The sequence below is a fragment of the Paludibaculum fermentans genome (assembly GCF_051172195.1).
Classification (GTDB): domain Bacteria; phylum Acidobacteriota; class Terriglobia; order Bryobacterales; family Bryobacteraceae; genus Paludibaculum; species Paludibaculum fermentans_A.
On the sequence record NZ_JBPJAQ010000001.1, the window covers coordinates 1272629 to 1330299 of the forward strand.

Below are 57671 nucleotides of genomic sequence, written 5' to 3' on the forward strand. Positions count from 1 at the left end.
CGTGGCCCTGCCGGACGATGTCCACTTTGATGCAGTCATGACCGCCCTGCGGCACGATCAACACGTCCTCTGCGTCAAGCCGCTGGTGCTCACCGTCGCCCAGTCCATCGAGATTGAGAACGAAGCCAGGACCCGCGGCCTCCTTGTGGGCATCGAATACCACAAGCGCTTCGACGACCGCTCGCTGCTCGCCCGCCGCCGCTACCAGAGCGGCCTCTTCGGCGAATTCAAGCTCGGGACAGCCTGCCTGCTCGAGAAGTGGTACTACCGCCACTCCAACTTCCAGAACTGGTTCACCGTCGACGCGTCCGATGCCTTCACTTACATCGGCTGCCACTACGTCGACCTCGTCGCCTTCGTCACGGGCCTCAGGCCCACCGCTGTCAGCGTCTACGGCATCAGGGACAAGTTCCCCAATGGCAACGAAGGCTGGTTGTGGACCGATGCCCGCGTGCTCTGGGACAACGGAGCCTGTCTCAACGTCCAGAACGCCCTCGGCTTCCCTGACGCCGCTCCGGGCACCAATATGCAAAGCCTGACGATGTACTGCTCCAATGGCCAGGTGGGCGGTTGGCTGCATCACTCTGATCAGTTCCGCGGCATGCAGTACTGCTACACCGCCAACCCCGGCGGCGATGGCATGAACACCTATGCCGAGCCGTCACCGGACTATTTTCAGTATGTGGATGTGGGAGGCCCCGGACTGACGCCCGTCGGCTATGGCTACCGTTCCACCGCTTACATCGTGGAGCGGGCCCTGGAGATGCAAGGCAGGGACCTGGCGGCCCGCCAGCAGCTACTCACTCAGTGGGATGAGGCCGGCGTAATGGCGACGCCGGCCAATTCACGCTACAACGAGGCGGTCGTCGAAGCGGCCCGTCAATCGATCCGGGACAACGGCCGGATGGTTCCTGTCGCATCCCAGGCCGCTGCCCAAATCCCTTAGTTGCCCTTGTAAGCGGAGTACTTGTTCAACAGGTCGACCAGACCCTTCGCCGCCGGCGGCACTGGCTTCTTGCCCTGCAGCACGGACTTGCGATCGACACCGGAGCCGTACAGCGCCGTGTCGACATCTTCATCAGCGCGCAGCGTCGCACCCTGCAGCGCGATACCGCCAAACACACCGCGCGACCGCGACCAGGACAGAATCTCCGCCCGCATCGACGCATCCGTCTGCGCCGTCGTGTCCCGGCCCACCGGACCCGCCGCCACAGTCGCTTCACCACCCAGTGTGAACTTGCTCGCCAGCAGGCGCTCCATGCCCTTCTGGCTCATCACCAGCATGATCACGTCACTTTCCGCGCCGCCGATCTGGAAACCTACGCTGCCGCCTTCCACCCGCACACCCACCGGAGCCGTCCAGCCCTTCCCGTCCGCCTCCCGGCATGCTGCAAAACCGCGCCCATACTTCGCGCCGAGAATGAATCCGCCCTTCTTCATGGCCGGAACAATCACCGCGCACTGTGCCTTCGAAAACAGGTCCTGAGGAATCGCCTTGTCGCCGGTCGACATGATTTCGCCGAGGACCGTCGAGGCTTCCTGCAACCGCTTATCCTCCGCTTCACCGGCCCAGACCGTGGAAGCGGCGAGAACAGCAAGTAAAAACTTCTTCATATATGTTGATGGTAGCAACGCGCAAGGCCGGTCGCGAGGCCTGGCGGACGTATCTTAGGCGCAAACTTCAGGCGGTGCGAACAAGGGCCTGCGCCGCCGCACGGCCGGTCCGTACACAATCCGGGATGCCAATCCCTTCATACGCATTGCCCGCCAGGTGCAGCCCATCCAGGCCGCGCAGCAAGCCGCGCATCTCCTGCACGCGCGCCGCATGGCCCACCGTGTATTGCGCCATCGACTTGCGCCACCGCCGGATCCGCACAAACGCCGGCTCCGTATCCCAGCCCAGCAATTGCCGCAGCTCCGCGCGCACCGTGGCCACAATCTCGTCGTCGCCGCGATCCAGAATCGCTTCGTGACCAGCCCCGCCCAGGAAGCACCGCAGCACTACATGCGAGTCCGGCACCCGGAATGGAAACTTCGCCCCCACAAACGTGCAGGCCACCAGCGTCTTGCGCTCTTTCGAAGGAATCAGGAATCCGAACCCCGGAGGGATGCGGCCGCAATCGGCCCGGCGGTAGCCCAAGGCCAGGGTCACCGACGAACTGTACTCGATGCCTTCCAGCAGTTCGGACAACCGCGGCTGCACACCGCGCAGCAGTACGCCCGCCTGCCAGGCGGGACAAGCCATGATCAGCCCTTCCGCCTCGACCGCCGTACCGTTCACGCGAACGCGGTAACCCGTCTCCGCCTTCTCGACACCCTCGGCCCGTCCGGTGATGACCTCGCACTGTCCGTCGATCCGCCGCTGCAGTTCATCGGTCAACTGCGCCAGCCCGCCTTTGAGAGTCTGGAACAGCGGCGCCGGTGTGGCCGTCTTCGGAGCCTTCTTGCGCGACTCCAGCACCCCGCGCGTCAAACTGCCATAGCGGTTCTCCAGCTCGACAAAGCGCGCCAGCACGCTGCCTACGCTCAGCCGCGACACAGATCCGCCGTAAACACCCGACAGCAGCGGCTCCGCCAGATAGTCCACCGTCTCCTGCCCGTAGTGATCGCGGATGAAATCTTCCACCGTGCGGTCCGGCAGCGGTTGCGCGGGCGGCTTGCGGAAGTACTCCAGCCCCATGCGGATCTTCGTGCCCCACGACAGCAGCGGGCTCACCGCCACCGGCAGGATCTTCGTCGGCACCATCATCATCAGCCCGTCCGGCATCGCCACCAGTCGGCCGTTCTTCACGAGATAGGTGATGCGCGAGGCGTCGTTCGAACTGATCAGCTGGTCGCCCAGTCCGATCTCTTTGATCAGTTCGTTGGCCGCCGGTTTGGCCGAGAGGAAACTGTCCGGTCCGCCCTCGAGCACACAGCCTTCCACCGTATCCGTCTGGATGACGCCGCCCAACTGCGGCTGCTGCTCGACAATCGTGGGCCGGCGGCCGGCTTTCACCAGTTCATAGGCTGCCGAGAGCCCGGTGATGCCGCCGCCGATGATGACCGTGCGCACGTTAGGGCTTGAACTCGCGGACCATCTGCACCACTGCCTTCACGTTTTCCACCGGGGTTTCCGGCAGGATGCCGTGGCCCAGGTTGAAGATGTGGCCCGGCCGCGTGCCGGTCCGCTTCAACAGTTCATGCACCTTCGTCTTCAACTCAGGCAGGGGAGCCAGCAGAGCCGCCGGATCCAGGTTGCCCTGAATCGCCGACCGGTAGCTGATGTCCATCCAGGCCTGGTCAATGTTCAGGCGCCAGTCGACGCCCATCACATCGCCGCCCGCCGCGTGCAGTTCGCGGAAATAGCCCGCAGCGCCCGTGCCGAAGTGGATCACCGGCACACCCGTCGACCGGATGCGTTCAATCAATGCCCGCGAATAAGGAGCCACGTACCGCACATAGTCGTCCGCGCCCAAGGCGCCCACCCAGGAGTCGAACACCTGGATCGCACGCGCGCCGGCCGCCACCTGCAGCATCGCGAACGGGCCCAGCACGTCCACCAGCTTGCCCATCAGGCGCCGCCACAGCGTCTCGTCGCGGTACATCAGCGTCTTCGTGTTGATGAAGTTGCGCGAAGCGCCGCCCTCGATCATGTAGCTCGCCATCGTGAACGGCGCGCCTACAAAACCAATGACCGGAACCTTGCCCGCCAAGGCCTTCGACACAATCTGGATCGACTCGCCGACATACCCGAGTTCATCCGTATTGGCCGTCGACAGCGTATCCACATCGTGCGAAGTGCGGATCGGATTGTCGATCTGCGGACCTTCACCCGCCACGAACTTCAGCCGCAAACCCATCGGTTCGATGGGCAGCAACAGATCCGCAAAGATGATGGCCGCATCCACGTCCAGCACTTCCACCGGTTGCAGCGTCACCTGCGCCGCCAGGTCGGGCCGCTTACAGATCTCCAGGATGCTGTTCTTGGCACGGATCTCCCGGTACTGTTTCATATACCGGCCAGCTTGCCGCATAAACCAAACCGGCCTCACGTCCGTGGGACGGCGGCGGCAGGCATCCAGAAAACGGCTGCTCATGGGAGGGACACGCATGCGATCTCCGATCTGTCTTCACACAGGAAGACCCGAAACTGCTTGGGCTTGTGCTGGGCGGCCCACTGCCGGCCCAGGATGAAATAAGGTTTCGTCCACGCTTCGGTGTCGATGGTCCGTGGAGCAATCACCGATACAGACAACATCCCCTGCGCCGGATAGCCCGTGCGCGGATCCATGATGTGGCTGTATGTCGTGCCCCCGGCAATGAAGAACTTCTCCGATGTGCCCGACGTGGACATCGATTCGTCCTTCAGAAAATATTCGGCCGCATTGACCTTTGGATTGCGCGGATTGGGAATCGTCACGCGCCACCCCCGCGGTTCATTCGGAGGTGCGCCTATGGCGTAGATACTCGACCGGCCAGCCGTGATAATCCCGCTGGCTACGCCATCTTTCTTCAGGATCGCCGCCATGCGGTCCACCGCATAGCCTTTGCCGATCCCGCCCGGATCAATCTCCACCGGTTCGTCAAACCGTACCGTCCCCGCCTTCGGATCCAGGTGGATATGACGCCAGCCCACACGCTGCATAGCCGTGCGGATTTCCGCCTTGTGCGGCGTGCGTCCCGTACCCTTATAAAAACCCCAGATCTTCATCAGCGGACCGACGGTTATGTCGAACGCTCCTTCACTCTGCCGGCTGTATTCCACACAGGAGTTCAGCAATTGGTACAGCTCGGTGGATACTTTCACCGCCTGCTGGGGAGCCTCCTGGTTCACCCGGCTCCACTCGCTCTCCGGCCGGTAGTTGGACAACAGGTTGTCCAGCCGGCGGGCCTCTTCAAAGGCGTCGTCCAAAGCTGAATCCAAGGCGTACCTGTCGCTTCCGTAAACGGCGATCGTATAGGTCGTCCCCATCGAATCCAGGGAACGTTCCAACCGCAGCAGGGATCCTGGCCCCGGTCCGGCCACTGCCGGCCATGCGGCCATTAACATTAGAAGTAGCACAGAAGCCGCAAAAATACCCCACTTTGTGATATTTACGGACCAGATTTTGAGGCTGCGGCCAGGGGGCGTGGGTTGCACGGGTTCGTTTTGGGCGCCTCGCGCGGCGCGCCCTGATTTTAGCCTACAACTGAGACCCTTGCTGGAGCAAGAAAAGCTCTTATTTTCTTGCAGATGAGTCGAAGCTTATTCCGGCTGCGGTCCCGCGTCCGCCTTCGGACGGCCCCGCCGCACCCGCCGCAGAAGTCTTTCGATTGGAGCGCTTTGCGCCGATCCCACGTTCGATTTGAAGCGCAGCTCCGGCATCCGGAACAGCTCCAGCCTCTGCATCAGCTGATGCCGCAGATACCCCTTGGCCGATTCCAACCCGGCCAGCGCCGACACCCGCTCTTCCGCCTTTTGCGGCAGCACCACCAGCACATCCGCCTGGCGCATATCCGGCGACACCACCACCTCGCTCACTTCCACCTGGTGAATACGCGGGTCGTCGGATTCATACCGGATGAGCTCCGACAACTCCTCTCTCATCTTTTCAGCGACGCGGCGGGTACGAAGTGGATCCACTCTATAAGCCTAGCAGTCTGCTGGCCCTTTGCGAGGATTCTCAGCGGCTCCAGTCGCGGCTCCGATATGATAAGAGATTCTGTCAGATAGGCGCGCGTCTCGGAGGAGTTCGCGTTTCAATCGGGGATGCACGTCAAGAAAGCCATCATCATCGGCGCCGGTCCCGCCGGGCTCACAGCTGCCTACGAACTGCTGACGCGCACAGGCATCCAGCCCATCGTGCTCGAAAAAAGCGAGCACTTCGGCGGCATCTCCCGCACCGCCAACTACAAAGGCAACCGCATCGATCTCGGCGGCCACCGCTTCTTCTCGAAATCAGACCGTGTCATGGATTGGTGGCGCCGCATGCTGCCCCTGCAGGCCCTGCCGCCCGGCACCCCCGAAATCACCTACCACCGCATGCGCCGCTCGCTCGAGTCCGGCGGCTCCGGACCCGACCCGGAACGCGAAGACAACGTCATGCTCCTGCGGCCCCGCAAGTCCCGCATCTATTTCCGCCGCCGCCTCTTTCAGTACCCCATCACCCTCAGTGTCGATACCCTCCGCAAGCTCGGCCTCTGGTCTTCCTTCCGCATCGGCCTCAGCTACCTGCGCACCGCCCTGCTGCCGCTGCCCGAAGAGAAAACCCTCGAAGATTTCTTCATCAACCGTTTCGGCCGAGAACTCTATCGCACGTTCTTTCAGTCGTATACAGAGAAAGTCTGGGGCGTCCCCTGCTCCGCCATCAGCGCCGCCTGGGGCCGCCAGCGCGTCAAAGGCCTCTCCGTCCGCAAGGTGCTTGGCCACGCCGTCGGCAAACTGTTCGGCCGCAATGCCGCCGGCGCCAAAACCGAGACCTCCCTCATCGAACAGTTCCTCTATCCCAAGTACGGCCCCGGCCAGATGTGGGAGGAGACCGCCCGCAAAGTTCGTGAACTGGGCGGCGTCATTCACACCGGCCAACAGGTCGACGGCCTCACCCTCGACCACGGCAAGGTCATTGCCGTTACTGCCACCAACCTGGCCACCGGGCAATCCGAAACTTATCCGGCCGACTACTTCTTCTCCACTGCGCCCCTGTCGGAACTGATCCGCTCCATGACTCCGCCGCCGCCGGAGCCGGTCCGGGCCGTCAGCGAGGGCCTCGTCTACCGTGACTTCGTCACCGTCGGCCTGCTCGTCCGGTCCTTGAAGATCCACGACGAATCCGAGCAGGGCCGCAAGCTGATCCGTGACAACTGGATCTATATCCAGGAATCGGATGTGCAGGTCGGCCGCCTCCAGATCTACAACAACTGGAGCCCTTACCTGGTCTCCGACCCCAACACGGTTTGGCTGGGGCTCGAGTACTTCTGCAACCAGTCCGACGCGCTCTGGTCCAGCCCGGACGAGGACCTGACCGAACTGGCCCGCACGGAATTGGCCCGCATCGGCATCATTGAAGCGTCCGATGTGCTCGACGCCACGGTGCTGCGGGTGGAGAAGGCTTACCCTGCCTATTTCGGCACCTACGACCGCTTCGAGGAGCTCCGCGCCTACCTGGATTCCCTCGAAAACCTCTTCCCCATCGGCCGCAACGGCATGCACCGTTACAACAACCAGGACCACTCCATGCTGACGGCCATGGTAGCCGTGGACAACATCCTCGCCGGCCGCACCGACAAATCCAACCTCTGGGAAGTGAACACCGAAACCGACTATCAGGAAGAAGAGTAGGGGCGCTTCTCCCCGCATCTCCCCAATAAAAAGGGGAGACCGGCCTTCCAGCCTGCCTCCCCGGTTTCACGCAAACCCGTCAACCCTTAAGGCCGGGCCATGTATTTCTTGTACAGCTTCGTGTGCTTCGACTCCAGATCCACCGCGGCGCCTTTGATGAACATCATCTTGACGTTCGTCTTCACTTCCAGCAGGTCTCCATCCGTCACCACAAGGTCCGCCCACTTGCCAGGTTCGATCGACCCGTACTGGTCGGCGACGCCCCAGATCTCGGCCGCATTCAAAGTCACCGATTTCAGCGCTTCGTCATACGGCAGCCCGAACGCCACCGACTGGCCGGCCTCGTAAGGCAGGTTGCGCGCAAACTGCGTCCCAAAGCTGGCGAATGCAATCTTCACGCCGGCCTTGTGCAGAATCGCCGCCAGCGTGAAGGGCTCATCGTAAGCAGCATCGTCATCGACCGGCGTCGTAAACGGAGAGCCCAGAATCACCGGGATCTTCTTCTTGGCCAGCTCCTCGATCATCTTGCCCGGCTCGCGCAAATTGGCCAGCACGATCTTCAACCGCTCGCGCTCAGCCCATTCCACCGCCTCGCGGATCTCACGCTCCCGCGAAGCCAGCACCATGATCGGCCGCTTGCCTTCCAGCACCGGCAGCATCGCCTCGAACTTCAGGTCCGGCTTCAACCCCGGCTCTTTGCCTGACTTGGCTTTCTGATATCGCCGCGCCGCTTCCACGAACTCCTTCAGCTTGCGGACTTCCTCTTCCTGGTTCCGCTTGGCCTGGGCAAACGTCACACGCCGCGCCGCCAGGGCCGGCGGCAGATCGTCATCCGTTGCTCCGCGGCCCCGCGAAGCGATCGCCGGCCACACCAACTGCAGCGCCGCATCCCTCTTGATCTCCATCTCCTCCCAGGTCCAGCCGTCGAGATGCATCATCGACACCTGGCCACTGATGATGCTGCCGCCACCGGCGCCGCGGCCGCCCATCGAGCCCGGCAGCACCATCACCGACGTGATGCCGTTGGCCCGCACCACGGGAATATGTTCGCTCTCCGGGTTCACCGCGATCAGCGCGCGCAGTTGCGGATTGAAGTCACCCAACTCACCGGTATCCGTCGTCTCCCGCACCGAGCTGATCTCCGACATGCCCACCGGCGAACCCGAATCAATCATGCCCGGGTATACATGCAGGCCCTTGCCTTCCACAATCTTGATCTTGCCCTTGGCCGCGATCTTCGCGCCCACTTCTGCGATCTTGCCGTCCACCACCAGCACGGAGACATTCTCCTGCTTCGGGCCGGAGACCGGATGCACGGTCGTGTTCCGGATCAGCAGCGTATCGTTCGCGCCCGCATAAACACTGGCGGCCAGTATGATTCCCAACAGTCCGCGGCTTCTCACGAAGGCCTCCTCGTCTGCGGCGCGTTGCGCCGGTCGGTCTCTTTTTCCTTCTCCAGCAGGCCCTTCTTTTCGGCCTCCTTGCGCGGACGCGCGCTCATGTCGCCGTCGCGGTCGAAATACTGCTGCCCGTCGATGAACACCTTCTCCACCTTCGAGAAGATCGACAGCGGGTCTTTGTCGTAGATCACGATATCAGCCTGCTTGCCGGCTTCAATCGACCCCACATACTGGTCAATCCCCAACTGCTTCGCCGGGTTGATCGTGATCATCGCCAGCGCCTCGTCTTCCGTCATGCCGCCGTACTTCATCACCTTACCGGCCTCGGTGTTCAGCCGCCGCATCAGTTCCGCGCCGCCGGCGTCGTCCGAGTTCAGGCTCACCAGCACACCCTTCTTCTGCAGCACCGCCGCGTTATACGGGATCGCATCATAGGCTTCCACCTTGTACGACCACCAGTCGGAGAACGTCGACGCACCCACGCCCGCTGCCGCAATTTCCTTTGCCACCTTGTAGCCTTCCAACACGTGCTGCAGCGTCGCGATCTTGAAGCCGAACTCCTGCGAAACCCGCAGCAGCATCAGGATCTCATCGGCCCGGTAGCAGTGCGCGTGCACCAGCCGTTTGCCTTCCAATACCTCCACCAGAGTCTCGAGTTGCAGGTCGCGCCGCGGTGGCAGGGCCATCTCGCCCTTGGCCTTCTTCGCTTCGTAATCCTTCCACTCTTTCTGGTACTCCTTGGCATTAGTGAAGGCCTCGCGAATCACGTCCTCCACGCCCATGCGCGTCCCGGGGTAACGCAGGTTCTGCTGCCCCGGCTGCGCGCCAAAGCCTGTCGTCTGCATGCCCTGCCGCTTGGGATTCTCACCCAGCGCCATCTTCAACCCGGGCTTCGCTTCCTTGAACACCAGGTCATCTGCGTCCTTGCCCCAACGCATCTTCAGCACGACGTTGCGGCCGCCGATCGCGTTCGCGCTGCCATGCAGGACATTCGCGGTAGTCACTCCGCCGGCCAGCGCCCGGTAGATGTCCATGCGCTCGTTGTTGACGACATCATCGACGCCCACCATCGAACTCACAGAGACGCTGCCTTCGTTAATGGCATCGACCGCAATGTGCGTGTGGCAATCGATGATGCCCGGGATGACGTGCTTCCCGCTGGCGTCCACAATCTTCGCTCCGGCCGGGGTCATCACCTTCTCCCCGACTTCGGTGATCTTCCCGTTCACGATCACGACAGAACCGGTGATGGTTCCCTTGGTAACCGTATGGATAATTCCGTTTTGAATGACGACCGTGTTCTGGGCCGAGAGGGCCGCCAGGGTCAGGAGGCCAAGTAGGATCGTTCGCATGGTCTAGTTCTCCTCCTGCTCTGTGGTGGACGGACGGTTACCCGGACCGTTTCCGCCCGGTGTTTGCGGTGGATCTGGCGGTGGTAGATACTTGACTCCGTCAACAAAAATCATTGCTACCGTCAACCTTTCGTCGAACAGGTCGCCTTTGACCACGACTAGGTTGGCCATCTTCCCTTTGTCGATTGACCCCATCCGCTGATCGACGCCGTAGATTTCGGCGGCGCTCAGTGTCAAAGCGCGAATCGCGGCTTCCTTGGGCAGGCCCAGGTCGATCGACTTTTTGAGAGCCTTCAGGATGTCCTTGGGCGAATCCATGCCATCGGAGGAAATGGCGAACTTCACACCGGCCTTCGCCAGCACAACCGGGGCCGTGGGCGCCTTGTCCCTGTGCTCCAGAACCTTCATGGTGTCAATGAGATCCGGGTCGCGGTCGCGCTCGCGGGTGGGCCACTTCACGTTCAGCACCACGGCTGTACCTGTCTTTTTGAGTTCGTCGGCCATGCGGTAGCCCTCGGTCACGCCCCACAGCACCACCGGAGTCTGTAACTCCTTGCCCAGCTTGACCATACGCTCCATCTGGACCGGCCCGGCGGCGGGCACCAGCAGGCGTCGCGAGCTCAGTACGCCTTCCAAAGCGCGGTCGTAAGCAGGGCGAGGGATGGTCTGCGGCGACTTGGCGTACATCTCTTTGGCCATCTTGTAGTAGTTGGCATCGATCCAAAGTTGGCGGAAGTAGGCCAGCACCCCCATCAGGGAATTGGGATAACCCAAGTACCCTGAAGGAGTTGTGGACATGTAGAGGCCGGCGTCCGGCTCCACGACCATGGCTCCGGATGTCTCACCGCCCAGGTTCACAATTGCGCCGTGTCCGCCCACCAGACCCTGGCGCGGGAAGGTGACAGCAGTGGTAAACCCTGCGCTGTGAGCAAGATCCACACGGCGTTCGTTATTCTTGACGAGATCGGCGGCCATCACCCAGCTATTGGTGCCGGGCCGGTCTTCCGGACCCCGCGACCTGGGCGGAGCAGCCTGTCCGGGGGTCGCGGCAGCGGCCTGGGCGCCGCGTCCGCCGGCTGCCGGAGCGGCTGCTGGGGCTTCCGGAATGCCCCACGTACTGAAGGCGTCGATCAACCCTGGATAAACAGTAAGTCCTTTCCCATCAACAACCCAGGCCCCAGCCGGAACGGCTGCGTTGGGCCCGACATCAGCGATAATGCCGTCTTTTAAGACGACGGTCCCCTTCTCGATCACGGCTCCACTGACGGTGACGATGCGGGCGTCCTGGATCGCCACGAGAGAGGGAACCTCGGCCTGCAGCGGTATGAACGCGCAGGCCAGGAGAGTGAGGACAAATATTCTTTGGCGCATGGAGAATCCCTGTATTTTAGACTGGTACTTCAGCGATGCCTACTAAGAAAACCATCCGCTACCAAGACGCCGGCGTCAACATTGACGAGGCGGACCGTGCCGTCGGCTACATCAAGGTAGCTGCAAAGAAGACATTTACGAGAGGCGTGCTGACGGATATCGGTAGTTTTGGCGCGATGTACCGGCTGGCAGGTTACAAGCGGCCTGTATTGATCTCCTCCGCCGACGGAGTTGGCACCAAGATCAAGGTCGCCTTCATGACCGGGCGGCACGACACAGTGGGCCAGGATCTGGTCAATCACTGCGTCAACGACATCGCCGTGCAGGGCGCTATGCCATTGTTTTTCCTGGACTATTTCGCCGTCGGCAAGCTGGAAGCCGAGGTGGCGGGACAGATCGGGACCGGTTTGGGCAAGGCCTGCCAGGAGAATGGCTGCGCGCTGATCGGCGGCGAAACGGCCGAGATGCCGGGGCTCTACCAGCCGGGCGAATACGACCTGGCGGGCTTCATCGTCGGGGCGGCCGAGCAGTCCAAATTGTTGACAGGCAAGACCGTAATGCCCGGTGACCTGCTGCTTGGGCTGCCTTCCACCGGGCTGCATACAAACGGTTATTCGCTGGCCCGCAAGCTCCTGTTCGAGGTTGGCAAATACACCCCCAAGACATTTCTACCGGAGCTCGATTGCACCCTGGCCGATGAGCTCTTGAAAGTGCATCGCAGCTACCTCAAGCCCATCCAGAAACTGTTGAAAGCAAATCTGCTTGCGGCTGCGGCGCACATTACCGGAGGCGGCATCACGGACAACACGCCGCGCGTGCTGCCCAAGGGCATGGCGGCCGAAGTGAAACTCGGCTCCTGGCCGGTGCTGCCGGTATTCGAACTGCTGCGCCGGTTGGGCAACGTGCCGGACGACGACTACCGACGGACCTTCAACCTGGGCATCGGCATGATCCTGGTGATTCCACAGAAGAAAGCGGTCAAGGCGACGCGTCTGTTGAAGCACATGAAAGAGCCGTACTACGAGATCGGCAAGATCATTGCCCAACCGCGCGGCAAGGGTCGAGTGATCTACAAGTGAAGAAGTTGGCGATTCTGGTATCGGGCCGCGGATCGAACTTCGAGGCCATTGCGCGGCATATCCGCGAACGGAAACTGAAGGCGGAGATCGCCGCCGTCGTCGCCAACGTGCCTACGGCCAAGGCGCTGGAAACGGCGGAAACACTGGGCTTACCGGCCATTTCTCTGCCGTCGAAGGGCATCGATACCGACACCTATGCGGCGCTGGTGGTGGAGCGCCTGGCTCCGCTGGGCATCGACCTGATCATCCTGGCCGGCTTCATGCGGCGTGTGGGGACTCCGCTGCTGGAGGCTTACCGCGACCGGATTCTCAACATCCATCCCTCGCTGCTGCCGTCGTTTCCGGGACTGCATGTGCAGCAGCAGGCTCTGGACTACGGGGTCAAGCATTCCGGCTGCACGGTACATTTCGTGGATGCCGGGCTGGATACCGGCCCCATCGTGGCACAGGCGGTAGTTCCTGTTTTAGATGGAGATACGGCCGATACCCTGGCCGCCCGAATCCTGGTGGAAGAGCACAGGGTTTTCAGCGAGGCCATCGCCCTGATCCTCAGCGGAGCTTACTGCGTCGAGGGCAGGCGTGTGATTCGAAAGGACTAAGCAGTGTTCAGCAAGTGTGTCCGCGCGGCGGCTGCCGCCCTGTTGATCGGAGCCGCGGCGGACTGCCGTGCTCAGGTGACGCCCGCCGATGAGGTGAACCCGCTCATCGACACGCACAAGTCCCGCTGGTTCTTCTTTTCCTCCGCCAGCCGCCCGTTCGGGATGGTGAACCTGAGCCCGGACACCGGGGTCGACGGCGACTGGAATGCCGGTTACCTCTACGGGGAGAAGTACATACGGTGCTTCAGCCACGTGCATGACTGGCAGTTGGCGGCTGTCCCGGTGATGCCCGCGACAGGCGAGATGAAAGGGCCGGCCGGGTACGAGGCCTACAAATCGGCTTTCAGCCACGACCAGGAAGTCGCCAAGGTGGGCTACCACAAGGTCTATCTCGAGGACTACAAGATCACGGCGGAGCTGACGTCGACGAAGCGCGTGGGCCTGCATCGCTACAGCTTCCCGGCCGCGCAAGACGCTTATATCTATATAGATACGGCGGCCAAGCTGGCGATGATGGACGCTCCGCCGGACGCGAAAATCCGTCGTGTGGGGGACAAGGAACTGGCCGGGTACACGGTGCTGGCGCCGACGATCCGGCGCAAGAAGCCCGTCACTGTGTACTTTGTCGTCCAGTTGGACAAGGCGTTTGACGGCTATGGCGACTGGAGCAAGGGCGGAAGCGCCTTTGTTCACTATAAGTTCGCGCAGTCAGGCCGGGTCCAGATGAAGGTGGCGATCTCGTATGTGAGCGAGGAGCAAGCCCGGCTGAACCTGGCGGCGGAGCTGCCGCATTGGGACTTCGAACGGGTGGTGCGGGAGTCAAAACAGGAATGGAATGAGTGGCTTGGCAAGGTTTCGATCGCCGGCGGCACGCCCGCGCAACGCACCAAGTTCTACACGGATCTGTGGCATTCTCTGCTGGGGCGCCGGACGTTCAGCGATGTGAACGGCAAGTACATCGACAACACGGGGGAGAAGCCCGTGGTGCGCCAGGTGGAGTTGGATGCCAAGGGCCAACCGGTGCGCAGTACCTATAATTCCGACGCCTTCTGGGGTTCGCAGTGGACGCTAAATGTCTTGTGGTCTATTGCTTACCCGAAGTTGATGGGCGACATGACGCAGTCGCTGGTTGATTACTATACGAACGGCGGCATGATAGCGAGGGGCCCGAGCGGCGGCAATTACACGTTTGTGATGGTAGGCGACCAGGCGGTGCCGCTGATTGCGGCGGCGTACCAGAAGGGCATCCGTAATTTCGATGTGAAGGCCGCCTACGAGGGGTCGCGCAAGAACGCGTTTCCCGGCGGGATCCGCGATCATGCGGGCTATGAAGCGGGCCCGAAGGCCGAGGGCGGCGGCATGAAGTATTACGTCGAAAGGGGTTACGTGCCCCTGGGCAACTTCGGAACAGGCGGGCACCGCGAGGGTGCGGCGCAGACGTTGGAGTATGCCTATCAGGATTGGACGCTGGCGCGGTTTGCCGAGGCACTGGGCAAGAAGGACGATGCGGCGCTGTTCCAGAAGCGGTCTGGGAACTGGCGAAATCTGTTCGACAAATCGACGGGGTGGATCCGGCCCAAGAATATGGACGGGTCATGGCTGGAGCCGTTTGCGCCGACGTGCCTGGGGTCGAATTGCCGCGGGTTTGTGGAGAGCAACGCGGCGATTTATACCTACTATGTGATGCAGGATATTCCGGGCCTGATCGAGGTGTTGGGCGGGCGGGCAAAGTTCATTGAAAAGCTGCAGGGGCAATTTGAAAAAGCGGCTCCGGCACGGTTTATTACACCGCATGGAAAGCATGGCGAGAACTGGGTGGATTATGAGAATCAGCCGGCCTGCCACATGGCGCACTTGTTCAGTTATGCGGGGGCTCCGTGGCTGACGCAATATTGGGTGCGGCGCGTGAAAGAGGAAGTCTTTGGGAATGCCTCACCAAGCGGCGGATACAACGGGGACGAGGACCAGGGGCAGATGGGGGCACTGGGCGTATTGATGGCGGCGGGCCTGTTCGACGTGCAGGGCGGAGCCGAGGCAGAGCCGCGGTATGAGATCACAAGTCCTTTGTTTGAGCGGGTTACGTTCCAGTTGGACCCTAAGTTCTACGCGGGCAAAACGTTCACGGTGGCGGCGCGGAATGCCAAGCCGGGCAATGTCTATATCCAGTCGACGAAGCTGAATGGCAAGCCGTTGACGGGCCGGTTCTGGGTGACGCACAAGGAAGTCGTGGCGGGGGGTGTGCTGGAAGTGCAGCTAGGTCCAGAGCCGAATAAGAGCTGGGGGATTGTTAGCCGTTGATTTAGCACTGTGGACGTCTGGTAGAATTGACCGTCCTTTTGTTGGAATAATCTCACCTGCCTCGGTGAATTAGGAAGGTCAACATGTCGATGGATTGGGCGGCCGTTCGAATTGCCGTGGGCCTGATTAGTCTCACGGCTCCGGTGTGGAGTGTTGAGCGGGTTTATCTCCTGGAACAGCAGGCGCAGGGTTCCGCGCCGTATTCGTTCCAATCCCTTGGTGAGATTGAAGGGGCGCGGCGTGTGGCTGTCCCGGAATCAGGCGGGCATGTTCTTGTTCTGACTTCGCTGGGCCGGGTTTGGGGCTGGGGTCAGAACCTGCACGGGCAACTGGGGACGGGCGACACCGCTGCTAGGGCCGGATTTGTTGAGGTTCCGCAGCTTTCCGAGATTACTGCGATTGCCGCGGGGGCGCAGCATTCCGTTGCTTTGCAGAGTGACGGCACGGTCTGGGCCTGGGGTGCGAATACGGAAGGGCAGTTGGGCGACGGGTCGCTAGTGAACCGGTTGAGGCCGGGTGTGGTACCGGGGCTGCGGGATGTTTCGATGATCGCGGCGGGCACCTTGTTCACAGTTGCGCTGAAGCGCGATGGATCCGTTTGGGCTTTCGGCTCGAACTGGAATGGGATCGCCGGGACGGATGTCCGGAAGTTGGTGACGGAACCGGTGCGCGTGGAGCGGTTGACCGAAATTCGCGCAGTGGCGGTGCGGCACGGAGTTGGATATGCGTTGGATGGGCAGGGGCGGATTTGGGTGTGGGGGCGTGGGGTGGAGAATGCGGTGGGTGCTCCACGGATGTTGAATGAAACGGAGCGCGGGCGGGTGTCTGGACTGGTGTCAGCAGGGCCACGGTTGTCGGCGGAGTGGTTGGGGATCACCGTGGATGCAGCGAGTGGTGTGCTGCGGATGAGGGAAAGCAGAGCCGCGCGGACATTTGCGATGGAGAGTTCAGCGCTGGATGTGGCGGCGGGTTGGGCGGTGGCTGTGATCAGCGGCCTGGAGGGAGCCTCCAGCGGAGACGCCCTGGAGATGGGTCCCGCGCGGCAAGGCGGCGGACTGGAAGCGGGCCTGATGAGCCTGGCCGCGACGGGAGCGGGGCGAACGGCAACCCCGGTATTCATGCAGGTGACGGCCGGAAGGGACACGTCCGCGGCGATCAGGGCCGATGGCCAGGTTCGAGCGTGGGGCAGCAACGCAAACGGCACGATCGGAGACGGCAGCGGGGTGCGGCGGATGCGGCCAAGTTGTACGGTGCTGAGCGGAGTGTCGGGTCTCTTCCTGAGCAGTTCCCACGCAATCGCGGTCCTGCAGGATTCGACGGTGTGGACTTGGGGGAACGGGGAGTATGGCGTGCTCGGCAATGGCATGGTGCAACATCACTACCGAGCGACGCCGGATATGGTCCTGGGCTTGAGTGGGGTGGTGGCGGTGACCTCCGGCGAGAGGCACGATCTGGCCCTGAAGAGCGACGGAACGGTCTGGGCATGGGGCGCGAACGACTCGGGCCAACTAGGCGATGGCACGACCAACACGAGCGGCCGGCCGGTGCAGGTGAGCGGGTTGAGTGGCATTGTGGCGGTAGCGGCAGGCGTCCGGCACAGCCTTGCGTTGAAGGGAGACGGAACAGTATACGCGTGGGGGGCCAACGACCACGGGCAACTGGGAACGGGCGGCTATGTGGAAGCGCATGCGCCTGTACAGGTGGCGGGGCTGATGGCGACTTCGCTGGCGGCAGGCGATTTCCATAGCCTGGCAGTGAAGGCGGACGGTACGGTGTGGGGCTGGGGGGAGAACGGGATGGGGCAGTTGGGGCCCGGGGCGGCACAGCCGCAGTTGAGTCCGCTGCAGATGGTGAACTTCACGAATGTGCGCCAGGTGGCCGGAGGAGAGACCCTGACGGCGGTGGTGAGGGCAGACGGCTCCCTGTGGGCGTGGGGGTCGAATTGGGACTACGACACGAACACGGGGGTTTACTCGAGTACTCCGGTGAGCCTGCCAGTTCCAGAGCTGGTGGAGAGCGTCGCATTGGGGCGGAAGCATATTGTTGTTCTGCTGAAGAGCGGGCTGGTCAGCGGCTGGGGCTCGAATGCGAAGGGCCAGTTGGGGCGGAGCGACCTGGCCACTACCGATCAATTCGTTGCGCCGGATGCAGAAGCGCAGTGCAGCGCCACGGCTCCAAATCCTTTGAATCTGGGGCAGCGGCTGAGCGCCGGGCTGGAACAGACGATAATGGTGCGGGACGACGGAACAGTCTGGACCGTGGGTGATACATTCGGGTCGATTGCGACCAAGAACGTGACGCCGATCCAGGTACCCGGGGTGCCGGAGACGGTAGGGGTCTCGGCCCGGCGATTTCTGAATGCGGCGGTGGGGCGGGATGGACTGGTGCGGACGTGGCTGTTGTGGGGCGGCTTGAACCTTCCGGCCGGCGTGACGATGCAAACCTACAATCCGATGATTGCGCCCGGCCTGAGCAACGCAACGAAGATCGCCACGGGGAATACCCATACGCTGGCGATCCGGGCGGACGGCACGGTGTGGGCCTGGGGCTCCAACCCATCTGGCGAGCTGGGCAACGGTGCGCTGAATATCGACGCTCCACCGGCGCAGGTGGCAGGCCTAGATCATGTCATCGATGTAGCGGCAGGGGGTTGGTTCAGCCTGGCATTGAAGAGCGACGGCACAGTGTGGGCCTGGGGCGAGAACGGGACCGGCCAACTGGGGGACGGCACTTACACGAGCAGGTGGACTCCGGCGCAAGTCAGGGGATTGAGTAATGTACTGGCGATCAGCGCGGGGGACGACTTCGGAGCGGCCCTGAAGCGGGATGGGACCGTTTGGACGTGGGGCAACAACCGGTTCCAGCAGTTGGGACAGGGTGTCGAGAACTATGTGGGAGCTGCTTTGGGGATGGAGTCCTACCCCATTCTGGGCATCGTCAGGGTGGCGGATCTGACGGACGTTGTGGCGATTTCGGGTGGGGGCGGCCACCTACTGACACTCCGCTCGGACGGTACGGTGTGGGGTTGGGGCCGCAACGAGAGTGGTCAAGTGGGCGATGGGACTCTGGTGAATGCGGCCAGGCCTATGCAGGTGCCGGGTCTGTACGGTGTGGCGGCGATTGCCGCGGGCTTCTCGCACAGCATGGCCTGGAAGCGCGACGGAAGGCTCATCGGATGGGGCTGGAATGGATACGGGCAACTGGCGTATCCGGTTGTCGCGAGCACTCAAACCCCTGTGCAGAGCGGGTTTGCCCCACAGCCGCCGGTAGTATCGTCACCGACAGACGTCACCCCGGCCAGCGGCAGCGGCGCAGGTGGGATATTTCAACTGAGTTTCCGGGCGGCGGCGGGGTACACAAGCCTGCAATGGGTGCAGATGCTGTTCGGGGCGGCTCCGGATGGGGGCGGTTTGCCTTACTGTTTCCTGCATTACGATGTGCAGGGCAAAGGGCTATGGCTGTATGGCGATGGCGGGTTCTTCGAGGGGCCGGTGGCCGCTGGGACCGCTTCGAACCGGATGCAGAATTCGTTCTGTGCGCTGGACACGCAGGCTACTAGCGTCGCCGGGAGCGGAGTGAACCTGACGGTGCATGCACGGGTGTTGTTCAAGCAGGCGGCTACGCGGAAGATGTACCTGCGAAGCCAGGATGTGAATGGCCTGGATTCAGGGTGGATTGCGGAGGGGTCGTGGGATTCGACGGCGGTGCTGCTGCCGGCTGCCAGCGTGAGTCCAAACCTCGGGAGTGGCGGGACGCAGGCATTTGCCGCGAGTTATTCCGAGGCGTCGGGACTGCCGGCCGGTGCCGGCGGGTGGGTGCAGTTGCTGGTGGCGGCGGCGACCGATGGGGGAGGGCAGCCGTTCTGCTATCTGCACTATGACCGGGCGGGGGATGGGCTTTGGATGTACTCGGGGGATGTGGGGTTCTTCCTGGGTCCGGTGAAGCCTGGCGTGAGTTCGACGGTGCTGGATAGCTCAGCTTGCTCGATCAATACGGCTGGCACTACCGTGCAGAACAATGCGGGGCAGTTGGTGATTTCGGCACCATTTACTTTGAAAGCTCCGATGGCGGGGAGCAAGAAGATCTTCCAACGGTCGATGGATGCGCTGCGGCGGGATACGGGCTGGGTGCAGACGGGGACGTGGACGATTCCTTAGAGGAAGCAGCTAGCACTGGTGGTGGAAATGGGGGCGGCCTGACGGGGCCGCCTTCTGGTTTTTACGGGGGTGCGGCGCAACGGCGGCGGGCGATTGGTTTTCAGGTGATAGGATTGGTTTGTCTTTATTTGGATTTTTTAAACGGTGCGAATTGTGAAGATCTTTCTACCTGTATTTCGTGGGATGGCCGGGCGGCTGATGTTGAGCGCCCTGACGGGCTGGCTGAGCCTGGCGGCTCCGATTTGGGGCGCCGAGCGGGTTTATCTTCTGGAGAGGCAGGCGCAGGGTTCCGCGCTGTATTCGTTCCGATCCATTGGCGAAATTGAAGGCGCGCGGCGGGCGGCTGTGCCGGAAACAGGCGGGCATGTTCTTGTTCTGACTTCGCTGGGCCGGGTTTGGGGCTGGGGTCAGAACCTGCATGGGCAACTGGGGACTGGTGATCGCGCTGCGAAGGCCGGATTTATTGAGGTTTCTGGGCTTTCCGGGATCACTGCGATCGATGCCGGAGCGCAGCATTCCGTGGCCTTGCAGGGTGACGGGACCGTTTGGACGTGGGGCGCGAATACGGAAGGGCAGTTGGGCGACGGGTCGCTGGTGAACCGGGCGCGTCCGGGTGTGGTGCCGGGGCTGCGGGATGTTTCGATGATCGCGGCGGGTGCCCTGTTTACGGTTGCGCTGAAGAGCGACGGGTCGGTCTGGGCCTTCGGCTCGAACTGGAATGGGATCGCTCCGGGCGATGCCAGAAAGATGGTGACGGAGCCGGTGGTCGTTGAAGGATTGAACGGTGTTCGCGCCGTGGCGGTGCGTCGCGGCATCGGGTATGCCTTCGATGGGCAGGGTCGGATTTGGGTTTGGGGGCGTGGAGTGGAGAATGCGGCGGGTGCTCCACGGATGTTGAGTGAGACGGAGCGTGGGCTGGCCTTAGGGCTCATGTCGACTGGGCCGCGGATGTCGGCGGAGTGGTTGGGGACGGGTATTGATGCAGCGGAGGGTGTTCTGCGGATGAGAGAAAGCAGAGCCTCGCGGACGTTCGCGATGGAGGGTACGGCGCTGGATGTGGCGGCGGGTTGGGCGGTAGCGTTGATCACCGGGTCACCGGAAACGGCGCGGGCGAGGGAGTCTGGAGTTGCGGCGGCTGCGGCGATACGGCCGGCGATGGCGGTGGCTGGCGTTGCTTTGGCGGTCGAGGGGCAGAGGAAGGGAGTGAATGCGGCGGCGGCGGTCCAGGTATCGGCGGCCGGACACAGCACGATGGTGTTGCGGCCGGACGGCACGGTGTTGGGTTGGGGCGACAACGATTCGGGGCAGTTGGGCAGCGGCACTCTGATCGGGCGCTTTACGTCGCAGTGCACGGAATTCCGCGGGATGCGCAGCATTGCGGCCGGACGAACGCATTCGCTGGCGATCGCGCAGGACGGCACGGTCTGGAGTTCCGGCCAGGGCTCGAATGGCGCGCTGGGTGACGGGGATGTGTCGACGCGTTACCAACTGGTGCCGAAGCAGGTGCCCGGGCTGAGCGGGGTGACCGCGGCGGCCGCCGGAGCGCACTTCAGCCTGGCGCTGAAGAGCGACGGGACGGTGTGGGCGTGGGGGGCGAACAATCTCGGCCAGTTGGGGGATGGGACGAACACCGACCGGGGTGTCCCGCAGCAGGTGCCGGGCCTGGCGGGGATCACCTCGATCGCGGCCGGGAATGGTCATGCCCTGGCCCGCAGGAGTGATGGCGCCGTGTTCGCGTGGGGCTTGAATGGCCAGGGTCAGCTTGGCGATGGTGGGACTACGAATCGGAATACGCCGGGGCAGATGGCGTCGTTTACGTCGGAGTCAGTGGCCGCCGGCGAGTATCACAGCCTGGCGATCCGCAGCGACCGGACGCTGTGGGGGTGGGGCTACAACGCCACCAGTGCGATCAAAGAAGGCGCGGGGACGACGATCCTGAGCCCGGTGCAGGCGCCTGGGATCTCCGATGTGGTGTTTGCGGCGGGCAGCTATGAAATGACCGGCGTCCAGAAGGCCGATGGGTCGGTCTGGTTCTGGGGTGGGAGCTTTACCTTGCCGTATGGCGGCGGACAGAAACTGGGACCCACGCCGACGACCCTGAATGCTCCGGCGGGCGTGAGCGGTTTCGCGTTGGGTTGGGGCCATATCGTCCTGCTGCTGCAGGACGGAACGGTGATGGCCTGGGGATCGAATGAGGGTGGGCAGTTGGGTCCGCAGTCGATTGGGAGTTCGGCCCAGTTTGTGGAGTCGAAGCTGGAGTCGCCTTGCGCGTACGAAGCGCCGAAGCCGCTCGACACGGATGGGCGGCTGGCGGCGGGATCGGGGTTCAGTGTCGTGCGGCAGGAGGACGGCACGGTGTCGACCTCGGGCAAGAACGACTATGGCCAACTCGGCGACGGGACCACGAACGCGACCGGAATGCGCGGCCCCGTGCAAGTGCCGGGCCTGACGGGGATCACCAAGGTTTCGGCAGGATTTGGGCATACCCTCGCTTTGGCCAGCGACGGGCGCGTGTTCGGATGGGGGCTGAATTCGCAGAGCCAGTTGGCCTCGGATCTCAACCATCTGGTGGAGCCGAGTCCCATCGTGATCCGGGGGCTCTCTGACGTCGTCGATGTCGCGGCGGGCAACGCGCACAGTCTCGCGGTCCGGCGGGATGGGACAGTCTGGGCTTGGGGCAGCAATGGTCAGGGGGAGTCCGGCTCATGGTCGCCAGGGCGCATCTTCTCGCCGCTGCAGGTGGAGGGATTGCAGGATGTTGTCGCGGTGTCGGCGGGCGTCCAGTTCAGTGTGGCGCTGAAGCGCGACGGGACGGTCTGGGCCTGGGGCTCGGATAGTACCGGACAAGTGGGTCAGAACCCAGGGGGTTCCAGCTACACCCCGAAGCCGGTGGCGGGTTTGTCGGACGTGATCGCCATCTCCTCAGGCGCCACCTTCTCGAGTGCGTTGAAGCGCGACGGGACGGTGTGGTCGTGGGGCGACGGGCAGGATGGACAACTGGGCATCGGCGTCAGGACCCAGGCGGTGCGCGGGATTGCGCGTGTGGCGGGGCTGACCAATGTCGTGGCGGTGAAGGCCGGCGCGATTTATGGCCTGGCGATGAAGGCGGATGGGACGGTGTGGTCGTGGGGCTGGAATTCGCGCGGGGAGTTGGGGAACGGCACCGGCATTGAGTCGCTGCGTCCGGCGCAGGTGCCTGGTTTCCAGGGGGCGGCCTCGATTGGGGCCGGAGGGCAGAGCCTGGCCTGGAAGCGGGATGGCCGTATCTGGGCTTGGGGGGCCAATGACTATGGGCAGCTCGGGGTGACGAATGTGGCCGGGAGCGTCTCTCCGATCCTGACGGGTTTTCAGCAGGGATATTTGCTGCCGGTGACTCCGGTGAGCGCGACGGCGGTGCCGCCCAATGTGTCCGCCCGGGACTTCGAGTTTCAGTTCCACTCGGCGGCGGGCCTGCCGGCCTTGCAATGGGCGCAGATGCTGTTCGCGGCGGCTCCGGATGGGGGTGGGCAGCCCTTCTGCTACCTGCACTATGACGTGCCCGGGCAGGGGTTGTGGCTATATGGAGATGAAGGCTTCTTCCTGGGACCGGTCGCGCCCGGTTCGGCGGCAGAGCTGTTGCAGAACTCGTTCTGTGCGTTGAATCCGCAGGCGACGAGCGTCACCGCGAGCGGTTCGAACGTGACGATTCAGGCGCAATTGCTGTTCAAGGCCGTCGGATCCCAGAAGATCCTGCTGCGTAGCCATGGGGCAAACGATGAGGATTCAGGGTGGATCGAGTCCGGGACATGGAACTCGACGGCCGCGGCGGCGACCACGATGAGCGTGAATCCATCCTCCGGCAGCGGAGCCGGTGGGACGTTCCAGGCTGGTTTCTTCAATGCGGTCCTGCCGCCGGTGCTGACTGGCACCTGGGTTCAGTTGCTGGTGGCGGCGGCTCCGGATGGGGGCGGGCATCCGTTCTGTTATCTACATTACGACCGGGCGGGGGATGGGCTTTGGATGTACTCGGGGGATGTGGGGTTTTTCCTGGGTCCGGTGAAGCCTGGCGTGAGTTCGACGGTGCTGGATAGCTCAGCTTGCTCGATCAATACGGCTGGCACTACCGTGCAGAACAATGCAGGACAGTTGGTGATTTCGGCTCCTTTCACTTTGAAGAGTCCGATGGCGGGCAGCAAGAAGATTTTCCAACGGTCGATGGATGCTCTGCGGCGGGATACGGGCTGGGTGCAGACGGGGACCTGGACGATTCCTTAGAGGAAGCAGCTAGCACTGGTGGTGGAAATGAGGGCGGCCTGACCGGGCCGCCTTTTGGTTTTATCGGGGTGCGGCTCAACGGCGGCGGGCGATTGGTTTTCAGGTGATAGGATTGGTTTGTCTTTATTTGGATTTTTTATATGGTTCGAATTGTGAAGATCTTTCTATCTGTATTTCGTGCGATGGCCGGGCGGCTGATGTTGAGCGCCCTGACGGGCTGGTTGAGTCTGATGGCTCCCATTTGGGGCGCCGAGCGGGTTTATCTTCTGGAGCGGCAGGCGCAGGGTTCCGCTCCGTATGCGTTCCGATCCCTTGGTGAGATTGAAGGGGCGCGGCGGGCAGCTGTGCCGGAAACAGGCGGGCATGTTCTTGTTCTGACTTCGCTGGGCCGGGTTTGGGGCTGGGGGCAGAACCTGCATGGGCAACTGGGGACGGGCGACACCGCTGCTAGGGCCGGATTTGTTGAGGTTCCGCGGCTTTCCGAGGTCACCGCCATCGCTGCCGGAGCGCAGCATTCCGTGGCGTTGAAGAGCGACGGGACGGTCTGGGCGTGGGGTGCAAATACGGAAGGACAGTTGGGCGACGGGTCGCTGGTGAACCGGACGCGGCCGGGTATGGTGCCGGGGCTGCGGGATGTTTCGATGATCGCGGCGGGCACGTTGTTTACGGTTGCTCTGAAGGGCGATGGGTCGGTTTGGGCTTTCGGATCGAACTGGAATGGGATTGCTGGGACGGATGCGCGGAAGCTGGTGACGGAACCGGTGCGGATAGAGGGATTGCGCGGGATCCGGGCGGTGGGTGTGCGGCTGGGTTTTGGGTATGCGCTGGATGAGGCAGGGCGGATCTGGATTTGGGGTCGCGGAGTGGAGAATGCGGGGGGCGCGCCGCGAATCCTGAGGGACGAGGAGCGGGCGTCGAAGGCGGTGGTACTCAGCGGATTGTTGGCCGGGGCGCAAGGCGGCGGACGGCTGGCTGCTGAATGGAATACGGCTGCCGGATCGGGCAAAGTCGAGGCGGCGGGCGGTGCGCTGCGGGTTTCGAGTGGGGGTGGAGAGAGGGCTTTCGCGATGGAGGCGGTGGCGCTGGACGTTACGGCCGGTTGGGCGGTGGCGGTGATTGCGGGCGAGGGCCCTGGCGGGACGGTGGCGGTTTCAGGAGGCGAAGCCGGGGGCGGCGCGGAGGTATTGACGCGCGAGGGTGAAAGGTCTGGGAATGGACGGAGGGCGGCGGGACCGGCGATCGTCCAGGTAATTATTGGCGAGAAAAACACGTTTGCGTTGCGGCAGGATGGAACGGTTCGCGCGTGGGGCGACAACCGGCGCGGGTATTTGGGCGACGGCACGGGGCTTGATCGGCACAACCCGGTGTGCACGGTGCTGAGCGGCGTTCAGGCGGTGTCGAGTGCGTGGGGCCACAGCCTGGCGCTGAGGCAGGATGGCACTGTCTGGAGCTGGGGCGAATCGATTTACGGTGAGTTGGGCGATGGGATCACGACCAGGCATGTCACGGCGGTGCCGCGGCTGGTGAAGGTACTGAGCGGGGTGACGGCGATCAGCGCGGTGGGCAACCACAGCCTGGCGCTGCGCAGCGATGGAACGGTGTGGGCCTGGGGCCTGAACGCGGCCGGACAATTGGGCGACGGGACGACCAACGACCGGAGCATTCCGGTGCAGGTGCCGGGATTGGCCGGCATCACGTCGATCGCCGCGGGCTATGCGCACAGCATGGCGCGCCGCAGCGATGGGGTGGTGTTCACATGGGGCAGCAACGCATCCGGGGTGCTGGGGGACGGGACCCGGGTGAGCCGCCTGACGCCTGGCGCCGTCGCCGGCTTCCGCGCAGCCACGGTGGCGGCCGCGCTTTACCAGAGCTTCGCGATTCGAAGCGACGGGACCCTGTGGGGCTGGGGCAGTGCGGGCGGATTTGTGCCGGTGATTGTGGGGCAGGGCGAGGCGATCACCATTCCGACGCAGCTGACGAACTTCACGGATGTGGCGGCCATTTCCAGTTATGGGTGGATGAACCTGATCCTGAGAGCAAACGGGTCAGTGTGGTATTTCGGCAACAGCCTGAGCGAGCGGTATGCCGGGGGGCTGGGCAACGGCACGTTGAGCCAGTTGCCGCTGCCCATGGGGGCCGTGGGGGTGGCGGCGGGCCAGGAGCATCTGGCCGTATTGCTGAGCGACGGGACGGTGAGGCTGCTGGGGGTGAACGATTCCGGCCAGTTGGGACGGCCGGAGCTGACGAGCAGCGCCACGCTGATTGCGCCGGCTCAGGAGATTGGGTGCACGTATGCGGCGCCGAGACGGCCGCTGGTGCAGCGGCGGGTTTCGACCGGAACCAGCCACATTGCCGTGGCGGAGGAGGACGGGACGGTGTGGGCCGCCGGGCGGAATGACAATTTCCAAGTGGGCAACGGGAGCTGGGGCGTGGGCCAGGCGAACATTACGCAAGTGACGGGACTGACGGGCATCGCGGCGACGGCGGCCTGCGGGTCGCACACGCTGGCATTAGGCCGTGACGGACGGGTGTGGAGCTGGGGGGCGAACTCCAGCGGCGAATTGGGGGATGGCACGAGATTGGGGCGTTCGAGTCCGGTGCTGGTGAGCGGATTGAGTTCGGTGACGCAGATCGCATGCGGTGGTTTTCACAGCCTGGCGTTGAAGAGCGACGGCACTGTGTGGGGCTGGGGTGGAAACGGCTCAGGCGCGGTGGGGGATGGAAGCCGCGTGGCGCGCCTCGTGCCGACGCAAGCGGCTGGGCTGCAGAACGTGATCGAAATAGCGGGCGGCGGGACAGGCAGCCTGGCGTTGAAGGCCGATGGAACCGTGTGGGCGTGGGGTATGACCTTGTGGGAGATCGTTCCGATAGACCATCCGACGCCAGTGCGGGTGGAGGAGTTGAGCGAGGTGGTGTCGATCGCCATGGGAGTCACCTTTGGAATGGCGTTGAAACACGACGGCACGGTGTGGACTTGGGGCGACAACAGCGCGAACACGCTGGGCAACGGGTTGGAATCGGCCATGGTGGCGGGCCTGGCGCGGGTCTCGGACCTGACCAATGTGGTGGCCATCTCCGGGGGCAGCAACCATGCCATGGCGCTGGAGGCGGATGGGACGGTGTGGACCTGGGGGGCCAACGACATTGGGCAGTTGGGCGTCGAGGTGCCGCAAGGACAGGCGCAGCCGGTGCTGCCGGTGAAGGTGCCCCAATTGTACGGAGTGGCCTCGGTGCACGCGGGCGAACGCTACAGTGCGGCCTGGAAGCGCGATGGCAGCCTGTGGGTGTGGGGCTCAAACGAATACGGGCAGTTTGGGCTGACGACTTATGGAAGCAGCCCGACGCCGATTGCGAGCGGGTTTCAGCCGGGGTATCCGCTGGCGGTTGCTCCGCTGGGCGCGGCGGCGATTGCCGGGGATAGCGCGGTGCAGAGTTTTGATTTCCGGTTCCGGGCGGCGGCGGTCTTTTCCAGCCTGCAGTGGGTGCAGATGCTGTTTGCGGCGGCGGCGGACGGGGGCGGGTTGCCCTACTGTTTCCTGCATTACGACGCGCAGGGCAAGGGGTTGTGGCTGTATGGCGATGGCGGGTTCTTCGTGGGGCCGGTGGCGGCGGGTACGCCCTCCAACGTGCTGCAGAACACCTACTGCGCCGTGAACACGCAAGCCACCAGCATCACCGGGAGCGGGGCGAACCTGACCGCGCATGCGCAGGTGCTGTTCAAGCAGGCGGCGGCCCGGAAGATCTACCTGCGGAGCCAGGATATCTATGGCGTGGATTCGGGGTGGATCGAGCAGGGGCGCTGGGATTCGACGGCAGTTTCGATGGCCGTACCCAGTGTCAGCCCGAAGGCGGGGAGCGGGGCAACGCAAACGTTCACAGCGTCCTACCAGGAGGCGTCGGGATTGCCGGCGAGTACGGGGGGATGGGTGCAATTCCTGATTGGGGCGGCGTCCGATGGCGGCGGACAGCCGTTCTGCTACCTGCACTACGACCGGGCCGGAAATGGACTGTGGATGTACTCGGGGGACGTGGGGTTCTTCCTGGGTCCGGTGAAGCCGGGGGTGAGCTCGACGGCGCTGGACAGTTCGGCGTGCTCGATCAACACGAGTGGGACCACGGTGCAGAACAGCGCGGGGCTATTAGTGATTGCGGCTCCGGTGGCGCTGAAGGCTCCGATGGCGGGGAGCAAGAAGATCTTCCAACGGTCGATGGATGCATTGCAGCGCGATACGGGCTGGGTGCAGACGGGCGGATGGACAGTGCCGTAGCCGCAGGGCAGGCGGCCCGGTGGTTTGGCGGCGGGTTGGATTGAGATTTGGTGAAAGAGATTGAGTCAGGAAGCATACATGTCGTCAATTCGAAGGACAGTTGGCCGCGCGGCCCTGCGGATGGGCTTGGCCGCGTTCTGGGTGGCAGCCGCGGCGCAGGGTACGGAACGGGTGTATCTCGTGGAGCAACCGGCGCCAGCGGGAGCGCCGTATTCCTTCCGGTCCCTGGGCGAGGTGGCTGGGGCGCGGCGGGCCGCTGTGCCGGAGACGGGCGGGCATGTGCTGGTGCTGACGGCGGAGGGCCGGGTTTGGGGGTGGGGCCAGAATCTGTATGGGCAACTGGGGCCGGGCGACAGCGCTGTATGGGCGCGCTTTGCCGAGGTTGCCGGGGTTACGGAAGTCACGGCGCTGGCCGCGGGCGCACAGCACTCGGTGGCGTTGAGGAGCGATGGGACGGTGTGGGCGTGGGGCGCGAATACGGAAGGCCAGTTAGGAGATGGGTCGCTGGTGAACCGGGCTCGGCCGGGGGTGGTGCCGGGCTTGCGCGAGGTCTCGATGGTCGCGGCTGGTGCTTTGTTTACCGTGGCGTTGAAGGCCGATGGGACGGTGTGGGCTTTTGGTTCGAATTGGAGTGGAATTGCCGGGACGGAGGGGCGGAAGCTGGTGACGGAGCCGGTGCGCGTGGAGGGGTTGAGCGATGTGCGAGGTGTGGCGGTGCGGGTGGGGCTGGGGTACGCGTTGGATGGGGCGGGCCGGATTTGGGTTTGGGGGCGAGACGGGGCAAGCGGCGCAGGTTCACCGCGATTGCTGAGTGAGGCCGAGCGGACGGCGGAACTGGCGGAGATGCTGAATCCGGCGAGGGGTGGGCCGCGCCTGGATGCGGAGTGGACGGGAACGGCGGGCCGTGGCCGCCGGGCCGAGGCGGCGGGACCTGTGCTGCGGATCGCCGATGGCCGGGGACTGCAAGAGTTCCCAATGGAAGGGACGGGTATCGATGTAGCGACGGGCTGGGCGGTTGTGGTGATCAGTGGGAAAGAGGCGGCCTCCGGTGGAGATGGCTTGCCGACTGGTTCCGCGCGGCATGGCAGCGGTCTGGAGCCAGGGCTGACCAACCCGGCAGCGGCGAGCATGGGTGTGGGCCGGGCGGCTTCGACGGTGTTCACGCAGGTCTCGGCAAGCGGGTATACGACGCTGGCGGTGCGGGGAGACGGGGCGGTGCGGGCGTGGGGCAGCAATACGCAAGGGCAAATCGGCGATGGCAGCGGGGTGCGGCGGATGCGGCCGAGTTGCACGCTGCTGAGTGGAGTGGTGGGGCTCTCGACAAGCTATTACCACAGCATTGCGGTGCTGCAGGACTCGACGGTTTGGACGTGGGGTAGCGGGGAGCTCGGCGTGCTGGGCAACGACCTGTTGAAACAGCACTATCGAGCGACACCAGACGTGGTGCCAGGGTTGAGCGGGGTGGTGGCGGTGGCGGCAGGGGAGAGACACAACCTGGCGCTGAAGAGCGATGGATCGGTCTGGGCGTGGGGCGCGAACGATTCCGGGCAGTTAGGCGACGGCACAACCAACACGACGGGAAGGCCGGTGCAGGTGAGCGGGCTGACCGGCATTGTGGCGATCGCGGCGGGTGTCCGGCATAGCCTGGCGCTGAAGGGCGATGGCTCAGTGTATGCCTGGGGGGCCAACGACTACGGACAACTGGGCACGGGCGGCTATGTGGAACAGCATGCGGCGGTGCTGGTGCCCGGGCTGAAGGCCGCTTCGCTGGCGGCCGGCAGCTTCCATAGCCTGGCAGTGAAGGCAGACGGTACGGTGTGGGGTTGGGGGTATAACAGCGTGGGGCAGTTGGGACCCGGGGCGGCGGAGACGCAGTTGAGTCCGGTGCGGATGACGGGTTATACGGATGTGCGCCAAGTGGCCGGCGGACCGACGCTGACGGCGGTGGTGAGGACGGACGGGTCGTTGTGGGCCTGGGGCTCGAATTGGGACTACGACACGAGTAAGGGGATCTACTCGATTACGCCGGTGGGCTTGCCGGTTCCGGAACCGGTAGAGAGCGTAGCGCTGGGTCAGAAGCACATTGTGATTCTGCTGAAGAGCGGGTCCGTGCGCGGTTGGGGTTCGAACGCGAATGGCCAGTTGGGGCGCAGCGATCTGGCCACCACGGCGCAATTCGTGGCCCCGGACGCGGAGGCGCCGTGCAGCACCACCGCGCCGGAGCCCTGGAGTATGGGACAGCGGTTGACCGCGGGGCAAGGGATGACCGTGATGCTGCGGGAAGACGGGACGGTGTGGACCGTGGGCGATGTCTTCGGATCGATTGCGACGAAGAATGTGACGCCGATCCAGGTGCCGGGTCTGCCGGATACGGTTGGGATTTCGTCCCGGCTGTGGATGAATGCGGCACTGGGACGGGATGGGCTGGTGCGTACTTGGCAGATGTGGGGCGCCAGATCCATTCCGGTCGGCGTGACTTCACAAACCTACAACCCGGCAACGGTCCCCGGGGTGATGGATGCAACGAAGATTGCGACAGGGAACAGCCACACGCTGGCGGTCAAGACGGACGGAACGGTTTGGGCGTGGGGCTACAACCAGTCCGGCGAGGTGGGCAGCGGAGTCTTGTCAACCGATATTCCGCCGGGGCAGGTGGCGGGCATCGATCATGTGCTGGATATCGCGGCCGGAGGAAGGTTCAGCCTGGCGTTGAAGAGCGACGGCACGGTGTGGGCATGGGGCGCGAACGAGGAAGGCCAACTGGGGGACGGCACCTATACGGACAGGTGGACGCCGGTGCAAGTGCGGGGCCTGAGCAACATCCTGGCGATCAGCGCCGGAGATAATTTTGGTGTGGCGCTGAAGCGGGACGGGACGGTTTGGACCTGGGGCGGCAACAGGGTTCAGCAGTTGGGACAGGGCGTGGAGAACTACCTGGGGGCGGGGTTCGCGATGGAATCGTTCCCGATTCTGGGGATCGTGCGGGTGGTGGACCTGACGGATGTCGTGGCCATTTCGGGCGGCGGCGGGCATGTGCTGGCGATCCGCGCGGACGGCACTGTCTGGAGTTGGGGCCAGAACAATTTCGGGCAGGTGGGCAATGGGGGCCTGACGACGGTGGCCAGGCCGGTGCAGGTGCCAGGGTTGTATGGAGTGGTTGCGGTGGCGGCGGGGTTCGCGCACAGCATGGCGTGGAAACGGGACGGGCGGCTGATTGGGTGGGGTTGGAACGGATTCGGGCAGCTGGCGTATCCGGCTGTCAGCAGCACGCAAACGCTGGTGCAGAGTGGATTTGCTCCGCAGGCGCCGGTGGCTTCGTCGCCGACGGACGTCACACCGGCCAGCGGCAGCGGAGCCAGCGGGGCCTTCCAGTTGAGTTTCCGGGCCTCGGGCGGGTATGCGAGCTTGCAGTGGGTGCAATTGCTGTTCGGGACGGCGGCGGACGGCGGCGGACAGCCCTATTGTTTCCTGCATTATGATGTGCGGGGCAAAGGACTCTGGCTGTACGGCGACGGTGGGTTCTTCGAGGGACCGGTCGCCCCGGGGACGGCTACGAATGCACTGCAGAATGTCTATTGCGGGGTGAACCCGAAGGTTACGACGATCACCGGGAGCGGAGCGATCCTGACGATCCAGACGCAGGTGATTTTCAAGCAGGCGGGCAGCCGGAAGATCTACCTAAGGAGCCGGGATCTCTACGAGGTGGATTCGGGGTGGATTCAACAAGGGACCTGGGATTCGGCGGCAGCTCCGCTGGCCACGGCGAGTGTCAACCCGAGCACAGGGAGCGGTGCCGCACCCACCTTCGCCGCCAGCTTTGTCGAGCAGTCGGCACTGCCGGCGAACTCAGGCGGGTGGGTCCAATTGCTGGTGGGGGCCGCGGCGGATGGGGGCGGGCAGCCGTTCTGCTATTTGCACTATGACCGGGCGGGGGATGGGCTTTGGATGTACTCGAGCGATGCCGGGTTCTTTGCGGGACCGGTGAAGCCGGGGGTGAGTTCGACGGTGTTGGATAGTTCGGCCTGCACGATCAATACGGGGGGAACGACGGTACAGAGCAGCACGAACCAGTTGGTGCTGACGGCTCCGTTGACGTTGAAGGGCCCGATGGCTGGGAGTAAGAAGATTTTCCAGCGGTCGATGGATGCGCTGCGGCGGGATACGGGTTGGGTCCAGACGGGCACCTGGATCGTTCCGTAGGTGTGGCTGGCGCGCAGGCAGTCATTTGAGCGGATGGTAAGATCGGTTGTGCTCAGCACACTTACGGCCCTGCCGTCCTGAGAATCGGAGACTGCTATCTTGTTTAGACCCAATCAGAGCGGCCGAGCCGCCGCATGCGTGCGTCATTTTCCCTGGCTTGCCGCCGCGGTGTTGACGTGTGTCGCGGCGCCGGCCGGGGGCACGACTCGCGTATATCTGCTGGAGCAGGCGGCCGGAACAAGCCCATCCTCTTATGCCGTGCGCGCCATTGGCGAGCTGGCAGGAGCACGCAAAGTGGCAGTGCCCGAAACCGGCGGGCATGTATTGGCGCTTACACAACAAGGCCTGGTTTACGGCTGGGGCCGGAACAGCTTTGGACAGTTGGGGAGCGGCGATTTAAACACGCGTTCCGAATGGACAGCGGCCGCCGGGGTCTCTGACATCACGGCCATTGCGGCTGGGGCGCAGCACTCGCTGGCCTTGAAGAGTGACGGGACAGTTTGGGCCTGGGGCGCGAACACGGAAGGGCAACTGGGGGATGGAACGCTCGTCGGCCGGGCCCGGCCCGGTATGGTGCGGGGCCTGACTGATGTCTCGATGATCGCGGCGGGCGCGCTGTTCAGCGTGGCCCTGAAGGCAGACGGGACGGTCTGGGTGTTCGGGTCGAACTGGAGCGGCGTGGCCGGCGCCGAGGCGCGGAAGTTGGTGACCGAGCCGGTGCGTGTGGACGGGTTGGGCGATATCCAGGCAATCGATGTGCGGCAGGGCAGCGGGTATGCCCTCGATGGAGAGGGACGGGTGTGGGTATGGGGCGCCGCGTCTCGCACAGACGGGATCAGACTGCTGAGTGGGACAGAGCGAGGGTCCGCCCTGCGGCGGGTGCAGGCGGCGCGGGTGCCGGCGGCGAGGACGGTGCTGGACTGGCCCGGCGCGGCGGCGGCCGGACGGAGGATTGAGATTGCGGGGGCGACGCTGACGCTGACCGGCGATGGGGCGCGGCGTGAGTTTGGACTGGAAGGCGTGGTGATCGATGCGGCGGCGGGCTGGGCGGTGGCGGTGCTGGTGGAAGCTCCGGTGGCGGTTGAAGCAGGTGGGGTTGGAGTGGAAACCGGCGGTGCGGTGAGCGAGAGCGGCGGCGGCGACTCAAACACCGTGCAGGCGGCGGGGGTCCAGCAGCCAGTCCGGACGGCGAACTCGAGTACGGTGCAGGTGAGCGCTGGCGGCAGCAATTCGTTCGCGGTGCGAGCTGACGGCACGGTTCGCGTGTGGGGCTTCAACACGGCGGGGCTGCTGGGCGACGGCACGGGCGTGCAGCAATCGGAGCCGGTGTGCAACCTGCTGGGTGGAGTGAAGGCGGTATCGATATCGGCGTCACACGGCCTGGCGATCCGGCAGGATTCGTCAGTGTGGAGTTGGGGCGTGGGCGCGTTCGGGATCCTGGGGGATGGAGTGACTACTTCGCATGTCGTGGTGGCACCCCGGCAGGTCCCTAATTTCCCTGGCGTAGTGGCTGTATCCGCCGGCTATTTCCACAGCCTGGCGTTGCGCAATGACGGTACGGTCTGGGCCTGGGGATCGAATACTTCCGGCCAATTGGGGAACGGCACGACGAACGACAGCGGGGTGCCCGTTCAGGTGGCGGGGCTGTCTGGGATCACGTCGATAGCGGCCGGGCGGTCTCACAGCCTGGCGCGCAGGAACGACGGAGCTGTGTTTGTGTGGGGCGACAACACCTTCGGACAGTTGGGCGACGGCACGCAGACCGACCGGTGGACGCCCGTGAGGCTGGCCTCGTTCACGGCGGCGTCGGTGTCGGCCAATGACTGGCACTCGCTGGCGATCAAGAGCGACGGGACACTGTGGGGCTGGGGCGATGCAACCAGCCTGGGGCTGGCGGGACCGGGCGCTGTGCAGTATGTAATGTCGCCGGTGAGAATGACCACATTCACCAATGTGACGCAGGTTTCCAATCAGACGGGCCTGACGGTGATACTTCGAGCCGATGGCACGGTCTGGTATCTGGGCAGCGGGTTGACCGCGCGGTATGGGGGGAATCTGATTTCCGGGACGGCGACACACTTCGTGCTGCCGAAGCCGGCGATTGGAGTGGCGGCGGGCCAGGACCATGTATTGGTGCTGTTGAACGATGGCACCGTGCAAGTGATGGGCGACAACTCGAATGGCGAGTTGGGACGGCCGGACCTCAACAGCAGTGATTTGTTCGTGGCAATCGCGCCTGATGCCGCGTGCACGTTTCCAGCCCAAACGCCGCTGGCGACCGGGCAGAGGATCGCGAATGGACGGGGGCAGACCCTGATTGTGAGGGAAGACGGCACGATCTGGGGGTCGGGTGCGAACGATGCGGGGCAGTTGGGCCTGGGCCTGGTTGGTTCGCCTTTGACGAGCCCCAAACAGGTGAACGGGTTGTCCGGGATGGTCGCCGTGTCGACGCGCAACAAGCATGTGCTGGCGCTGGGCAGTGACGGGACAGTGCGCAGCTGGGGTAACAACACCGCCGGGCAACTGGGCGATGGCACGCTGACGAGCCGGTCGAATCCCGTAGTGGTCTCGGGCTTGGATTCGGTGGTGAGGATCGCGGCTGGCGGAAACCACAGCCTGGCTTTGCGGCAGGACGGCACGGTTTGGGCCTGGGGCAGCAATTCGGTGGGTGAACTGGGGAACGGGGTGCCGATTCCGCGGCTGTTCCCGACGCAGGTGGGGGGGATCCAGAACGCGGTGGATATCGCGGCCGGAGACCGGTTCAGCCTCGCGGTGCTGGCAGACGGCACGGTTTGGATCTGGGGCTTCGGGTTGGGTCAGCTGGGCTCGCCGCAATTCCAGACTCCGGTGCAGGTGGCCGAGTTGACGAACGTGGCGGCAGTCGCGGCCGGGGCGGAGTTTGCGCTGGCGTTAAAGAACGACGGGACGGTTTGGGCCTGGGGTTCTGGCGGCCTGAGGCGTTTGGGCAGCGGTCCGGGGACGGACCCGGTGATTGGGGTGGCGCGTGTGGCGGGCCTGACCGGGGTGGCCGGGATCGGCGCCGGAGTCGGGCATGGACTGGCGATTGGAGCGGACGGAACAGTGTGGGCGTGGGGCTCCAATACGAAGGGCGAGCTGGGTACGGGCGTGCCGCCCGGTCCGGCGGACTCTCCTGTGCCGGCGCAGGTTCAGCATCTGTTAGGAACAGCCGATGTGGGCGGCGGTGACGGGTACAGCATGGCTTGGGGCCGGGACGGGAGCCTGCTGGCGTGGGGTTCGAACCAGTCGGGGTCGTTCGGCCTGGTGGGCCTGGGTAGCAGCCTGATTCCGATTCTGAGTGGCTTCCAGCCGGGCCTGCCACTGGCCACGACACCGCTTGGTTTTTCGCCGCAGGGCGGGACTCCGTCGGCGCAGAGCTTTCAAGCGGACTTTGCGGCGCCCGGCGGGGCTGCCTCCCTACAGTGGACACAGTTGCTGTTCGCCACGGAACCGGACGGGGGCGGGCAGCCGTTCTGCCTGTTCCACTATGACGTGCAGGGGGACGGATTCTGGATGTACGGCGATGGCGGGTTCTTCGTGGGTCCGGTGAACCCTGGTTCCTCGTCGAATCTGCTGCAGAACTCACTGTGCGCACTGAATACGGCCACGTCGTCCGTGCAGGGGAGCGCAACGGGTTTGAGCTGGCAGAGCGACGTCATCTTCAAGCAGACAGGGAACCTCAAGTTGTTCGCGCGGACGCAGGATCTGCCGGGCGTCGATTCCGGCTGGATCCAGGAAGGGACGTGGAGTTTCACGCCTGCGCCGGCGGCGACGTTTAGTGTGCTGCCGAACGCCGGGTCGGGTGCGAATCCCATTTTCGTCCTTACGAATGCCGACAATTCCGGACTGCCCGCGACCAGCGGGGGTTGGGTGCAGATGTTGGTGGCCGCAGCGCCGGATGGGGGCGGGCAGCCGTTCTGCTATCTGCACTATGACCGGGCGGGCAACGGGCTGTGGATGTACTCGAGCGATGCCGGGTTCTTCCTGGGGCCGGTGAAGCCGGGCGTGAGCTCAACGGCGCTGCAGAGTTCGGCGTGTTCGTTGAATACGGGCGCGACGACGGCGATCAGCCTGGCGGGGCAGTTGGTGATCACGGCTCCGGTTTCATTGAAGGCTCCGCTGAAGGGGAGCAGGAAGATCTACCAGCGGTCGATGGACGCATTGCGGCGCGACTCGGGCTGGGTGCAGACGGGGACCTGGGTGGTGCCGTAGAGACCGAGGAATGAGGGCGGGGGAGGCCCGCCCTGCGCGACCCTGATGGCTAGAGATCGAGGTCGTCGATAGCGGCTACGGGTTGGACCAGGGCGGCGTATTGCACCGTCACCTTTGACTTGGCCGGAACCCAGCAATAGCCGGGCACGCCGAAGAGGCTGCCGCGGTGGATCATCTTGCGGCGGCTTTCGGGGAACGGAGAGGCGCCGAATTCCATGCCGCGCGTCAGGGCCTGATTGTTCCACGGGGGGACATCGCGGCCGCGGTTTTCCTCCCAGATGCCCATCCAGGGGAAGTCGCTCTGTTTCCAGATGTAGGCGACAGCAATGCCGGAGGTGGGATTCCACGCCGAGAAAAAGGCTGTTTCGCGCTCGGGGTCCATCAGGTGGGTGGAAAACGCGCCTGAGACCTTACGGGGTGTGAAGAGCTGCATGTCCTCCACGCCGCCCAGGATGGTGGGCACGAGGGGCCAGGTGAATTCGGCCCCGGGCTTCATATAGCCGACGTCGGAGAAGCCGGTATCGATGACCTGGGATTTGGTGGCGGAGGCGCGGAACTGGGTGACACCGCACTCGAGGAAGGGCGGGCCGAGGGTGACGTGCTGGGTCCAGGCGATGGGGCGATCCCAGGAATCGAGATTCTCGACGGTCTCCGTGATGGTGGCGCGGCGTGCGCCGGAGGGCAACTGGATGGTGCGCTGGAAGGCGAGGCGGGCGTAGGGGAGGGTCGTCTTCTGGGTGAGGGTATCACCGGCGACGGTGATGTCGTATTCGTTGACGGAAGCTTCCCCGTGCACGGTCATGCCGGCGGCGGCTTCTTCGTCGGAGGGTCCGCCGAAGAGGTCGAGGCAGAGGTTATGACCGAGGATGCCAGCCAGCAGGCGGCTTTCGGAGTTCCCGCCGTATTCGGGGTGCAGGGCGGGATCGTAGGTGGAAGGCTCGATGGTGGGCCAGGGCGGAGACCACAGCGGGTTCACGCCGGTCGTCTTGTCGAGGATGGCGGCCAGGTGTCCGCCCTCGCGGGTGACCACGATCTGCAGGTGCTCGTTTTCGAGTTGGACGGCACGCCGGTTACGGTAGAGGATCTCGCTCATAGTTATGGCCTGACCCTCTATCGTATTCCTGTCGAAGGCTTTGTACTACTCCCTACCAAACTCACGACCCAAAACTCATTGAATTGAAGCGCCGGAGGGGCGGCCGCAGGATGGAAGCATCCCGTTTGGAGGTTTCCCCATGAAGAATTCGATGATTTGCAGGAATCTGGCCTGCGCTGCGATGTTAAGCCTGGTGCTGTCTGGTCCGGCGGCAGCCGCCAATGGCGCGATGGTCGTGGAGCGGCCTGCCGCGACGCAGAGGCAGACGAAGTGGAAGAAGGCTTGGGCGTGGAGCGCCGCGGCGCTGATGGCGTCGGTGGCCGCGGACACGGCGTCGAGCATGGGGCGGACCGAGATGAATCCGTTGCTACGCGGATCGGCTGGCCAGTTCAACGCGAGGAGCGCTGCTTTGAAGTTCTCGATTGCCGGTGCGCTGTTGGGGTCGCAGTATCTGCTGGTGAAGAAGCATCCGGAGCAGGCGGCCTGGGCCGCGACGGGGAATTTTGCGGCGGCGGGTCTGACGTCGGGTATCGCGGTTAGAAATTTCCGATTGCCGAAGTAGGAGGAGCAGGAGCGCAATCGAAAGGGCCGCCCTTTTTGGGGACGGCCCTATTTTTGTTCCATGACCCGTGGCCGGAGCCACAGGAGCAGGGGTTAGCCCTTCTTGACGGCGGCTTTGGCCGGCGCGGCGGGCTTGGCAGCCGGTGCGCCACCCTTACCGAGGGTCTCGATCTCCTTGAAGGAGACGGTGCGGTTCTCGTCGAGGGCCATATTGGAGAGGATGACGGCGATGGAGTCCTGCAGGCCGACTTCGATATCGGCGCGCGGGTGGCCGCCGGTCTTGATGTCGTTGAAGAAGCTCTCGAGTTCGATATCGACAGGGTTGCGCTCTTCCAGCGGAACCATGATGCCCTTCTGATACAGCCACTGGCGGGCGAACTTCATTTCCTTCTCGAGGAAGCTCTCCTGGCCGGTCATGAGGTCCTTACCGAGGAGGATGGGCAGGGGGCGGGAACCGGCGGCGGCGACCATGGTGGAGCCAGCCTTGAAAGCTTCCTTCTTCTTCCCTGCTTCTTCCACCTTGGCGGGCGGGTTGGGTTCGCGGAACCACATACCGATCGGCAAGTTGTTGTCGTCGCCGATGGTGATGTGGATGGTGCCCTGGGTGCCGCAGATGATTTCGCCCATTTCGGTGCGCTGGCCGCCGACGCCTGCCCAGTGAGAGGAGCCGGGGATGCCGGTCCAGACGAGGCGGCGGCCCTTGGGGTACTTGTAGATGAGCTGGACGTTGTCGAGGATGTCGCGGCCATCAAAGAGGAAGTCGTGGGAGCCGAGGCCCTGGACGGATTCCGGGGTCATGCCGAGCATGCGGTCGGCCACATCGATCTGGTGGGAGGCGAGTTCGGCCACGAGGCCGCCGGAGTATTCGCGGAAGAGGCGCCAGTTGGCCATGCGCTCATTGGGCACGCCCTTCTTCATCTTCCAGCCGGGATTGCGGTGCCACTGGGCCTGGACGTAGGTGACGTCGCCGAGCATGCCCTTTTCGATCATCTGGCGGGCGGCCTGGTACATGGCGCTATAGCGGCGCTGGAGACCAACCTGGAGGGTCTGTTTGGGGCGGGCGGTGGCGAGGGCGCGCAGGGCGTGGACTTCCTCGGCCTTAAACACCATGCTCTTTTCGCAGAAGACGTGCTTGCCGGCCTCAAGAGCGTCCTTGGTCACCGGGAAATGCAAATACAGAGGGGTGGTGACGAAGACAGTTTCAACGTTCTTGTCGGCGAGGAGCTCGCGGTAGTCCTTATAGCGTTTGGGGCTGCCGCCGATGGTCTGGTCAGCTTTGTTCAAGGCGTCGTCGGTGAGATCACAGATCGCCACGCAACGGCCGGTGTCGATGCCCTTCAGGTGCTTGAGAAGATAAGTGCCACGGCTGCCGGTGCCGACCATGCCATAGTTGACGGCGTTCGTGGCGGCACGCGCTTTCAAGATCGCGGGCGCTCCCTGGATGTGGGAGGCTGCGACACCTGCGATAGTCGCTGCGCCAGCGGCCTTGATGGCGTCACGACGCGTCAGATCCTTGTTGTCGGCCATTTAGCAAACCTCGGAGAAGATTTTGGAAGTCTAAGATCGGGGCTCGGATTCCGCCCTTATTCTATCTTGAATTGGCGCACGGAGGACGGAGGTAGTTACAGCCTGGCGGACGCTGCGGGCGGTCCATTCCGCTCCGGCGAGCACGACAAGCCCGGCGACGAAGCCCCACGTGAAGATGGTGATGGAATTCACGAAGACTCCGTACTCGTGGGAGAACTTGCGGTACATCCAGGGCCACACCAGCATATTGATCCACTTGAGGGCTTCCAGCACGAGCCCGACGATGATGGCGCGTGGCAGCACATGCTTCTTTGACACCTTGGTATTGGGCAGGTAGCAGTAGACGAGGAACAGCACCACGATGGTGATGGGGATGGAGGCGATCTTGAAGGCAAGGCGAACGATCCAGGTGAATGCGGTGGCGTGGTAGTTCTCGACGCCGGAGAGCAACTGCAGATTAGCGGCGGTGAAGGCGGCGGTGAGCAGGGTGAGGGCTCCGCAGGCAAGGATGAGGCCCATGCTGACGAGCTGATTCTTGAGCAGGCTGCGGTTCACTTTGACGGCCCAGGCGCGGTTGAGAGCGACCTCCAGCGGCAGGAACACGCCGTTGGAGACGAACAGCAGCATGATGAGCGAGATCCACTCGACGCGGTAGGTATAGCCGGCGATGGTGCGCAGGTTGAAGACAAGGAACTCGCCGGTATTGCCGGCAAAGTAATCCTTCACGGCGACGTAGATGGCCTCTTCCGCGGCGCTCCAATGGAACACGTTGCGGCACAGGGAGATCATCACCATCAGAAAGGGCCACAACGCGAGCAGGACGTTGCCGCCGATGGCGAAGGCATAGACATGCACTTCGGTATCGAGGATGTAGTGCCAGAGGTGCCGCCAATCGCCCTTGAGGTCCTTGGCGGAAACCTCAACTTCTTCGAACAGCTTGTACAAGGCTATGCTCCACTTCGATACTATCCATCATGGAACGGCGCGCCTTTCTGGGGACAGCGGCAATCGCACCTTTTACATCGCTGGGGGCCGATGCGGCGTCTGGCGCGTTTCGATTCATACACTTCACGGACACGCACATTCAGCCGGAGCTGCGCGGGTCTGTAGGAACGAAGGACTGTTTCGCGGCGATCAACCGCGAGCCGCACGATTTCGCGATCTGTGGCGGCGACACAGTTATGGATGCGTTCGAGCAGCCGCACGAAAAGGCGAAGGCGCTGTTCGACCTGTATGGAGCGACCGTGCGGGACCTGGCAAAGCCGGTCTACACGGTGCCGGGCAATCACGACGTGTTCGGGGTCTCTGCAAAGAGCGGTGTGGCGCCGTCGGATCCCCTGTATGGGAAAAAGTTCTACGAAGACCGGCTGGGCGCGCGATACGGGTCGTTCGACTACCAGGGGTGGCACTTCATCCGGCTGGACTCGGTGTTTATCACCCCGCAAAAGACTTACGAGGGGCGGGTGGATGACGAGCAATTGGCCTGGCTGAAGCGGGATCTGGAGAAAACGGGCCGAAGGACGCCGCTGGTGGTGGTGACGCACATCCCACTGGCCACCGCGTTCGGCACGTTTCCCTTCCCTGACCTGCCAGAGCTGAGGCCAGTGCTGACGGTGACGAATGCACGGCAGGTGCTGGGGTTATTCGAGGGATACAATCTGAAAGCGGTGTTGCAGGGCCACACTCATATCGCGGAGAGAGTGGAGCACCGGGGCGTGCAGTATCTCACGTCCGGCGCGGTGTGCGGCAACTGGTGGAAGGGCGCGCATTACGGCACGAAGGAAGGCTACGCGGTGCTGACGGTGCGCGGTGAAGAGATTTCCTGGGAGTATCGAACCTATGGCTGGAAAGCCGTTTGAGCCCGTATTGCATTCTGTCAGCTACGCCGGGGTCTGGCCGGGACAGGCGCGACTGACGCTGGACGCGTTTCTGGAGAAGGCGGCGCAGCTGAAGTTTCCGGCCGTGATGCTGATGGCGAAGCGGCCTCATTTCTCGGTGCTGGATTACGACCGCGACGCCTGCCTGCGCTTGAGCGAGAAGCTGGAGATGCTGGGGCTGCGGTGCGCCGTGGTGGCCGGGTATAACAACTTCTCGGCCGATGCGGAGCATCCTGACATTCCACAGCGGGAGATCCAACTGGCCCACATCGAGGCGCTGTGCCGGCGGGCGCGGGACATAGGGGCGCCGGTGGTGCGGATCTTCACGGCCTATGAGCATGCTTCGTTCGCGACGCACACGCTGGTGGATACGCTGCGCGAGGCGGCCCAGCGGGCAGCGGATTTCGGCGTCACCCTGGGCGTACAGAACCATCACGACTGCGCGGGTCACTATCTGTCGTTTTACGATCTGCTGACGGCGGTGGACCATCCCAACTGCAAGGCCTGTTTCGACGCCTGGAGCCCGGCGTTGCAGGGCGACGAGGTGGCAGCGGCGGCGCGGAAGATGGCTCCGCTGACAGTGCATACGACGGCAGCGGATTACCAGTACAGGCCGCGATTCCGGTACGTGCCGGCGCAGGTGAACTACGAGGCGTTGACTCCGGCCGTGCAGGCAGTGCCGATGGGCGAGGGATTCATCGACTACCAGAGCTTCCTGGGCGCGCTGCGGGCCGGCGGGTATGAGGGGCCGCTGGCGTACGAGATGTGCAGCCCGCTGCTGGGCGGCGGGTCGGAGGAGAATCTGGACCGGACGGCGCAGGAGTTTCTGGCGTGGTTAGCCCGCTAGCAGCGCTTTGACTTCCGAGATGAGCTGGGCCACATGGAACGGCTTAGCAAGGAAACGGGTCTGCTCGGGCAGTTTGCGTGCGCCGATTTGCGCGGCCAGTTCCGTATCATCCGTGAAGCCTGAGATGAAGAGGACGCGGGTGCCTGGCCATTTGGCGCGGACACGTTCCGCGAGTTCGCGGCCGGTCTGTCCGGGCATGGTGAGGTCGGTGACAAGGACGTCGATTGAGGCGTCGTCTTCCTCGCAGGCTTTGAACGCCTCATCGGCGCCGGCGGCCTGGATGACATGGTAGCCCTGGCGGTCGAGCGCTTTGCAGATGAGTGAGCGAATGCCGGATTCATCCTCGACCACGAGGACGTTGACCGGTCCGGAGGCGGCCGGCGCGTCATCGGCACGGGGGCAGGTGAGCACCAGGCGTGGGGTTTCACCGGGTTCTGCTTCAAATGCGATGGTGCCTGCCAGAGCCTGCCAGGGACGGACCAGTCCGGCAAGGCCGAGGGGCGGATCCGAACCTTCCTTGGGTCCGGAGAAGGGCTCAAAGAGGCGGTCGCGGGTCTCGTCGGAGACGGCGAGTCCGGGCATATGCAGGGCGATTTCGACGTTGCCGCCGGCGACGGGCGCAATGCGGAGTTCGGCGGTGCCGGGCTCAGGCCGCAGATGCCGCAGGGCTTCAAAGATGATGAGGTCGAGAAGTTGGCGCGAGGTATTGCCCTGGACGTCGGTGTCGGTGGCGGAAGCCAGGCGCCAGCGTGCGACGGCGGTGGTGGCCCAGGCAATGAGCGAGAACTGAGCGGCGGCGGGCACCGGAGGCCGGGTGAGCGAGGAGAGATCCTGGGTGAGGGCGCCCATGCGGGCCGAGGCCTTGACGATTTCGGCGACATCGTCGCGGCGGGCATCGTCGGCGGGCAGGCTTTCCATGAGCTCTTCGGCATAGCCGCCGATGATCATCAGCAGATTGTTGGCTACATGGGCGAGGCGGCCGGAGAGGCGTTCGATGGCGCCGCGCTTGGACTCTTCGATGAGCTCGCGCTGGCGGCGGCGCTCCAGGAGAGGATCCGGCAGCGGCACCGAGGAGGCAGCCGGCGCCGAGGACTCCGAGACATGATCCTCATCAATGGTGAGGAGCAGTTCATCCTCGGCGCCGGCCTGCCATCCAGGGATCCTTTGAATACTGGCGGTGAGCCGCAGGGCCGAGCTATCTCCGCCCAGTTGGACGGGGTGGCCGTTGCGGGGTGTGCCGGATTTGAGGACATCCGCAAGAGCGGCCTCGAGCTGCGGATCCGGCAGCAGATCGGGCAGGCGCATCCGGGAGAGATCAGCATTGCGGAGCCCGAAGAGGCGGCGGAACTCGCGATTGACGGCACTGAGCCCCCATTCACCGTCCACAATGGCGACGGCGACAGGCAATTGGGCGAAGATGTCCTGATAGTAGCGGCGTTCCGTCTCCACGAGCGCAAGCAATCGCGAGACTTCGGAGGACTTCCATTGATCGAGGTCGGCGCGTTGCATGGAGATACGACTTAAGTCTCCTAGGCGGGGCGGGATGGAGCAATGGACCGCGCGAATAGTCCTGCGCGGCTTTGGCCCATTACTTTGCGCACGTTTTTGGACTAGTACCGGGCGGAGAGAGCCGGTCTTGCGGAGTTCCCGATAGAATACGACGAACCATATGAACTTGTCGGTTGGCGGGCTCGATCTGGCGGTGATCCTGGTGTATCTGGCCGGGGTGGTGGCCATTGGCTGTTATGCGGGCTTTGTGCGGCGGCGCGGCGGAGGCGAGGGGAGCCATTACTTCCTGGCCGGCAACACGTTGACCTGGCCCGTGATCGGGTTGGCAATGTTCGCGGCCAACATTTCCACGGTGCACCTGGTGAGCTTGGCGGAGGCGGCCTACAAGTATGGCCTGGTGTTCGGGCACTTCGAATGGATGGCCGGATTCACCCTGATCCTGCTTTCCCTGTTCTTTGCGCCGCTGTACCTGCGGTCGAGGGTGCCGACGCTGCCGGATTTCCTGGAGCGGCGCTTCAACCGGCAGTGCCGCGATCTACTGGCCGTGGTTTCACTGTTTTCCGCCATTGTGATCCACATCGGCATAGCTCTCTATACGGCAGCCTTTGTGCTGCGGGGGATCCTGGGCCTGCATCCGGGGGCGACGCTGTTCGGGTTGGACGCGCTGATGTTCTTCATCATTGCGCTGGGTGTACTGACGGGCATTTACACGATGCTGGGCGGGTTGCTGGCGGTGGTATGGACCGAGAGTATCCAGACCGTCCTGCTGCTGCTGGGCGCGGTGGTGATCACTGTCGTGGCTTGGAACAGGCTGGGCGGCTGGGAAGTGCTGGTGGCCACGCTGGCGGCCCAGGCGCACCCCTTGGCGGGCACAGCGAAGGATATCCCGGCCACCACCAGCAACTTCCTGCATATGGCGCGCGATGCGTCCGACCTGTCGGGGCTGCCGTGGTACAGCGTGATCCTGGGCTATCCGGTGCTGGGCATCTGGTATTGGTGCGCCGACCAGACGATTGTGCAGCGGGTGCTGGCGGCGCGAGACGAGAAACAGGCCCGGCTGGGGCCGCTGTTCTGCGCGTTCCTGAAGATCCTGCCGGTGTTCTTCTTCGTACTACCGGGGACGATCTGCGTGGCCCTGGTGCAGAACAACGCGTTCCAGGGCGAGGGTCCGGCGACAGCGGCGGATACGTATACGTTCATGATCACGCACCTGCTGCCGGTGGGCTTGAAGGGGTTGGTGACGGCGGCCATGCTGGCGGCGGCGATGCAGACATGCTCGGCCGCACTGAATTCGACGGCGACTTTGTTTGCGTACGACATCTATAAGCGCTGGCGGCCGGAGACCACGGATCACAAACTGGTGGTGATAGGAAAGATCACGACCGTGGTGGCGACCGTGCTGGCGATTGTGTGGTCGCCGCTGTTGAGCCACTACAACACGATCTACGACGGGCTGGTGCGGCTGGTGTCCTACGTTTCGCCGCCCATCACGGCGGTGTTCCTGATCGGCGTCTTCTGGCGGAAGGCTTCCGCCAAGGGCGCCTATATCACGATGACCTCGGGGGCGGTGTTCGGCGCGGGTATGTTCGTCCTGGACTTCACCGGACACGGGGTGAAGGACTTCATGTTGACGGCGTTTGGGATGTTCCTGGTGTGTTCGGTGGTGCTGGTGGCGGCGTCGAAGGCGTTTCCAGAAGCATTGAAGGCGGAAGCGGAGCCGCTGGTGTGGTCGAGGTGGAACGAATCGTTCGAGGGGAATGCGGGTGGCAGGGGTCTGGCGGATTACCGGGTGCTCTCGGCGGTGGTGGCCTTGACGTTCGTGGTGCTGTACGCGTTGGTGTGGTAAAAAAGCGCCCCACCGCACGGTTGGTGCAGCGGGGCGCAGGGGCCTCTCTGGAGGTGAGGCTAGAACGCGTAGCGGAGAGCGAACTGCACCTGACGGGCAGCGCCCGCGCTTGTGATCTTGCCGAAGTTCACCGAACTGCGGTTGGTATCGGGGTTGCCGAAGTTGATCACGTTGGGCAGGTTGTAGAATTCACCGCGGAATTCCAGCGACTGCCGTTCGAAGAACTTGAACTTCTTGGCGACCGAGACGTCGGCGGAGACCTTGCCATCGGCGCGGATGGTGTTGGCACCGGAGTTGCCGTAGGCATTGACGGGCATGGTGAAGGCGTCGGTGTTGAACCATTTGCTGATGGAGCGCTGCTCCATGGGGAGGATCGGGACTCCGCTCACATCGGCGCGGCCGATGTACTTGCCGGTGTGGGCGGTGTCCTGGCCGGAGGTCACGTTGAGGGGCCGGCCGGTTTGGATCTGAACGATGCCTTCCAGGGCCCAGCCGCCGAGGACGGAGTCAGCGAAACGATTCCAACTGGCTCCGAAAGTGCGACCCTTGCCGAACGGCAGGTCATAGACGTAGCCGACCTTGAAGGCGTGGCGTAGATCGTAGCTGGCGGGCGACCAGTCGGCGCGGCGGTTGAACATGTCCTGGTATTTGGCTTCGGGCAGGGACGATTGGTCGTCCATGACCTTGCCCCAGGTGTAGTTGCCCAGGATGGAGAGACCCTTGCTGAAGCGCTTGGTAATCTTCACTTCCATGGCGTTGTACTCGGACGCGAACACGTTGCTGCCGCCGTCGAGGTTGCCGGTGAAGCCGGATGCGGCGAAGCGGCGGGGATTGGCAACGCCGGCCGCGACAGGCTTAAGCGCGTTGTTCCAGCCAACATAGCCGACCTGATTGCGATTGGCGGAACCGACATAGCCGACGTCGAGGGTGACGTCCTGCATCAGTTCGCGCTGCACGAAGATATTCCACTGCTGGGAATACGGCGTGCGGTTATTGGGATCCTGCGGCCAGCCGCCCAGGGCCTGGGTGCTGTTGAAGGAGGGGCCGGCGTCAGAGATGGAGGTGTCGGGAACCGCACCAGTGGCATTCGGGCTGAAGACCTGCTGCGGCAGGTAGGGCCAGAATTTGCGGAGGTCGTTCAGTTCCTGCATGAAGGTGCTGTTGAAGAACATGCCGAACGCCAGGCGGACAACGGTTTTCTGGTTGGCCTGATAGGCGATGCCGACGCGCGGTGCGAAGTTCATCCAGCGGTTCTTCATCAGCGTGCGGCCGTAGCCGAAAGTGCGGGGGCCTTCACCAATGCGGCCGGTGACGGGGTCGGTGAGCGGGTTGACACCAGCCCACATCAACTGAGCCTTGTCCTGGCCGTTTTCCCGAGTGACGAGCAGGTTCCCGAGGGCATCCTGGGCATCGTAGGGGCGATTGAAACCTTCCCAGCGGACTCCGAGGTTGACGGTCAATTTGTCGGTGACGCGCCAGTCGTCCTGGAAGAAAGCCGAGTAGGAGTTCTGCCGGCCCTGTGCGTTGGGGATGCCGACGCCGCGAGCGATGGCCGAGGGGTAGCCGAGCAGCGTGCTGGCATAGGAGTTGCCGGCGCTGGCATCTGTGGCGGTGTTGGTCATGCTGGCCCAGAAGTTGGCGCTGCCGTTGGTGGGATTGGCGAAGAAGGCGTCCATGGCGCGGCGCATGTACTGGGCGCCGAACTTGATGGAATGCCGGCCGATCATCTTGGAGAGCTTGGCTTCGTACTGATGGTCGGTGTCGATGATCGTCTCACCGCCGCCACCGGCGAACGTGCCGAACAGACCGTCGGCGCTGAAGTTCGGCATGACGTCGCAAAGGGCGTTGCTGTCGAACATCTTGATGCCGGCCTTCGATAGGACATCGCCGCGCTTCAGGCCATTCTTGAACTGGTCGCAACCGGGGTTGTTGGGGTGGTTGTAGCCGTACTTCACTTCGAGGACCGTAGTGGGTCCGAAGATGTGGTTCCAGCCGACGCCGAAGTTGTCGGAGTCGATGCGCACGGCATTGACGCGGACAGTGGAGAAGTTGGAGGGCGAGTTCTCACCAACGCGCTGCCGCATGTAACGTGCAAAGAAGGTGTCCTTCGAACCCAGGGTGTGGTCACCTCGCAGTACGAGCATGTCGCGATCGTTGGCGGTGGGATCCGTCATCACGTAATTGTTGGTCTGAAGCCCGGCGACCGTAGGCAACGGAAGGTAAGTATCGGTGAGGAACTTCATGCCGGGATTGATTCGAGACTGCGGAATGATATTGCCTGCGAAAGGCTGGCGGACAATACCATTGGCGCCCTGCGTACCAGTGAGAGGATCGTAGATCTGCTTGTTGAAGCTGGAGAAATCGCCTGTACGCCAAGCGGCGATGGGGGTGGAACTGATGGTTGTGTTGCCGCGGCGGCGGCGATAACCTTCCCAACTGGCGAACCAGAACGTCTTGTCGCGGCCGTTGTAGACCTTGGGGACGACGACGGGGCCGCCGACGGCGACGCCGTACTGATTCTGGCGGAAGGGCACGCGCGTGGCCTGGGTGGCTGGGTTAGCCTGTGCCTGGGCGTTGCGGAACCAGTCGTTGGCGTCAAGTTTGTCGTTGCGGAAGTACTCGTACACGCTGCCGTGCAGGTCGCGGGTGCCGGATTTGATGGAGAGGTTGACGTTGGCGCCGGCGCTGCGGCCATATTCAGCCGAGTTGTTGGTGGCGACACGGAATTCCTGGATGGCGTCCATAGGGGGCGCGCCGACGCCGGAACTCATGTACATCATGTTGTTGTCGACACCGTCAATGGTGTAGTTGCTGTCCTGCTGGCGCTGGCCGTTGACCGAGACCATCTGGAGGCCGGCCTGGCCGCCTTTGGACTGGTTGGGGGCGACGTCGCTGACGCCTGGCATCATGACGATGAGGCGAGTGAAGTTGCGGCCGTTCACCGGGATGCGTTCCAGTTGCGATGTGGTGACGACGCTAGCTACGGATGCTTCCTGGGTCTGCATCATCGGGGCGGCGGCAGTGACTTCAATGCGCTCGCTCACCTGGCCGACTTCGAGTTGAATGTCGAGCTTGAGAGTGGCGCCGGTTTCCAAAGTGATGTTGGACTGAACTTTCGTCTTGAACCCGGAGGTGGTGACCTTCACCTCGTATGGGCCGGGAATGAGGGGAGCGAGGGTGAACGCGCCCGAATCGTTGGTGGTCACCACACGATTCACGCCGGTACCGGTGTTGGTAGCGGTAACGGATGCATTCGGAACAGCACCTCCTGAAGCGTCGGTGACGATTCCGACGATAGAGGCATTGGTGGATTGAGCGGAAAGTGGCAGCACGGCGCAGAGGGTGCCGGCCAAAATTAGTATGGTAAGCCACACCCAACTGTGTCTGATGGTCATGACGGAGACCTCCTGATAGTCATCCAGACGCGTTAACGCTAACGAGTCGGTTTGGGTCATTTTATATCGAGTCGGTTTCAGGCGCAAGCGGTTTCACACCACCTTGTCTCCTCTTTGCGATAATCTGTCGGACAGGTAAGCGTTTCCAATGCAGGATCAGGACCGGCGCCTGAATGCCTCGGCCTGCTGGAGACGGGAACGCTCCGACTGGTGGGCAACACGATGGGCGAACGCAAATCGGGAAAACAACCGGAAAAAAAGCCGATCCAAAAGACCGGCGTCACGCTCTCAGACATCGCGAGAGCAATGGGTCTTTCGGCGATGACCGTCTCGCGAGCCTTCACCGGCAGCGAGCAGATCAGCGAGAAGACAAAACAGGAAGTATTAAAAACCGCTAAGGAGCTCGGCTACATCCCAAACCGCTGGGCGCGCAGCCTGGTGACCCGCCGCTCTTCGATCATCGGCGTCCTCATCCCGGAGATCTCGCACACTTATTTTGCAGAAGTAACCTGCGGCGTGGAAGAGGTCGTCGACAAAACCGGCTTCGACCTGTTGCTCTGCCACTCGCGCGGCGACGCGGAGAAAGAACGGGCCGAGATCCATATGTTGATCGGTACTCGCGCCGACGGCCTGATCATCGCCTCCGTGCAGGACTCCAAGACCGAGCGGCCCTTCGCCGAACTGGAGGATGCGGGCATCCCGTTTGTGCTGGTCGACCGGTTCTTTCCCAACCGCCGCTTCAGCTCCGTACTGGTGGATGATCTGGAGGTGGGCGAGATCGCCACCAATCATCTGATCGACATGGGCCACAGGCTGATCGCCCATATCCAGGGCCCTCCGGTGACACCGGCCGTCCTGCGCAAACGCGGTTACCTGGCCGCAATGAAAGCACACGGGTTGAGTGTCGACAAGGACTGGATGATCGGCAAGGACTTCAGCAATCAGAACGGCTACGTTTCCATGCGGAAGTTGCTCCAGTTGAAGCCGCGGCCGACGGCCGTCTTCGCCGCCAACGATCCGCTGGCCATCGGAGCCGTTCGGGCCTGCCGTGAGGCCGGTTTCCGCGTACCCGAAGATATCTCGGTGGTGGGCGCCGGCAGTATCGAGGGCGACCACAACCCAAACCCGTTCCTCACCACCGTTTGGTGGCCGAACCAGGAGATGGGGCGCGCCGCAGCAGAACTGCTGATGAAGGCCATTGCCGATTCCGACGGCGGAGAGACGCACATCCGCACCTTTGCGCCCAAGCTCGTGGTGCGGCATTCCTCCGGACCTGCGCCTTCGAAATAGCGGCGTGAGGCGGGCGCGGTCCGATATGATGCGAGACTGAGCCTACGAGCACGCGTGAAACGAATTCCTCCATCTGGACTGGCAGCGGTGCTGTGTATTCTTGCCGTGGTGCCCCTGCCGGGTCAGGGCCAAGCTGGTCAGGGCCAAGCTGGACAGGGAATGATCAGCGGCGGGGCCACCGCGCTGCCACGGCCAAAGCCCTCCGGACGCCCCTGGCCCGTGACCTTCACTGACGTGGCCGCGCAGGCTGGCCTGCGCATGCAGTACACGTACGGCCATCCGCTGAAGAAGAAATACGTCATCGAAGCCAACGGGGCAGGCGTCGCTTTCCTCGACTACAACGGCGATGGACTGCTGGACGTGTTCCTGGTGAATGGATCCAAACTCGAAGGGTTTCCCGCCGGGACGGCCCCCACAAACCACCTCTTCCAGAACAAGGGAAAGGGCCAGTTCGCCGATGTGACAAAGAGCGCGAAGCTCGACCAATCCGGCTGGGGGAATGGAGTGTGCGCCGGCGACTTCGACAACGACGGGCATACCGATCTCTACATCACCTATTTCGGTCGTAACTTACTGCAAAGGAACAACGGCGACGGGACGTTCAGCGATGTCAGCGGCCGCAGCGGCACCAGCGACAGCGGCAAGGAGTGGAGTACCGGCTGTACCTTTGTCGACTACGACCGCGACGGCCATCTGGATTTGCTGGTGACCCGCTATCTGAACTTTCAGGCGGAGAAGAGCCCGTTACCAGGCGCCGCGCCATTCTGCATGTGGAAGGGCAGTCCTGTCTACTGCGGTCCGCGCGGCCTGCCCTTCGGCTCGCTGGCGCTCTATCACAACAAGGGCGACGGCACGTTTGAGGACGTTTCCGTACCTTCCGGCATCAGTTCGGTGAAGGGCTTCTACGCCTTCACGGCGGTCGCCACCGACTTCGACGGCGACGGATGGCCGGACCTCTACATCGCCTGCGACTCCACGCCGAGCATCCTCTTCCACAACCAGAAGAACGGCACCTTTCGCGATATCGGGACGGAAACCGGACTCGCCTACAACGACAATGGCTCGGAGCAGGCGGGCATGGGCCTCGCCGTGGGCGACTTCGACAATGACGGTCGCATCGACATCCTCAAAACGAACTTTACGGGCGACTATCCCAATCTTTACAGGAACCTGGGCAAGGGCCTGTTCAGCGATGTCTGCCTAAGAGCCGGCCTGGCTGTGAACCCCGACCATGTGTTGTGGGGCACCGGTTTCGCCGACCTGGACAACGACGGCTGGAAAGATATCGTACAGGTCAGCGGCCACGTCTATCCCGAGGTCGCCCAGATCGACGCGCGGGAACACTACCAGCGCGCCCGGTTGGTGTATCGCAACCTGGGCGGCGGCCGGTTTGAGGATGTTTCCGGGATGTCCGGGCCTGGGATTGCAGCCGAGCACTCCAGCCGCGGTATGGCCTTGGGCGATTTTGACAATGATGGAGCGATGGACGTGCTGGTGATGAACATGCACGAGGCGCCCTCGCTGTTGCGCAATGATCTGAAGTCGTCCAATCACTGGGTGAAGCTGCGGCTGCGCGGCGTGCAGTCGAACCGTGATGCGATTGGGGCCGTGGTGACGGTGGAGATCGCCGGCCGCGTCCAGGCGGACGCCGTCCTGAGCCAGTCGAGTTTCCTTTCCCATAACGACCTGCGGCTGCATTTCGGCCTGGGGACGGCCGCCACGGTGGATCGCATCACGGTCCAGTGGCCCAGCGGCCGGAGTGAACAGTTTGCGGGTGTGGCGGCAGACGCCCTTTACCTGCTGGTGGAGGGATCCGGGCAGGCGGCCAAGCAGGAGTTGCCGCGATGACGGGCCTGCTGGCGGTGGCGGCAATGGCGATGTGGCTGCAAGCCCCGCCCGATGCACTCTCCGACCAGGCTCAGCAGTTGGCCATGCAGAAGCGGTACGACGAGGCCGAGGTGCTCTGGAAGAAGGCTCTGCAAGCGGCTCCGAACCATTTTCCCTCTTTGTTCAACCTCGGTTTCATGCGGTATTCCCTGGGTCAGTTTGCCGAGGCGGAAGGCTGGTTTACGAAGGCGGCCCAGGCCAAGCCGGACGACTTCAATTCGCGCTACCTGCTGGGCACCGCCTGCCTAAAGCAAGACAGGCGCGAGGATGCGCTGCGCGCCTGGCGGACCGCTTTGGCCGTGCAGCCGAAGAACTACAAGCTGATGCAGATCATGTCCGTGGAGTACTCCAATGGGTACTACTACAAGGAGGCTTGCGCGGTGGGCAGGCAGGCGGTCGCCTTGCGGGGTGATACGCCGGAACCGTGGTTTGTGGCGATCAAGGCCTGTTTCGAGGCGCGCGATCCCGAGACTCTGGCCCTGACCAAACAGGCGGTGGAGCGGTTTCCGGAGTCGGCCCGCGCCAACTTCGAGTATGGATTCCAGCTCCAGAAGGCCGGGCTGCGGGATGAGAGCCTGCCCTACCTGCGCAAAGCGATGAACGAGGATGCCACCTATGAGGAGCCCTTCTACTTCTATGGCAACCTCATGCTGCTGGACGAACAGTACCAACAGGCCGTGGGGCCGCTGCGAACCGCCCTGAAGCTCAGGCCAGACTATGTATCAGCCTGTGTGGCGCTGGCGAAAGCGCTGATGGGGATGGACCACAATCAGGAGGCGAAAGAGGCCCTGGAAGGTTGCGCCCGCACGAGTCCAACGCACCCGCAACCGCACCTGTTCCTTTCGCAGGTCTATTTCCGGTTGGGCGAGGACGAGAAGGCTACGGCGGAGAAACTGCTTTCCCTTCGGTTGCGGCGGGAAAATCCGACGATCATGGAGTCCCCCCAAGCCCGCCCCTTCCCGGTAACCCCCCGCCGGTGACAGGGGATTTGGGAGTACTGCGGGGCGGGCTCGATTGTGGGGGCCGCGGGAGCGGCACTGCATAGACCGTTATCGGTAAACCTCGGAAACAGCCGCCTCCGGTACAGGTTGGGCCGTAGCATGCTGTTGGAACCAGCCAGCCAGATAGTCATCCGTGACCCGGCGGCGGGCCATGATGTCTCGTCGCTTGTTGATCGCGCGGCGCAGGGATGTCAGTGTGTGCCAGAACGCGGAGAGTGAACTCGGCTCATAGAACAGGCACCCTCCGATAATAAGAACGTCACGAGCCGTCGTCGGGAACCAGATTCTACGGTAGAGGTCCCCGGTCATGTTCTTCACGCGCATCAGGAAGCGGTTCTTCACCGAATGCATGTTGAGCACGGCGGGTACGCTGTTGCGATTGCCGGGCAACATGCGGCGGACGTGGTACGACTCGGCGGTGTGTACGTAAAGGCAGCGCCAGCCCAGCAACTGCGCGCGCCAGGCCACGTCGGCATCTTCGCGATAGGAGAAGAAGTCGGGATCGAAGAAGCCGTCCGACTGGGCAATGTCCAGGATCATTTTGCGGCGGTAGAGAGCCGCGGCAGCGCAGGCGCCGAAGACATACTCCGTCTGGCGGTAGCGTCCATCGTCAGGTTCGTTCCAACCGCGGTCGAAGTGCCGGGCGGTGGAAGTAAAGAAGATACCCGCCGAATCGATGCGCCGTTCATGCAGCGGCGAGCCATCGGATTGGATCCTCAACAAGCGGCCGCAGACCGTACCCACCTTGCGGTCGATCCGTGCGGCATCCACCAGTTGGGTCACGAAGTCCGGCAGCAGGAAGACATCGGGATTGAGGGTGAGCACCCAATCGGAACGGCTGGCGCGGATTGCCAGGTTCTGGCCGGCGGAGAAGCCAGTGTTCCTGGGGTTGTAGATCACGCGAATACGACCCTCATAGCCCGCCAGGATGTGCCGGGTGGCATCCTTGGAGGCATTGTCGACCACAACCACATCCAGCGAACCGTAGTCCTGAGCCAGGACACAGTCGAGGCAGCGCTCGATGACTCGGGCGCTGTTATAGGTGACGATGGTGACGGTGACCGAATCCAGTCGCATCCATGCTCCTGTTCGCGTAAGATTTCCTGTTTCGAAGACCCGGACAGGGGCAATTTCGACTACAGACCGGCGAAAAAAATTAGACAGGCCGATAGGCGAGGCATTTTTTCACAGGGGTGTAGTAGAGTGACCCAGTCGGTGGTCTTTGGGAGTGACACCGCTGCAGGGCGACACCCGTTTGAGGTACGCTCCCCCGGGTCAGACTGAAATGGGTTCCGACGCATTCAGAGAAGAGTGGGCAGGGATCTTGTCATCCACACCATCCACACCGGCGATGCAAAGCCGGGTGGCCAAATTGTTTGAAGAGGCTCGCGACGACGTGTATCGCTACCTGATGACCCTCGGCTTGCATCCACCCCAAGCCCAGGAGGTGACTCAGGAGGTGTTTTTACGTCTCTACACCACGCTCCGCAAAGGGGAAGAGATCCGCAACGACAGGGCGTGGATCTTTCGTGTTGCCCATAACTTAGGGCTTAGGGTGCGGTCCCGGGAGAATGCCCGGGCCGTGTACGATCCAGACTTGGGCGTCAATCTCGTGGATACCGCGTTGAATCCGGAGCGTAGCGTGATCGAACGCGAGCAGATGAGCCGCGTGCACGAAGCCTTGAAAGGATTGTCTGAGCAACAGAAGCGGTGCCTGCACTTGAGAATGGAAGGTCTGCGTTACCCGGAGATCGGAGCCATTTTAGGGATCAGTCCATCGACGGTGAGTGAGTTTTTGCGGCGTGCAATCGCCCGGCTGAAGAAGGTGCGACATGAGTAGTGTCAACGACCGCTCAGGGTATTTGAGCGGCCACCCCAGTGATGGCGAATGGCTGCGATTCGCGGACGGTGAGGTCACCGGCCGGGAAGAGAAGCAACTGCGTGCCCATCTGGCCGCCTGCTGGCAGTGCCGCGCGGCGCTGGAAGAGACCCAAAAGGCCGTCAACGCGTGTGTCGAATATAAGGAAGTGGTTCTCAAAGCTGGTTATCCCGCTCCCCCTGAGCCCTGGTTCGACATTTATAGAGAATTCGAGAGGATTGAAGAAAAGACGGCCGGGCAAACCTGGTTCGCCCGCTTTTCGAATTGGATGACCGCCGCGTGGACGGTTCGGCGGACTTCCTATGCGGCCATCGCTACCACCCTGGTCGCCCTGCTCGTCTGGCAGTCATGGCAACTGCCCGCGGTTCAGGCGGCCAGCCTGCTGCGCCGCGCGGTCGCTTCCGCTGAATCGAGACCGGCCAAGGTGCGCCGCGTGAGGATCAAAACCAAAAGCGCGACGCTCACCCGAGTGATCGGCTCCCCACTGCAGGCTACACAAAATAAAGATCTGGAACCGATTGAAGCACTGTTCCGGCAGGCCAATTACGATTGGGACGATCCGCTCAGCGCCAGGACCTTCCAGCGTTGGCGGTCGCAACTCTCCTCCCGGCACGACGAACTGACATCCACGATGGACGCCGCCGCTCCGGAGAGCCGGTACCACCGGATCAGGACAACCACAGAATCCGGCGAACTGATTGCCGCCTCCCTCACCCTGCGGGCTTCGGATCTGGAACCGACGTCAGGATTGCTGGAGTTCCGGAATCATGAGCCTATTGAGATCCAGGCGGTTGCCGCCGAGCAATTGCCCGCGGCCGATTCTACTTCTGTAGTGTCAGGCGTCGGCACGCCGCAGCCAAGCGCGCTCCCGCCCGGGCCTGAGGCTCCGGCACAGCCTGCCACTTTGCATGACGAACTTCTTGTTTTCAAAGCCTTGCGCGGGATTGGGGCGGATCTGGATCAGCCCCTGGAAGTGACGCGGAACGGCCCGGCGGTGGAAGTGACTGGTGTCGCGGTGCCCGCCGAGCGACGGCAGGAGTTGCATGCTGCCCTTGACGCCTTACCCCGGGTGCGGCTGCAGTTCAATGACGCCGGCAGTGTGAGCGCGGCGCAGCTGGAACGACATCTGTCGAATTCTGGCAATTCGATCAGCCCCGAGATCGAACAGTTGCAGGGGCGCCTGGAGACGGCCCTGGGCGGCCGGGCCGCTTTCACCAATGTGGCGGACCGGGCGCTGGAATCCGGCGATGATCTGATGGCCCGCATGCACGCTCTACGGCGCTTGGCCGAGAGATATCCTACAAATATAGAAAATAGTATGACTGGAGAGGAACGCAGCCTGCTCGCCGGCTTGCGGCACGATCATGCGGCTGCTGTGCTGGCCCAGGCGGCCACGCTGCAGAAGTTGCTGGCGCCCGCATTGCGCAAGGTGGCCCCGAGGGTGGACGCGCGGCCCGCCACCGCGCTGGGCGCCGGTCCCTGGCAAAGTGCGACGGAGCAACTCTTCAACACCAGCCGGCAGGTGGATTTGCTGCTGGCCGGGGCGCTGGCAGCGACGCCCGCGGCGCGTCCCGCTGAGTCGATTCCCGGTGACCTGCTGGCCCGTTTGGCCGACCTGATGGTCCAGGCTGAAAGCTACGAGAAGATGGCCCGGGAGGTGCAGTAGAAAAGTTCGCCAGCCATGCGACACTGCCCGCCGCCCGCGCTGTTTGCCTTTTGTTTCGTACTCGCCCCCCTGACGGCGCAAACCCTCACGCATCTCTCCGGGCAGATTACTGATCCCTCCAGCGCCGCCGTACCGGGCGCGATCGTCAGTGTCTCCAGCGAGGACACCGGCTTCCGGCGTGTGACCATGACGCACTCCGACGGCACCTACCTGGTCGCCGCGCTCCAACCGGGCCTCTACAAAGTCATGGTCCGTAAGGATGGGTTCCGCACCCTGGTCCGCTTCGGCGTGAAGTTAGACGTGGCGCTGGCGGCGCGGGTCGATTTCAACCTGCAGATCGGCAGCATGCAGGAGACGATCACGGTGGAGGACACTCCAAGCGGCCTGAGCCGCGAGGAGACCTCGGTGAGTACCCTGATTGGCCGCCAACCCATTGAAAATCTTCCACTAAACGGCAGGGGCATCCTCAGTCTCCTGGAGCTGGCGCCCGGCACTGTGGTGACCCCGGCGACGCGTGGAGAGGCCGGCCAGTTCACCACGAATGGCCAACGGCCTAATACCCACGGTTTTTCGGTAGATGGCGTCAGCGCGAACTCCAGCGTGATTGGCGGCGGCCTGCCCGCCCAGACCACCGGTGGAACACTGCCGTCCATGACCGCGATCGGCGGTATGGCAGGCATCATCGCCCTCGACTCCCTGAACGAGTTCGTGGTGCAGACGTCTTCCACGGGGTCCGAGTTTGGGCGCTACCCCGGAGCACAAGTCTCGCTCAGCAGCCGTTCCGG

General features: G+C 63.4%; 34 protein-coding genes (2 of these 34 running past the window's edge). 20 read left to right on the top strand and 14 right to left on the bottom strand.

Annotated elements, in window-relative coordinates; all coding sequences use genetic code 11:
- Nucleotides 1-946, top strand: the 3' portion of a protein-coding gene (locus tag ACR9Y2_RS05220; RefSeq protein WP_435040001.1) for a Gfo/Idh/MocA family protein. 242 nt of this gene lie to the left of the window's left edge; the window shows 946 of its 1188 coding nt (coding positions 243-1188); its start codon lies off the left edge, out of view; its stop codon occupies nt 944-946.
- Here the strand turns inward: ACR9Y2_RS05220 and ACR9Y2_RS05225 are convergent.
- The 5 genes from ACR9Y2_RS05225 to rbfA all read right to left on the bottom strand — a co-directional run bounded on the left by ACR9Y2_RS05225 (nt 943) and on the right by rbfA (nt 5605).
- Nucleotides 943-1614, bottom strand: a complete 672-nt coding sequence (locus ACR9Y2_RS05225) for a lipid-binding SYLF domain-containing protein (RefSeq protein ID WP_194447639.1) — start codon at nt 1612-1614, stop codon at nt 943-945. The genes ACR9Y2_RS05220 and ACR9Y2_RS05225 overlap by 4 nt on opposite strands.
- 67 nt (nt 1615-1681) lie before the next feature.
- Complete coding sequence (gene hemG / locus ACR9Y2_RS05230; protein WP_435040002.1) at nt 1682-3055, bottom strand: protoporphyrinogen oxidase; 1374 nt, start codon at nt 3053-3055, stop codon at nt 1682-1684.
- Between the two features lies 1 nt (nt 3056).
- Nucleotides 3057-4094, bottom strand: a complete 1038-nt coding sequence (hemE, locus tag ACR9Y2_RS05235; RefSeq protein WP_194447637.1) for a uroporphyrinogen decarboxylase — start codon at nt 4092-4094, stop codon at nt 3057-3059.
- Nucleotides 4076-4975 carry an FAD:protein FMN transferase gene (locus ACR9Y2_RS05240; RefSeq protein WP_435040003.1) on the bottom strand — a complete coding sequence of 300 codons (900 nt, stop codon included), beginning with the start codon at nt 4973-4975 and terminating at the stop codon, nt 4076-4078. The genes hemE and ACR9Y2_RS05240 overlap by 19 nt, the downstream gene beginning before the upstream one ends.
- Nucleotides 4976-5227: 252 nt before the next feature.
- Complete coding sequence (gene rbfA / locus ACR9Y2_RS05245; protein ID WP_435040004.1) at nt 5228-5605, bottom strand: 30S ribosome-binding factor RbfA; 378 nt, start codon at nt 5603-5605, stop codon at nt 5228-5230.
- A gap of 126 nt (nt 5606-5731) precedes the next feature.
- Between rbfA and ACR9Y2_RS05250 the strand changes: the two genes are divergently transcribed.
- Nucleotides 5732-7300 (top strand): NAD(P)/FAD-dependent oxidoreductase, encoded by a 1569-nt coding sequence (locus ACR9Y2_RS05250; protein WP_435040005.1) that lies wholly within the window; start codon nt 5732-5734, stop codon nt 7298-7300.
- A gap of 86 nt (nt 7301-7386) precedes the next feature.
- Here ACR9Y2_RS05250 and ACR9Y2_RS05255 read toward each other — a convergent pair whose 3' ends face one another.
- The 3 genes from ACR9Y2_RS05255 to ACR9Y2_RS05265 are packed head-to-tail and all read right to left on the bottom strand — an operon-like array spanning nt 7387 to nt 11423.
- Nucleotides 7387-8703: an amidohydrolase family protein gene (locus ACR9Y2_RS05255; protein ID WP_435040006.1), complete on the bottom strand. Its 1317-nt coding sequence runs from the start codon at nt 8701-8703 to the stop codon at nt 7387-7389.
- The gene (locus ACR9Y2_RS05260) at nt 8700-10052 is read right to left on the bottom strand and encodes an amidohydrolase (RefSeq protein WP_435040007.1); all 1353 of its coding nucleotides are present in this window, start codon (nt 10050-10052) and stop codon (nt 8700-8702) included. The genes ACR9Y2_RS05255 and ACR9Y2_RS05260 overlap by 4 nt, the downstream gene beginning before the upstream one ends.
- A 3-nt stretch (nt 10053-10055) precedes the next feature.
- Nucleotides 10056-11423, bottom strand: coding sequence for an amidohydrolase family protein (locus ACR9Y2_RS05265; protein ID WP_435040008.1), 1368 nt, complete (start codon nt 11421-11423; stop codon nt 10056-10058).
- Nucleotides 11424-11458: 35 nt separating this feature from the next.
- Here ACR9Y2_RS05265 and purM point away from each other — a divergent pair, with 35 nt between their 5' ends.
- The 8 genes from purM (at nt 11459) to ACR9Y2_RS05305 (ending at nt 36508) form a co-directional block, all read left to right on the top strand.
- A complete protein-coding gene (purM, locus tag ACR9Y2_RS05270) occupies nt 11459-12502 on the top strand; it encodes a phosphoribosylformylglycinamidine cyclo-ligase (RefSeq protein WP_435040009.1) in 1044 nt (347 codons plus the stop codon).
- Nucleotides 12499-13101 (top strand): phosphoribosylglycinamide formyltransferase, encoded by a 603-nt coding sequence (gene purN / locus ACR9Y2_RS05275; protein WP_435040010.1) that lies wholly within the window; start codon nt 12499-12501, stop codon nt 13099-13101. The genes purM and purN overlap by 4 nt, the downstream gene beginning before the upstream one ends.
- 3 nt (nt 13102-13104) lie before the next feature.
- Nucleotides 13105-15399, top strand: coding sequence for a GH92 family glycosyl hydrolase (locus ACR9Y2_RS05280; protein WP_435040011.1), 2295 nt, complete (start codon nt 13105-13107; stop codon nt 15397-15399).
- An 83-nt stretch (nt 15400-15482) separates the two neighbouring features.
- Nucleotides 15483-19556 (top strand): hypothetical protein, encoded by a 4074-nt coding sequence (locus ACR9Y2_RS05285; RefSeq protein ID WP_435040012.1) that lies wholly within the window; start codon nt 15483-15485, stop codon nt 19554-19556.
- Between the two features lie 153 nt (nt 19557-19709).
- Nucleotides 19710-23810, top strand: a complete 4101-nt coding sequence (locus ACR9Y2_RS05290) for a hypothetical protein (protein ID WP_435040013.1) — start codon at nt 19710-19712, stop codon at nt 23808-23810.
- A gap of 140 nt (nt 23811-23950) precedes the next feature.
- A complete protein-coding gene (locus ACR9Y2_RS05295; protein ID WP_435040014.1) occupies nt 23951-28078 on the top strand; it encodes an RCC1-like domain-containing protein in 4128 nt (1375 codons plus the stop codon).
- A gap of 78 nt (nt 28079-28156) precedes the next feature.
- Complete coding sequence (locus ACR9Y2_RS05300; RefSeq protein ID WP_435040015.1) at nt 28157-32278, top strand: RCC1 domain-containing protein; 4122 nt, start codon at nt 28157-28159, stop codon at nt 32276-32278.
- A 99-nt stretch (nt 32279-32377) separates the two neighbouring features.
- Complete coding sequence (locus tag ACR9Y2_RS05305; protein WP_435040016.1) at nt 32378-36508, top strand: RCC1-like domain-containing protein; 4131 nt, start codon at nt 32378-32380, stop codon at nt 36506-36508.
- Nucleotides 36509-36557: 49 nt separating this feature from the next.
- Here the strand turns inward: ACR9Y2_RS05305 and ACR9Y2_RS05310 are convergent, their stop codons facing one another.
- Nucleotides 36558-37601, bottom strand: a complete 1044-nt coding sequence (locus ACR9Y2_RS05310) for a hypothetical protein (protein ID WP_435040017.1) — start codon at nt 37599-37601, stop codon at nt 36558-36560.
- A 139-nt stretch (nt 37602-37740) separates the two neighbouring features.
- Between ACR9Y2_RS05310 and ACR9Y2_RS05315 the strand changes: the two genes are divergently transcribed.
- Nucleotides 37741-38163 carry a hypothetical protein gene (locus tag ACR9Y2_RS05315; protein WP_435040018.1) on the top strand — a complete coding sequence of 141 codons (423 nt, stop codon included), beginning with the start codon at nt 37741-37743 and terminating at the stop codon, nt 38161-38163.
- 92 nt (nt 38164-38255) lie between these two features.
- On the opposite strand, the gene ACR9Y2_RS05320 is transcribed toward ACR9Y2_RS05315, so the two are convergent.
- Together ACR9Y2_RS05320 and ACR9Y2_RS05325 are read right to left on the bottom strand one after the other, a co-directional pair.
- Complete coding sequence (locus ACR9Y2_RS05320; protein ID WP_435040019.1) at nt 38256-39689, bottom strand: Gfo/Idh/MocA family protein; 1434 nt, start codon at nt 39687-39689, stop codon at nt 38256-38258.
- A 30-nt stretch (nt 39690-39719) separates the two neighbouring features.
- The gene (locus ACR9Y2_RS05325; protein ID WP_435040020.1) at nt 39720-40634 is read right to left on the bottom strand and encodes a YihY/virulence factor BrkB family protein; all 915 of its coding nucleotides are present in this window, start codon (nt 40632-40634) and stop codon (nt 39720-39722) included.
- Nucleotides 40635-40663: 29 nt separating this feature from the next.
- Between ACR9Y2_RS05325 and ACR9Y2_RS05330 the strand changes: the two genes are divergently transcribed.
- Both ACR9Y2_RS05330 and ACR9Y2_RS05335 read left to right on the top strand, forming a co-directional pair.
- Complete coding sequence (locus tag ACR9Y2_RS05330) at nt 40664-41548, top strand: metallophosphoesterase family protein (protein WP_435040021.1); 885 nt, start codon at nt 40664-40666, stop codon at nt 41546-41548.
- Complete coding sequence (locus ACR9Y2_RS05335) at nt 41529-42413, top strand: sugar phosphate isomerase/epimerase family protein (protein WP_435040022.1); 885 nt, start codon at nt 41529-41531, stop codon at nt 42411-42413. Before ACR9Y2_RS05330 ends, ACR9Y2_RS05335 begins: the two co-directional genes overlap by 20 nt.
- On the opposite strand, the gene ACR9Y2_RS05340 is transcribed toward ACR9Y2_RS05335, so the two are convergent.
- Nucleotides 42402-43922, bottom strand: a complete 1521-nt coding sequence (locus ACR9Y2_RS05340) for a response regulator (protein ID WP_435040023.1) — start codon at nt 43920-43922, stop codon at nt 42402-42404. The genes ACR9Y2_RS05335 and ACR9Y2_RS05340 overlap by 12 nt on opposite strands.
- Before the next feature lie 160 nt (nt 43923-44082).
- Between ACR9Y2_RS05340 and ACR9Y2_RS05345 the strand changes: the two genes are divergently transcribed.
- Nucleotides 44083-45768 (top strand): sodium:solute symporter family transporter, encoded by a 1686-nt coding sequence (locus tag ACR9Y2_RS05345; protein ID WP_435040024.1) that lies wholly within the window; start codon nt 44083-44085, stop codon nt 45766-45768.
- A gap of 59 nt (nt 45769-45827) precedes the next feature.
- On the opposite strand, the gene ACR9Y2_RS05350 is transcribed toward ACR9Y2_RS05345, so the two are convergent.
- Nucleotides 45828-49163 carry a carboxypeptidase regulatory-like domain-containing protein gene (locus ACR9Y2_RS05350; protein WP_435040025.1) on the bottom strand — a complete coding sequence of 1112 codons (3336 nt, stop codon included), beginning with the start codon at nt 49161-49163 and terminating at the stop codon, nt 45828-45830.
- Between the two features lie 222 nt (nt 49164-49385).
- On the opposite strand from ACR9Y2_RS05350, the gene ACR9Y2_RS05355 reads away from it, so the two are divergent.
- Genes ACR9Y2_RS05355 through ACR9Y2_RS05365 form a run of 3 tightly spaced genes read left to right on the top strand, consistent with a single transcriptional unit; the run spans nt 49386 to nt 53320 of the window.
- Entirely contained in the window at nt 49386-50453 is a 1068-nt protein-coding gene (locus ACR9Y2_RS05355; protein WP_435040026.1) for a LacI family DNA-binding transcriptional regulator, read from the top strand.
- A gap of 54 nt (nt 50454-50507) precedes the next feature.
- Nucleotides 50508-52301 carry a CRTAC1 family protein gene (locus ACR9Y2_RS05360; RefSeq protein WP_435040027.1) on the top strand — a complete coding sequence of 598 codons (1794 nt, stop codon included), beginning with the start codon at nt 50508-50510 and terminating at the stop codon, nt 52299-52301.
- Nucleotides 52298-53320: a tetratricopeptide repeat protein gene (locus ACR9Y2_RS05365; RefSeq protein ID WP_435040028.1), complete on the top strand. Its 1023-nt coding sequence runs from the start codon at nt 52298-52300 to the stop codon at nt 53318-53320. Before ACR9Y2_RS05360 ends, ACR9Y2_RS05365 begins: the two co-directional genes overlap by 4 nt.
- Before the next feature lie 69 nt (nt 53321-53389).
- On the opposite strand, the gene ACR9Y2_RS05370 is transcribed toward ACR9Y2_RS05365, so the two are convergent.
- Nucleotides 53390-54418: a glycosyltransferase family 2 protein gene (locus ACR9Y2_RS05370; protein WP_435040029.1), complete on the bottom strand. Its 1029-nt coding sequence runs from the start codon at nt 54416-54418 to the stop codon at nt 53390-53392.
- Between the two features lie 208 nt (nt 54419-54626).
- Between ACR9Y2_RS05370 and ACR9Y2_RS05375 the strand changes: the two genes are divergently transcribed.
- The 3 genes in view from ACR9Y2_RS05375 to ACR9Y2_RS05385 are tightly spaced (at most 15 nt apart) and all read left to right on the top strand, a layout consistent with a single transcriptional unit that may run on beyond the window.
- Nucleotides 54627-55181: an RNA polymerase sigma factor gene (locus tag ACR9Y2_RS05375; RefSeq protein ID WP_435040030.1), complete on the top strand. Its 555-nt coding sequence runs from the start codon at nt 54627-54629 to the stop codon at nt 55179-55181.
- Complete coding sequence (locus ACR9Y2_RS05380; RefSeq protein WP_435040031.1) at nt 55174-56886, top strand: zf-HC2 domain-containing protein; 1713 nt, start codon at nt 55174-55176, stop codon at nt 56884-56886. The genes ACR9Y2_RS05375 and ACR9Y2_RS05380 overlap by 8 nt, the downstream gene beginning before the upstream one ends.
- Before the next feature lie 15 nt (nt 56887-56901).
- A protein-coding gene (locus ACR9Y2_RS05385) for a carboxypeptidase regulatory-like domain-containing protein (protein ID WP_435040032.1) crosses the window boundary here: on the top strand, nt 56902-57671 show its start. 2224 nt of this gene lie beyond the right edge of the window; 770 of the gene's 2994 nt are visible here — the first part of the coding sequence; the start codon lies at nt 56902-56904; its stop codon lies beyond the right edge, outside the window.

Coding starts and splice junctions, on each gene's coding strand:
- ACR9Y2_RS05225 (WP_194447639.1), bottom strand. CDS start 1,614: ATGAAGAAGTTTTTACTTGCTGTTCTCGCCGCTTCCACGGTCTGGGCC.
- hemE (WP_194447637.1), bottom strand. CDS start 4,094: ATGCGTGTCCCTCCCATGAGCAGCCGTTTTCTGGATGCCTGCCGCCGC.
- ACR9Y2_RS05250 (WP_435040005.1), top strand. CDS start 5,732: ATGCACGTCAAGAAAGCCATCATCATCGGCGCCGGTCCCGCCGGGCTC.
- ACR9Y2_RS05260 (WP_435040007.1), bottom strand. CDS start 10,052: ATGCGAACGATCCTACTTGGCCTCCTGACCCTGGCGGCCCTCTCGGCC.
- ACR9Y2_RS05265 (WP_435040008.1), bottom strand. CDS start 11,423: ATGCGCCAAAGAATATTTGTCCTCACTCTCCTGGCCTGCGCGTTCATA.
- purM (WP_435040009.1), top strand. CDS start 11,459: ATGCCTACTAAGAAAACCATCCGCTACCAAGACGCCGGCGTCAACATT.
- ACR9Y2_RS05285 (WP_435040012.1), top strand. CDS start 15,483: ATGTCGATGGATTGGGCGGCCGTTCGAATTGCCGTGGGCCTGATTAGT.
- ACR9Y2_RS05295 (WP_435040014.1), top strand. CDS start 23,951: ATGGTTCGAATTGTGAAGATCTTTCTATCTGTATTTCGTGCGATGGCC.
- ACR9Y2_RS05300 (WP_435040015.1), top strand. CDS start 28,157: ATGTCGTCAATTCGAAGGACAGTTGGCCGCGCGGCCCTGCGGATGGGC.
- ACR9Y2_RS05310 (WP_435040017.1), bottom strand. CDS start 37,601: ATGAGCGAGATCCTCTACCGTAACCGGCGTGCCGTCCAACTCGAAAAC.
- ACR9Y2_RS05315 (WP_435040018.1), top strand. CDS start 37,741: ATGAAGAATTCGATGATTTGCAGGAATCTGGCCTGCGCTGCGATGTTA.
- ACR9Y2_RS05320 (WP_435040019.1), bottom strand. CDS start 39,689: ATGGCCGACAACAAGGATCTGACGCGTCGTGACGCCATCAAGGCCGCT.
- ACR9Y2_RS05330 (WP_435040021.1), top strand. CDS start 40,664: ATGGAACGGCGCGCCTTTCTGGGGACAGCGGCAATCGCACCTTTTACA.
- ACR9Y2_RS05335 (WP_435040022.1), top strand. CDS start 41,529: ATGGCTGGAAAGCCGTTTGAGCCCGTATTGCATTCTGTCAGCTACGCC.
- ACR9Y2_RS05340 (WP_435040023.1), bottom strand. CDS start 43,922: ATGCAACGCGCCGACCTCGATCAATGGAAGTCCTCCGAAGTCTCGCGA.
- ACR9Y2_RS05345 (WP_435040024.1), top strand. CDS start 44,083: ATGAACTTGTCGGTTGGCGGGCTCGATCTGGCGGTGATCCTGGTGTAT.
- ACR9Y2_RS05350 (WP_435040025.1), bottom strand. CDS start 49,163: ATGACCATCAGACACAGTTGGGTGTGGCTTACCATACTAATTTTGGCC.
- ACR9Y2_RS05355 (WP_435040026.1), top strand. CDS start 49,386: ATGGGCGAACGCAAATCGGGAAAACAACCGGAAAAAAAGCCGATCCAA.
- ACR9Y2_RS05365 (WP_435040028.1), top strand. CDS start 52,298: ATGACGGGCCTGCTGGCGGTGGCGGCAATGGCGATGTGGCTGCAAGCC.
- ACR9Y2_RS05370 (WP_435040029.1), bottom strand. CDS start 54,418: ATGCGACTGGATTCGGTCACCGTCACCATCGTCACCTATAACAGCGCC.
- ACR9Y2_RS05375 (WP_435040030.1), top strand. CDS start 54,627: ATGGGTTCCGACGCATTCAGAGAAGAGTGGGCAGGGATCTTGTCATCC.
- ACR9Y2_RS05380 (WP_435040031.1), top strand. CDS start 55,174: ATGAGTAGTGTCAACGACCGCTCAGGGTATTTGAGCGGCCACCCCAGT.